Origin of the sequence: Streptobacillus canis (assembly GCF_009733925.1) — a bacterium.
In the GTDB taxonomy this organism is placed as follows: domain Bacteria; phylum Fusobacteriota; class Fusobacteriia; order Fusobacteriales; family Leptotrichiaceae; genus Streptobacillus; species Streptobacillus canis.
This window is the reverse complement of sequence record NZ_WOEI01000012.1, coordinates 1-43,714: the sequence shown is the minus strand read 5'-3', so window position 1 is coordinate 43,714 and position 43,714 is coordinate 1. Positions and strand designations below refer to the sequence as shown.

Here is a 43,714-nt window from a genome sequence, read left to right as displayed (position 1 = left end):
ATTCTTCACCTTTTTGTCAGTTTTTACTTCTTTGTTTTCTTATCTCAAAGTTATTGTCTTTACCTTAAATTGACTTCTTGTCTTTCTTGTTTGCTTTATTTATTCCTTTTCTTTCCATTGTCCTCGTCCTTATTGGACATTAATAATAATATCACATAAGTATATTTCTTGTCAACTATTTTTTTTAATTTTTTATATTTTTTTATTTTCTTCACAAAAGCTCATAAAAACAAGGTTTTTAGGCCTTAAATACTTTAAGGCCCACTACCTTTTATATACTTATTATATATTTTTCTGAAATTTCTCTTGTTATACCATTATCATTGTAGTATAAATATGAAGTATTTTCATATCCTAGGAATGATATATTTTCATAATCGATTTCACTTTCATTTTTAGCAATTTTACCATAAGGGATTTTTTTATCTTTTCTAATAAATATTGCAAATTCATTTAATTCAGTCGTTATATAGTGATGTCCTTTTTCTAGGATTTCTTCTTTTATTACATCTCCATCTTTAAATTTAATTAATTTCATTTCTTCCGGTAAATATACTACTCTTCCATTTTGATTCGGTCTATAAATAGGTGCTATCATTATTTCATTACCAATTAATAATTGATCTTCTATTCTTGTTGAAATAGCATCATCATATTCAAATGATAATGGTTTAAAATACATTTCATTATTTAATACAGCTTTCATATATTCACTATAAATATATGGAATTAATCTATATCTAATATCAACTATATTTCTAAAATCATCTATATTTTTATATTGATATAGCTCTTGTTCCCTAGTTCCAATAGCAGAATGATTTCTCATTAGTGGTGTAAAAGTTGCAAATTGTAACCATCTCATCATCATATCTTCACTACAATTACCACTAAATCCTCCAAGGTCTGAACCTATATACATAAATCCACACATATTAAGACCCGTCATTTGTTGTATTGATAATAAAATATGTGACCACCATGAATGATTATCTCCCGTCCAAATCCCACCATATCTATGCATACCTATAAATGAAGATCTTGAAAATAATAACATTCTTTTTTCTGGTGATAATTTTTCTATTTCCTCACCAGCACTTCTTGTCATGTTATATCCATATAAATTATGTACTTTATTATGATTTATTATTTCTCCATCCAAATCATGATAAATGCTATCATAATCTTCTTGTGCATTATCCATATCCATAAATGAATTTTTCATATCCCAAAGATCATATACACCTATATTTTCTCTATTTCTATATTCTTCAACCTTAGAGAACATCTTCTTTATTCCTCTTTCAGTAAAGAAGATAGCTGGCTCGTTCATGTCATTCCAAAAACCTTCTATTCCTTTATCTATAAGGAATTTATATTTTTGTCCAAACCATTCTCTTGCTTTTGAATTTAAAAAATCAGGAAAGTGTACAAGTCCTGGCCATACTGCACCAACGAAAGGTTTTCCATCTACATCTTTACAAAAATACCCTCTTTCTACACCTTCTTCATATACATCATAACCTTTTTCTATTTTAACACCAGCATCAATTATAGGTATAAGCCTTACATTTTCATCTTGTATTTCTTTTACAAATTTTTCAAAATTTGGAAATCTCTCTTTATTTATAGTAAAGTCTTTAAATTCTTCCATATAATCTATATCTAAATAAATCATATCTAAACCAATGTTATTTTTTCTGTAATTATCAAATACTTTTCTTATATCAGTTTCATTAAAATATCCCCATCTACTTTGCCCATAACCAAAGGCCCATCTTGGCGGAATATAACTTCTTCCAATTAAACTTCTAAATTCCTTTACTATCTCGTTAATATTTTTACCTGTAATGTAGTAAATATCATAATCATCACTTTCAATATTAATAGTAAATTTATCTATCTCAGTAAAACCAACATCATATGTTATTTTTGCAGGACTATCTATAAACATACCAAAAACTTTTTCTTCATCTTTCAGTACAAAGAAATTTTGTGCTGCATAAAGTGAAGTTTTATCCTCAGTATGTACTGGATCATCACTGCAATATGAAGTATACGTATACCCCATTTTATTAATGCCTCTATTACTTCCTCCAAGTCCATAAACAAAACTATTATTATTTACTTCAAAAGTTAAAGTATTATCTCTCAATACTTTATTTAATATATCAATATTCTCACTAATTTCTATATTTAATACAGTAGAATCCGTTTTAATAGGACTCCCTTTTCTATATTTTAATATCATAATTCTCCTTAACTTCTATAAATTACAAACCCCTCATTTTTTAATAAGCCATTTTCATAATTATTACTTATTATTATATTCTCTAATGATATATTCTTATCCACTTTACTCATATTAAGCAATAAAATTATCTCGTCTTCATCAAATTTTCTACTCATTTTGAACACATCATCTACGACTTCAAACTTAACTTCACCATATTGCATTGTTTTTTCTTTTCTTAGTGAAATCAGTTTTTTAAGTTTTTCTATATACCCCTTATCCCATTTTTTATCATTCCAATCAAAACATCTTCTACAATCTGGATCATAACCACCTTCTAGCATTATTTCTGTACCATAGTATATGCAAGGTGAACCAACAAATGTAAATAATAAGGCAAGAGCCATTAATAATTTATCTTTAGAACCTTCAACATCCGTTATAAATCTAACCGTATCATGAGAATCAAGTAAATTCATATTCATAATATTTACTTGCCCTAAATTTCTCATTAAAATATTAGTTAGCTTATACGTTAATCCTTCTGCATCAGTTCTATCTTTTGCAATATAGTCAAGTGCTGCTTTTGTGAATGCATAATTCATTATACCATCATATTGTTCACCTTTTAAAAATGGATAAGCATCATGCCAGTTTTCACCAATTAATACTACATCACTTTTAATATTTTTAATTTCTTCCCTAAATTTTCTCCAAAAAACATAAGATATCTCATCTGCAACATCAAGTCTCCATCCATCTATATCAAACTCTTCAACCCAATACTTACCAACAGATATTAAGAATTCTTGAACTTCTTTATTTACCGTATTTAATTTAGGCATTTCTCTTACTGAGGCAAAACATTCATAATTTATTTTTTTAATATCAGGGAAATCACCTTTTATTACAAACCAATCATAATATTTTGAATCTTTACCTTTTTCTCTTACATCTAAAAATTTTTTACTATTCATATTAATATGGTTAAATACAGCATCAAGAACTATTCTCATTCCCATACCATGTATATCTTCTACAAGTTTTTTAAAATCTTCTTTATTACCAAATTGTGGGTCTATTTCAAAATAGTTTAAAGTATCATATTTATGATTAGTTTCTGCTAAAAATATTGGTGTTAGATAAATTACATTAATCCCTAGTTCTTTTAAATATGGTAATTTTTGCCTTATTCCTTCTAAATCTCCTCCTGCAAAAGATGTAGGTTTAGGTTTATTTCCCCATTTTAAATTAATATATGATTCATCTTTTTCTTTTCCTTTAAAGAATCTATCAACAAAAATTTGATAATAAACTGCAGATCTTGTCCAATCTATTACAGGCATTACATCATTTTTATTAATATATGGTACTTGAAAAAAATTATAGTATGCAAGCGAATAATCATAACTATCTGTTACTCCATCTTCACTATAATAATATTCTTTTTCTCCATCAATTATTTTAAATATATATGCAAGTCTAACATCATCTAGTTCTAATTTTACTTCGTAATATCCATAAACTGCATCAATAAATTTTAATTCAAGTTCCATTTCCTCTCTTCTTAGATAGAACTCATATTTTTTACCATACACTAAATATACTTTTTTATTTATATCTTCCTTTGCAATTCTTAATCTTAATACTACTTCATTATTACTAATTGCAAAGCAATACCTTGAAACTGGTTCATGGTAAAATCCAGCCTTATTTATCATAACTCACCTTCCTTATTATCTATTTAAAAAGAGGGATAAGTCCCTCTTTCTAATTATTTTATTTTAATTATATTCTATTTCCATTTTCATCAAAGAAGTGTAATGCTTCTGTATCAAATCCGAAGTTATGTACTTCTCCAATTTCATAGTTATAGTGCCCTGGCATTGTAACTACTAAGTTAGTACCATCAGTTAATTTACAGTAAAGTAATTTTTCTTTACCTAACATTTCTATAACTTCTATAGTAGCTGCGAATCTATTTTCATGTTCTTCACCACTTAAGAATCTTTCAGATCTTATACCTAAAGATACTTTTTTACCTTCATAATCTCTTAATCTTTCTTTATCTTCATCATTAGCTTTGATTACTACTTCTTCAGAATTAGAAATGAAGTGTCCATCTTTAATGTATCCTTCCATTATATTCATAGTAGGTGAACCTATAAATTTAGCTACGAATATATTTTGAGGTTTATTATAGAATTCTTCTGGTTTTCCAACTTGTTGAATTTTACTATCGTTCATTAATACTATTCTAGTTCCCATAGTCATTGCTTCTGTTTGGTCATGTGTTACATAAATAGTTGTTGTATCTAAGTTTCTATGTATTTTAACTAACTCTATTCTCATATGCTCTCTTAACTTAGCATCTAAGTTTGATAAAGGTTCGTCCATTAAGAATACTGCTGGTTTTCTAACTATAGCACGTCCTAAAGCAACCCTTTGTCTTTGTCCTCCTGAAATATCAGATGGTTTAGAATATAGATATTTTTCTATTTGTAAGATTTTAGCTGCTTCTAAAACTCTTTCATGTATCATTTTCTTATCCATTTTTCTCATAGCAAGTGAAAATGCCATGTTATCATATACTGTCATATGAGGATATAAAGCATAGCTTTGGAAAACCATTGCTATATTTCTATCTTTTGAATGTACTTTATTCATTATTTTATCATCAAATAATAATTCTCCAGTTGTAATAGAGTTTAATCCTGCTATCATTCTAAGTAAAGTTGATTTACCACATCCTGATGGACCTAAGATTACACAAAAATCTTTACTTTCTATTTCTAAGTTTATATTTTCTAAAGTATATACGTCATTTCCTTCGTATTTTTTCCCTACATTTTTTAATTCTACTTTCATATATTCTCCTATCCTTTCACTGATCCACTACTTAATCCAGATACTAATTGTTTTTGTAGTACTATAAATAATAGTACTATAGGTATTGCTGTTAAAATTCCTCCTGCAGCAAATACTGGTTCTAGTCTTGTTCTATCATCAGAAATTAATGTAAATAAACCAGCTGCAAGTGTATATTGTTTAGGATTTGTAAGTAATATTCTTGGTAATAAGAAATCCATAAATGGTCCTATAAATGACCATAAAGCTATAATTGCTAACATTGGTCTTGCTATAGGCATAATGATTAATCTATATACTTGCATATTTGATGAACCTTCCATTCTAGCTGCTTCATCAAGTTCTGGAGATATAGAATCTATATATCCTTTAAGTATGAAAGTATTACCTGCTATACCACCTATTGCATAAATAGATATTAACATTAAAGTTCTAGTAAAGAACGGGAATATTGATACTATTATTTGGTGCATAGTATAGTATGCTGCTATTCCAGCAAAAGCTGGTATAACTTGAATTAACATTATTGCCATTAAAGATACTTTTTTACCTTTAAATCTAAATCTTGAATATACATATCCTGTGAAAGATACTATTAATAATGTAAATAAAGCTGTAGCTGTTGCTATTGCTATTGTATTTACAACCCATCTTAAGAATAATGTTTTACTAAATAATATTCCATAATGTTTTAATGAGAATGTAAAACTTGAACCTAATATTAAGTATTTTTCTTGTTCTCCATTAAATGAAGCTACAACCATAAATACTAAAGGTACTATAATTAATAAAGCCCAAATAGTTAAAATAATATAACTAAGTGCTAATCCAACTTTTCCTGCAAAATTCAAAGGTGGTTTATCTGATAAATATAAATTAGTATTTTTACTTTTCTTAGCCATTATTTACCCTCCTTGAACGCTTTAGAATTCTTAAATCCTAAATAAGCTACAAACATTAATCCAATTGAGATAAATACTGTTATTGCAGCCCCTATAGATTGATATTGTTTTTCAATTGTTAACTTATAAATATATGAAATTAATAAGTCTGTACTTCCTGCTAAGTTACCGTATTTAGAAGGATCAAATGGTCCTCCACCATTAAATAAATAAATTATAGAGAAGTTATTAAAGTTGAATGTATATTGTCCTATTAATAATGGAGCTGTTTGGAATAATACTAATGGTACAGTTATTCTTGTTAATTTTTGCCAAGTAGTTGCACCATCTATATCTGCAGCTTCATATAAGTCAGCTGGTATACCTTGTAATACCCCTGTTGATAATAAGAATACATACGAACTTCCAAGCCATGTTTGTAATGAAATTAAAGCTATTCTTGTTAATGTAGTACTATTTTTAATAGCCCAGTCTCCACCAAACATAAATTCAAGTAATTTAGTAATTTGTCCCGTTCTAGAAGACATAATACTAAAGAACATTATTGTAATAAATGCTGGAACTGCCCATGGTAATAAGTAAATAGTTCTATATAAAGTTTTCCCTTTAATTCTTTCATTGTTTGCAAGTAACGCAAGTCCAAATCCAACTGTTATTGCAAGTGTTGTAGCAAATACTGTCCATAATAATGTCCATCCTAAGATTAACCAGAATGGTCCTCCAGCTATTCCTGTTCCAGTAATTAATAATTTATAGTTTTCAAGTCCTATCCATTGGAACTTAGATTGGTTATTAGGATCCATACCTGCAAATGATAATAATATTGTTGTCATAATTGGTAAAATTACAACAAATATTAATAATATGAATGAACTTATTGAAACTATATAAGGGAATCCATCTTCTTTTAATGATTCTACAGTTTCAAAAGTTGTTTTAGGTCTAATACCTTTTAACTTAGCTACCATAACATCTTTAGCATCTTTAAATGATAAGAATGAAATTGCTATAGTAAATAAGATTAATATTATTGAAATTATTCCTTCTATCATAAAGATTATTGATTTATCTAATTTTTTACCACCTTTGGCAAGTGAGAATAAACCTCTAAGTCCTTCTCCTCTATAGTTTCCATAACCTAAAGTATAAGGAATTGCTACAAAGTAAATAAATAATAATCCTATAAAGAATAATGCTGCCTTAAAGTATTGTTTATTATGATATTGCCCAAGTCCTGGGAATAATAATGATAATACTGCGGGAGTTTTGTTTATAGACTCAATTTCTACAGGTATTTTTCTGTATAAATCTGCTATATCTTGTTGCATTATTTTATATCTTGATTTTACTTCCACAGTAGATAAATAATTTAATACACTTATTCTACTTTTAATAGCTTCACTAGGAATATCAAGTTTTAATACTTCTAATTTATCTTTTAATTCCATTTTTAATTGATCTATTTGTGTTTTAAGTGCTTTTCTAGAAATTAATCCTTCACTGTGACTATGTCTTAATTTATCTGAATCAGTTTTAAATTTTTTATTTAATTCTTCTTTTTTAGATTCAAACTCTTTAACTTTATCTTCATCATCGTGTTTTGAAAGAGTTGATAATTTATGTTGTAAATCTTTTTTCTCTCTTATTGATTCACTGTATAATTCTATTATGCTAGGTAATCTATCCATTTGAATAGTACTTTTCTTTGATTCTAATTCAAAATCATAACTTTTTTCTTCTTTACCTGTATAGAAAGAATTTAGTTTTTTAGCTTCAAATAACTCAAGTCTTAATTCTGCCTCTTTATTATCAAATTTTGATAATAAAGTTTGTTTTTCAGATGCTTTAAGTTTTTTTAGAGCAGAAAGGTATATTTTTTCTTCTTCAAGTAACTTTTTCATTTCCACATTGTATGCATGTGAATTTCTATTTGTTGTAATACCATCAGCTACATCTTTTAAATAAAGATTTTTCCTTGCATGAGGATTATCTAAACTATCATAAACTTTATGATTCATGATCATTCCTCTCTTTCTTTTCCTTTAAATTTTATAATATATATAACCAAAATAAATTGCACTATTATACTTAAATAATGAAAAATTGTATCTTGTTTAAATACAAAAATTCTAAATAAGATATTAGCAATTATGAATAATGCCCAAACTCCTTTATATAAACTATTTATTTTATAATGTTTATAAGTTAAATAGGTATATATTGAAAAGATTATAAAAATAGAAACCGAACTAAAATATTTTATCATTTCTATGGTAATATAATCATTTAGAGATATACCTGTTTCAGCATGTACTTTGTTAAATAGATCTATGCTTTTAACTGCATACATACTACTTAAACTTTCAAATATCATTATAAACAAAACCATAAGTAAAAACTTATTTAATGTTCCTCTATCTAGTTTCATAAAACCTCTTTTTGAAAAAAAAGAGTAAGTGCTTTTAACACTTACTCAATTTTATTATTGTCCTAAATTTGTTAATAGTGCTTTAAAGCTTGCTTGTATTTCTTTATATGCATCTTCTGGAGTTGCAGGTTTTTTAGCTTCCCATGAAAGTAAAGCATTTTCCCATGTTCCCCATACTTGTCCCCATTCTTGGAATAATGGTCTAGATACTGCTCCTTCGTATCCTTCGATAACTGAAGCTATAGCTTTTTTATCTAAGTCAGATAAGTCAAGTTTAGCATAATCATCTTTAGAAACGTTAGGCATGATTTTACTTGTTAATTTATAGAAATCTGCAGCGAACATAGGGTTCATAATTTCAGCTATTACAGCTTCAGATAATGCTAATTTGTCGGCAGCTTCTTCATTTCTAGCGTTAATTACTAAAGCCCATCCACCTTTCCAGTGTTTTAATGGTTGTCCAGCAAATTTAGCTTGGTTTAATCCAGCAACTTCTAAATCTTCTCCAATTAATCCTGACCAAGCAGCTAAGTCCCAAGGTCCTGAAATTCTTACTGATCCTTTGTTACCAGTTTTGAAATTGTCATCCATAAATCCGTAAACTGCAGATGAGTCAAACATAGGTAATTTAGCCTCATTTGAAGCTTTCCAGTATTTATGTAATCCAGCGAACATGTTTTGTACTTCAGGAGTTAATTCTGCCCAATCTTTAGTTAAATCTGAGAAGAATTTACCGTCAGCATCTTTACCTAATAATTCAACACCGAAAGCGTTAGTTATAGCAACACCCCACCAAGCATTGAATACAGGTATCATAGCCACTTCTGGTCCTAATTCAGCAAAGTCTAAGTTAGCTAAATCTACACCGTTTGCAGCAACGTTTTTAGCATTAATTCCTAAGAATAAAGTTTCAATATTGAATGGGAATCCGAAATATTGATCTTCGAATTTTAATTGTCCTCCAAGACCGTTATCGAAATCTCCAAATCCACCAATTTTATCTCCTAATGCTTTAGCATCAAAAGCAGCTAATAAATCTTTTCCATGTAAAGATTCGATTCTGTCTAATGGTATAGCGAATACGTCAGCAACGTCTTCGTTTTCAGCATTAGTTTCTTCGATAACTTTCATGTGATCGAAAGATCCTATAACTTTTAAATCAATTGTAGCTTCAGGATTTTTTTCTTTAACTCTAGCTATTGCAGCTTCATAATAAGGTGCCCAAGTTTCTTCAGCTTGTACAACTATATGACCAGTTAAAGCTTCTCCAGTTTCAGCTTTTGCTTCCTCTTTAGCACCACAAGATAGTAATAAAGAGAACATTAAAAATGCACTTGTCGCAAGTTTTTTGAAATTCATAATTTTTTCACTCCTACTTCTTTAATTTATTTTGTATTTATGCAATCGTTTGCAATTTTACATTACTATTATACCTCAATTATCTACAAAGTCAATACATTTATATATTTTTTTTATAGTTTTTTCTTAACTTACATCACTTTTTTTTACTTAAAATATTGATTTTTTCTTATTTAATATATATTTTACCAATGTTACATATTTTTTTCTAATATTAAAATATTTAATGAATTCATTTTATATTCATTTACAACATTAATTGTCTTATTATCAATTTTATTAAAATTATTAAAAATTATTTTGTAATTTCCTTCATCTATTACAACATTTTTTTCTTCTTTACTTACATTTGCAATTACATATATATTTCCAAATGAATAAGCTATAATATCATCTTTTGCTTCTATTAATCTAAAATTTTCTTCTATTCTTTCATAAGTATCTAATCTTAAGACATCTTTTTCTTTTCTATAACTAATTAAATCAGATAAATAATTTACATAACTACTATATTCTTCTGCTCTTCCAAAGTCAAATCTATTAATATAGTCACTCGATTTATATGAATTTTCTACTCCATCTTTAGTTCTAAAGAATTCTTGACCTGCATGTATAAAAGGTACTCCTTGTGACATTAAAACTATAGTAGTTGCTATAGATTGCATTTTTACTCTATCTTCAACACTTTCATCTCCGTTAGTAATTTCTATATGATCAAAAACAGTGTTATTATCATGAGCTTCTATATATTGTATTAATTGATTAGGGGCAATATATGATTTTAACCCATTACCACCTTTAATACTTGAAATTAATCTTTCTTCTAACTTTCCACCACTAACAAAACCTTGTCCTAATTTTTCAAATGTAGATCCTCTTAAACTATCTCTAATATCATCATTAAAGAATGCTATATTTGGCATTTTACAAGCATTTAATTGATTAGCTTTTAATTCTGGTGCAAGACTTGTTACAAGATCCCAACCTTCTCCTAAAACTATAATACTTTCATCTATTTTATCTAATTCTTGTCTGATCTCATTCATAGTTTCTACATCTAGTATTCCCATTAAATCAAATCTAAAACCATCTAAATTGAATTCACTTGCCCAATATTTAACACTATCAACTATGTATTTTCTTATCATAGCTCTTTCACTTGCTACATCATTTCCGCAACCTGTACCATTACTAAAATGGAAGTAATCTGTTTTTCTAAAAGCATAATTTGGTATAGTTTTAGATAAAGAGTGTGCTAAAGCATCATACACATGGTTATATACAACATCCATTATTACTCTTATTCCATTTTTATGTAATATCTCTACCATTTCTTTTAATTCATTAATTCTTGAATATGGATCCGTTGGATCACTTGAATATGACCCTTCAGGTACATTGTAATTTACTGGATCATATCCCCAGTTATATCTTAAGTCTGGATTTAATTCATCAACTGAATCTGTTGAATAATCATAAATAGGTAAAAGTTGAACATGAGTTACACCTAATTTTTTTAAATACTCTAATTGTTTTTCTTCTACTACCCCTAAATACTTACCTCTATTTTTAACATTTAAAGTAAAATCTCTAATATGTAATTCATATATTACTGCATCTAACATATTAAATTTAGGCATCCTTTCACCTTTGAAAGTTTTAGATAAATCAACTACAACAGATCTTGCAGAATTTGCTTCACTTGCAATAGCATATGGATCTACAGTTGTGAAAGTTTCACCTTCAAAAAATGTCTTGTACATATATGGAACCTTATCTAAGTTCCCTTCAACAGTTAATTCAAATACACCTTTATCAAAGTTTTTGTTCATTTCTAAATTTTGATTATTAATTAATAATTCTACTTTTGTAGCAGTAGGTGCAAATACTCTGAAAGTTGTTGCACTTTCAGAGTATTCTATACCTAACTTACCATCATATTTAAATCTTAAATCTAAACCTAAATTTCTTAAATCATTATCTATTTTTCTTGTTATCATTCTTACTTCCTTACTTATTTAATCTAAAATATGTTTTTGTTAAATCATAAATTTCATCACTTAACTCTTTAGTAAGCATTTCTTTTCTAATTCTCCATGACCAGTTACCTAAAGTTGAAGGAGTATTCATTCTTCCTTCATCACCAAGTTCTAGGAAATCTTGTATTTGTGCTACTGCAAGATTTGCTACTGAAGACCACGCAGCTCTAATAAATCCTTTAACATAATCATTAGGATCTGTTAAATGTAAGTATTTTTTAGCAAATTCAACTTCAACAGGATTTGCTTTTTCAAACCATGTTTTAACAGTATCACTATCGTGTGTCCCAGTATAAACAGCCCAGTTTCTTTCTGTTTGGTGAGGTAAGAAATCACTTTCATTATCAGGATTAAATGCAAATTGCAACATCTTCATACCAGGGAATCCTGTTTTTTCTCTAAATTTAACTACATCTATAGTTGTATATCCTAAATCTTCTGCAACTATGTCTATTTTACCTAAAGCATTTTCCACAGCTTCAAATAACTCTGCACCTGGTGCTTTAACCCATTTCCCATTACTTGCATCTTCATCAAATTTTGGAACAGCCCAATAAGCTTCAAATCCTCTAAAGTGATCTATTCTTAATACATCTATGTATTTTAAAGTTTTTTCTATTCTGTTAATCCACCATTTAAATCCTGTTTCCTCATGTTTTTTCCAATCATATACTGGATTCCCCCATTTTTGTCCTCCAGCACTAAATCCATCTGGTGGGCATCCTCCAACTATATCATCTAAGAATAAATCTCTATCTTTCCATACTTCTAAACTATCTGGAGAAACATATATAGGCATATCTCCAATAATTTTAACTCCTAATGAATTTACATATTCTTTCCATTTAGTATATTGTGCAAAGAATTTGTATTGCACAAATTTTTGATAATCAATCTTATCTTTTAAAAGTACTTCAAATTTTGATAATTCTTCAGGGTTTCTATCTTTAACTTCTTTAGGAAAATATTCCCAAGAAACATTACCAAAATGTTCTTTTAAAGCCATGAATAATCCATAATCATTAATCCAATCAGAATTTTCATTTAAAAATTCTTCATATTTTTTATCTTCTATTCTTTTGAAATTTTCAAATGCTTTAGCTAATACTTCTTTTCTTGTTACATATATTTTACCAAAGTCTACTCTATCTGGATTATCTCCATAATCTAGTCCTTGATAATCTTCCTTATTTAATAGTCCTTCTTCATCTAAAATTCTAAAGTCTATAAAATATGGATTACCTGCAAAAGATGAAAACGCTTGATATGGTGAATCTCCATAACCTGTAGGACCTGTAGGTAATATTTGCCAATAATATTGTCCTGATGCTTTAAGAAAGTCTGCAAATTCATATGCTTCTTTCCCTAAATTTCCTATACCATATTCACTCCATAAAGAAGAAATATGCATAATTATTGCACTCTTTCTATTTTTATTAATGTGTTTGTAATCATAATTTTGTTCCATTTGTTTCTCCTTCTATAATATCTGCTTGAACTATAACAAAGTTTTTCTCTCTTTTTACATTTTCAATGCTATCTATTAAAATATTTACTGACTTATTTGCTAATTCTTCATAACGTATATCAACAGTTATGAAATCAAGTTTTAGATATTTTCTAAGTTTAGAATTATTAAATCCTGTAACTTCTACTTTTCTATCTAACTCTTCTATTGCTCTTATTGCACCTATTGCTAAAATATCATCTGTTGTAACTACAGCATCTATATTTTTATCTTTTTTTAATAACTTCTTAGTAACAGCATATGCTTCATAAGAATCAAAATCAGATGAAATTTGATACTCACTCTTCATTTTAGCTTCTTTCATCGCTCTTAAGAATCCTTCTTTTCTATAATTTGAAACTGTTAAATTTGTAGGTCCAGATAAAAATGCAAAATGTTTAAATCCTTTTTCTACTAATTTTTTAGTAACTTCTCTTGTTGCTTTAATATTATCATTATCTACCCACATTCCTTTATCAAGTTCTTTAGGTGTCCCAAGTACTACATAAGGGAAATCTATTTCTTGTAGGTATTTAATATTTCTATCATTTTCAACTAGATTTAAGAACACTAACCCATCTATTCTATTGGTTTTTATTAATCTTTCAATGTTCTCATGTGATTCTTGGTTATCTTTAGAGTGTATATACAATATGTAATACCCTCTTTCAAGTGCACAAGTACTAATATATGATAATGTTTCTGTAAAGAAATCATTTTGAAGCGGATTATCATTTTGATCTTCAATGACTACTCCTATAATTCTACTACTGCTTTTAGTTAATGAAACAGCTGCTGAATTAGGAAAATAGTCTAGTTCCTTAATCACTTTTAAAACCTTCCTTTTAGTCTTATCACTAATTAATGAGCTATTTGACATTACCCTTGATACAGTAGCTTCACTTACATTTGCTTTTTTTGCAACATCTTTAATTGTAATTTTTTTCATAAGTACTCCTTTTTTGTGCAAGCATTTTCATAATTAAGTATACTATCATTTTTCTAAATTTACAATAGTATTTATGCAAAAAAATTGCACAGTTTTTTTCTACTACTTTTAATTATATCTTAAAACATTGATATATCCTTTATTTTAATTTATTTCACTAGCTTCAAATTTATTGAAATTTATATCTTTTTATGATATAATTTTAAAATGAAAATTTATAACAAAGGTGATGAAAAAATGACTGGAAATGAATTAAGAAAAAGCTTTATAGAGTTTTTTAAATCTAAAGAACATAAACACTTTGAAAGTGCATCTCTAATACCAGATGATAAAACACTACTATTAACAGTAGCTGGTATGGTTCCTTTTAAAGCTTTTTTCTTAGGTGAGAAAAAAGCTCCATACAATAGAATAACTACATATCAAAAATGTATTAGAACTAACGACTTAGAAAATGTTGGAGTTACACCAAGACACCACACTTTCTTTGAAATGTTAGGAAACTTCTCATTTGGAGATTACTTCAAGAGAGAATCAATAATGTGGTCTTGGGAATACATTACAGAAGTATTAAAACTAGATCCAAACAGACTTTATGTTTCTGTTTATTTAACAGATGATGAGGCTTATGATATATGGACTAAAGAAGTTGGAGTGCCAGAAGATCATATGGTTAGACTTGGTGATGATGATAACTGGTGGGCTGCAGGTCCTATAGGTTCATGCGGACCATGTTCTGAAATATACTATGATACTCAAATCATGGGTGAAAACAATGAAGAAATTAATTCAAAACCAGGTGATGAAGGAAATAGATTCCTAGAAATCTGGAACTTAGTATTTACTGAATGGAATAGATTAGAAGATGGTTCTTTAGTTCCACTTCCAGAAAAAAATATAGATACAGGGGCTGGACTTGAAAGAATAGCTTCAGTTGTACAAAATAAGGTGAACAACTTTGAAACTGACTTATTTACACCAATTATTGATAACATCAAAAAAGTATTAGAAATACAAGGTGAACAAATATCTGTTTCAGTTAAAATAATAGCTGATCACTTAAGAGCTTCTACTTTCTTAATTTGCGATGGAGTCTTACCATCAAATGAAGGTCGTGGATATATACTTAAAAAATTAATAAGAAGAGCTTATGGAGCAGGAGCTGTTGAAAATAGAGAAATATTTGATAACTCATTAACTTTCTTACATAAAATAGTTGATGCAGTAATAGATAATATGAAAGAAGCATATCCAGAACTTGAAGAAAAAAGAGAATATATTAAAAATATTATTAAATCAGAAGAAGATAAATTCTCTAGAACTTTAAAAGGTGGAACTGAAATACTATTTGATGAGATTGCAAAATGTAAAGTAGAAAATATCACTAAATTACCTAGTGAAGTTTCATTCAAATTATATGATACATACGGATTCCCATTTGAATTCACTAAATTAATAGTTGAAAACAATAATATGGAAGTTTGTGAAGAAGAATTTAACCAAAAACTTGAAGAACAAGTTAAAAGATCACAAGATTCAAGAGTTAAAAATTCGGATATGATTAAAGATGAATTCATTGATAAATTCTATAAAGAAAATGGTAAAACTTTATTTACAGGTTATGATACTTTACATGACTTTGGTAAAGTATTACATGTTAAAGAATTAGAAAATGGACTTTATGAGGTAATATTTGATAGAACTCCATTCTATGCTGAAGGTGGAGGTCAAGTTGCTGATAGAGGTGTTATTAAATTTAATGATGAAATTATAGCTGAAGTAAAAGATGTAGCTAAAAAATCAGATGTATTTATCCACTATATCTCAGGACAAGAACTTAAATTAAATGAAGAATACTCATTAGAAGTAGACAAAAAAATAAGAAATGATATCAGAAAAAATCATACTGCTACTCACTTATTACATAAAGCTTTAAGAGAAGTTTTAGGTACTACAGTAGAACAAGCAGGATCATTAGTTAATGAAGAAGGACTAAGATTTGACTTCTCATACTATGAACAAGTAAGTCCTGAACAAGTTGCAATAATTGAAAACAGAGTAAATGAATTAATACTTGAAAACTTACCTGTATACATTAACTATGAAAATATTAATGATGCAATCGCTAAAGGAGCTATGGCTTTATTTAGTGATAAATATGGAGATGTAGTAAGAGTTGTTGATATCTCTAGTGTATCTCTAGAACTTTGTGGAGGAATACATGTATCTTCTACTGGAGAAATAGGATTATTTAAAATTAAATCTGAACAAGGTAAAGCTTCTGGTATAAGAAGAATTGAAGCAATTACTGGATATAAGAGCTTAGAATATGTACATGGATTAGAAAAAGATATACAAGATATCTCTAATAAATTCAAAACTTCTCCTGCTAACTTATTACCTGCAATCAATAAATTTAGAGAAGAAGTTAAAGTACAAGAAAACACTATTAAAGATTTACAAAGAAGATTAGTTAAATTTGAAATCAATGATTTAACTAATGAGGCAATAGATGTAAATGGTGTTAAAGTATTAGTTAAATCATTTAAAGATAAAGATGTAAATGAATTAAAAGATTTAGTAGATAGAGCAAAAGAAATACTTAAATCATGTATTATCCTATTTGGATCTAACAATGAAAAAGCTGTGTTTGTTTCTGGAGTAACTAAAGACCTAACTAATAAATACCACGCAGGAAATATAGTTAAAAATGCTGCTACTATTGCTGATGGTAATGGTGGTGGAAGACCTGATTTTGCACAAGCTGGTGGAAAAGATGGTAATAAAGTAAAAGAAGCATTAGAGAAAACATTAGAGTTTATAAAAGGAATATAATATGAAATTTTATTTAGGACTTGATGTTGGTGATGTTAGAATAGGTGTTGCAAAATCTGATGGACTGGGAATGTTTGCTTCTAGCTATGAAGTTATAGATAGAAATGTCACAAATCCATATGAAAGAATTAAGGAAATAATAAAAGAGGAAAGAATAGTAGGCCTAGTTTTAGGCCTACCTAAAACAAAAGATGGCCAAAATGCTATACAAGTTGAAAAAATACATAGATTTGTAGAAGAATTAAAACCATTTATCCCTGAAGATTTCCCTATTCATTACATGGATGAAAGATATACAACTAAAGAAGCAGAATACTATTTAAAAAACTTTTCTAAAAAAAATGGAAAAGAGAGAAGAAAAGTAGTAGATATGGTTGCAGCACAAATAATATTACAGAACTTTTTAGATAAATATAAAGGTAAAATATAAACGGAGTAGTTTAACTACTCCGTTATTTATTTCCATCTAGCATAAGAAAGATCTGTTACATTTCCTATAGGATGGTTTATTATGCTTGTTACTCTATCACTTACGTATTGATTTTCAATTGAGAAATATAATGGTGAAACTACATAATTTTCTAATAATAGTTTTTCTGCAGCTTTTATTTTATCCATTCTATCTTCTGTAAATATTCTTGAATCTTCAACTAAGTTTTTATATTTTTCTTGTTCAAATACTTCTATTTTTTTATTTTTAAACAAGAATCTATCTAATATTGCAAGTGGGTCTCTATATTTAGCAGACCATGTATTTAATGCAATATCGTAATTGTTTTCTTTAATTAATGTCAGTCTATCTCCATATGGTACAGTTTTAACTTCAACTTCTATATCTAAATTTTTCTTTAATTGCTCTTGTAAAAATTGTATTTCTTTTACTTCTATAGGCGTATTACCTGATAATAATTCTAATTTAATACTATCAACATTTAATTCTTTTTTTGCAATTTCTAATTCAGCTTTCGCAGTTTCTATATTAAAATCATCAATTAAGAAATCTGGTGTATATTCAAATAATTCATTTATTAAATTAAGTGCTTTTTTTGAACCATCATTTTTTACATTCATATAAGCATCTCTCTCTATAGCAAGAGATATAGCTTTTCTTAAATGAATATTTTTTAGCATTTCATTACTTATTAAATTATAGTCTAAATACCAAATTCTACCATCATAATATGAATTGATATTACCTTCATTTAATAATTCAACATCAACTCTTGAGATATCTATATCCTCATTTTTTATTAAATTATTTAAAACTGAAAAATCTTTAAAGTACACATATTTTACTTTATCTACATGAACTTCTGAACTTCTCCAATAATTTTCATTTTTAGAAATTATAATATCTTGTTCAGTTTTAATTTCTAATTTATATGGCCCATTATATTTACCTTCTTTATATGGAGCACTAATAGGTAAAGTCATTAAGTAAAGGAAATATTTAATGTCTTTTTCTAATTCAATAACTAGCATATTATTTTCAACTTTAATACCTAAATCTTCTCTTGAAACTTTGCCTTCATAATAATCTTTTGCATTTTTTATTACAAATAATTGAGATGCAAATTGAGATAAAAATTCTTTATCTAAAACTCTTAAGAATGATTCTTCTACATCTTCTAATGTGATAGGCGTACCATCAGAATATGTTAATTTATCTCTTAATTCAAATAAATAAGTATTTCCTTCTTTAGTATAGCTTTTTGCTAAACCTCCAGTAATCTCACCTTTATCATCTAATCTTAATAGTCCTTCATAAATTGAATTTGATATTTGTAATGAAATATTATCATTATATTTATGAGGATCTAAAGTTCTTGGTGCTGAAAATAGATTATATACTAATACTCTATCTTCTATATTTTCTTCTTTTTTACCACAAGAAAAAAATATGGCAACAAAAACAAATATATATGTTATTCTTTTTAATATTTTATTCATTTTTACCTTAACCTTTTATTTTATTTTATTTTATTTAATAATTCATCCACTTTATCTAATTTTTCCCATGGTAAATCTATATCTTTTCTTCCAATATGACCAAATGCTGCTAAGTCTTGGTATCTAAATGATGGTTTTCTTAAAGATAATGATTTTTCAATTCCACGTGGAGTTAAATCAAATATTTCATTTACTACTTCAGCTATTCTACTATCTGAATATTCTGAAGTTCCAAATGTATCAACTAATACTGATGTTGGTTCTATTACTCCTATTGCATATGATAATTGAACTTCACATTTTTTAGCAATTCCAGCTGCAACAATATTTTTAGCTATCCATCTTGCTGCATAAGCTGCTGATCTATCTACTTTAGAGCTATCTTTACCTGAGAATGCTCCACCACCATGTCTGAAATATCCACCATATGTATCAACTATTATTTTTCTTCCAGTAAGTCCTGTATCTCCATGTGGTCCTCCTATAACAAAACGTCCAGTTGGATTAATATAGAAATTATCTACTTCTGAAATATCTCTTCCATATTCAGCAAGTGCTGGTTTAATTACTAATTCTTTTAATTCTTTTTTGATAGTTTCTAAAGTTACTTCCTCATCATGTTGTACTGATAATACAACTGATTCTACTTTTTGTACTACTCCATTTTCATCATATTCTAATGTAACTTGTGCTTTAGCATCTGGTCTTGCCCATACTAAAGTTTGATTTCTTGTTAATGTAGTTAATTTAACTATAATATTTCTAGCTAAACTTAGTGCTAAAGGCATTAATTCTGGTGTTTCATTTACTGCTCCACCAAACATTATTCCTTGGTCTCCAGCTCCTCCAACATCAACTCCTTGAGCTATATCAGGTGATTGTGAATGTATCATATTTACAACTCCACAATCATAATCAAATCCAAATCCTGGTATATATCCTATTTCTTTTATTTTATCTCTTACTAATTTTTGTATATCTACATATGTATTTGTAGTTATTTCTCCACCTACTAATACAAAACCTGTAGTTGCAAATGTTTCACAAGCTACTCTTGAATTTTCATCTTCAGCTAAACATGCATCAAGTACTGCATCTGAAATTTGATCACAAATTTTATCTGGATGCCCTGGTGATACAAATTCTGATGTGAAATATATCTTTTCCATTATTCTTCCTCTCTTTCATTTATTATTACTCTACCTTCTAATGATTTAATTAAAGTAGCACTATCTGAATATTCAATGTTACCACCTATAGGTATACCACTTGCTATTCTACTTACTTTAACTTTCTTATTATTTAGTAATTTTGTTAGGTAAAGTATAGTTGTTTCTCCTTCTAAATCAGGGTTTAGTGCAAGAATTACCTCATTTACATTTTCTTCTATTCTAGCTAATAGACTATCAATATTTAATTCATCTATACCTATTCCATTTAACGGATCAATTTTACCACCTAATACATGATATAGTCCGTTATATGAACTAGCTTTATTGAAAGCATAAATATCTCTGGTATCTTCAACTACACATATTACATTCTTATTTCTATTATTTGAAGTACATATCTCACATATACCAACATCAGTTAGATTGTGACATATACTACAAGGTTTTATAGTATCATATGAACTTTTAATAGTGTATATAAGGTAGTTAATATCATCTTCATCTTTAGAAAGTAAATCAAATGCAATTCTTGTTGCATTTTTCTTTCCTATACCTTTTAAATTAGATAATACTTGCACTAATTCATCTATTTTTTTCATAACATTACCTTTCATAGAAAAAGAACTGTGTAACCAGTTCTTTTTCTATATTTTATATTTTTATTATCCTATTCTTGCAACTTTGAAAGTGTTAGTTGTTCCAGTTTCAGAAATTCCTGTTACTAGTACTACTAAGTCACCTTTTTTGAATCCTGTGTATGCTTCATCTTCAGTTGTAGCAGCATTTGATGCAGCAACTTCTAAAGCTTTAGCGAAGAAGTGTTCAGCGTTGTCTAAGTCTTTAGCAACTATTGCTCTAACTCCTCTTACTAATGCTAATTGTCTTGCAGTAACTTCTGAATCAGTTAAAGCAATTATTGGCATTGTAGGGTTGTATTTTCTAATCATTTTAGCAGCTCTTCCTGTTTTTGTCCAACAAACTATTAATTTAGCTCCTAAGTTTTCTGCAGCTTCTACTGCACCTTTTGAAACAGCTTCTGTAATTGTTACATCGTGGCTGTAGTATACTTTAGGTACTCCATATTCATCTGTTTTAGCAGATATTGTAGCCATTGTTTTAACAGCTTCAACTGGATATTTACCGTTTGCAGATTCTCCTGATAACATAACTGCATCTGTACCATCTAAGATTGCATTAGCAACGTCTCCTGCTTCTGCTCTTGTAGGTCTTGGGTTTTTTTGCATTGAATCTAACATTTGAGTTGCTGTAATTACTGGTTTACCAGCTGCATTACATTTTTTGATCATCATTTTTTGTGCAAATGGAACTTCTTCAACTGGTATTTCTACTCCTAAGTCTCCTCTTGCAACCATGATTCCGTCAGATAATTCTAAGATTTCATCGAAGTTATCGATTCCTTCTTGGTTTTCAATTTTAGAAATTATTTTAATGTGTTCTCCACCATTTTCATCTAAAACTTTTCTAACTTCAGCAACGTCTGAAGCTTTTCTTATGAATGATGCAGCTATGAAGTCAACACCAACTTCACATCCGAATTTTAAATCTCCTTTATCTTTTTCAGCTAATGCTGGTAAAGAAACTGAAACTCCTGGTAAGTTAACACCTTTCTTTTGTCCTAAAGCTCCTGAGTTTTTAACTTTACAGAAGATTTCTTGACCTTCGATTTTTTTAACTTCTAATCCTATTAATCCATCATCTATTAAAATAGTGTCCCCAGGTTTTAAATCTTTAGTCATGTTAGGGTAAGAAACTGAAATTTTTTCAGGTGTTCCTTTAAACTCATAATCAGTAGTTACTATAAAGTCTTGTCCTTCTACTAAATCGTATTTAACGTCTCCTTCAGCATGTGAACCTGTTCTGATTTCTGGCCCTTTAGTATCTAATAAGATTGCTACGTGTTTTCCTGTTTCTTGAGAGATTTCTCTAATAGTTTTAATTCTTGCTCCATGTTCTTCAAAATCTCCATGTGAGAAGTTTAATCTCATAACGTTCATTCCGCTTAAAATTAATTGTTTTAAAACTTCTTTCTTTTCACTTTTAGGTCCTATTGTACATACAACCTTAGTCATTTTAATTTTCATCTAATTCCTCCTAATATATATTAAACTTTATACTGATAACATCATTGCTATATCATAATCTTCTTGAGATTTTTTATTATAATTTTCCCAAGCATATGATAATTTATGTGTAACTACATTTGAACTTTCAACTCCAACCATTAATCCTGATTTTCCTTCTACTAATAATTCAACTGCTTTTACTCCTAATTTAGTTGCAAGTAATCTATCTGCTGCTGTTGGATTACCACCTCTTTGAATGTGTGATAATACTACAAGTTTAGCATCTAATTCTGGCATTCTTTCTTTTAATTCTTTAAGAACGTTTTCTTTGTTTTTATATCCTTCTGACATAATAATTACATCATAGAATTTACCTGCTTCTCTTCTTCTTTTAATAATATTTACTATATCATCAATTGAAGTTTCTACTTCTGGAATTAATATTCCATTTGCTCCTGCTGCAATTCCAGCATTTAAAGCTATATCTCCACAGTTTCTTCCCATAACTTCTATAAAGAAAGTTCTATCATGAGATTTAGCTGTATCTCTAATTTGATTGAATGATTCAAGCACTATATTTAATGCTGTATCATATCCAATAGTATAGTCAGTACCTGCTATATCATTATCAATAGTTCCAGGTATTCCTACTGTTTTAATTCCGTGCTCTTCGTATAAATAGTGTGCTCCATGGAATGATCCATCTCCACCAATTACTACTAAACCTTCAATTCCATATTCTTTTAAAATATTAGCTGCTTTTGTTCTAACTTCTGGGTCTTTGAATTCAGGTAATCTTGCTGATAATAACATAGTACCACCTTTTCCTGCAAGACCTGCAACGTCAAGTAATGTCATTTTAAATATATCTCTATCTAAAATTCCTTTATACCCTCTTCTTATACCATAAACCTCCATGCCTTTGTGCATAGCTGTTTTAGCAACTACTCTTATAGCAGTGTTCATACCTTGTGAATCTCCACCACTAGTTAAGATTGCTATCTTTTTCATTGTCTCCTCCGTTTCATACTAACTTGATTAATTACCTACATATTTTATCATTTTTCAACAAAAAAATCAATATATATCAATATATTTATAAACTTAAATAATAGATAATATATTAATTTTAATATATTATTTATTTAATTTTTTAAAATAAAAAATGAATATATTTTCATATACTCATTCTTTATAACTATTTTTCTATATTAATTATTACAGTTTCACCTGCAACTGCTTCAGTTAAACCTTCTACTGGATTTACAGCTTTATATTCTTCTGTTTCTAAAATTACAACTGGTGTAACAATTGAATCCGCATTGGCTTTTAAAAAATCATAATCAAATTTAACTATCGGATCTCCTGCTTTAACTTTGCTTCCTTCTTTAGTTATAATTTCAAATCCTTCACCTTTTAATTTAACAGTATTTAAACCAAAGTGAGTTAAAACTTGTACACCCTCTTCTGTTTCTACAACGAAAGCATGTTTAGTTTCAAATAATTGAATTATAGTTCCATCTACTGGTGATTTTACAACACCACTTTTTTGTGGTTCTACTCCAATACCATTACCTAATAATGCTTGGGCAAAAGTTGGATCTGGTACTTCTTGTAGAGGTATTACTTTACCATCAAGAGGAGACACTATTTTAATTTCACCAGTTTTTTTAACTTCTTCTTTTTTACAGTTACCAAATAAACGACATAAAAATCCCATATTTTCCTCCTAGTTTTTTATATAATTATATCATATTTTTTTATTTAAATTCAACAACTATTGCTTTTTCACCTACGTAAATATCTTTGATTCTTTCAGGATTAATAGTATCTCCAACATTTAATATTTCTTTATTAAATAATATCGTTTGAACGATTCTAGTTATTACTTCTTTTACTGCACCTTCATACGCAATATTAGTTATACTCTTAATATTTGTATGTGTTGCATATAGTTTTGGTGGGTAATATTTAAGTTCTGTTTCTATTAAAGCTACTATTGGTTTTTCTGAATTTTCTAATTTAAGTTCTATTTCTATATTTAATTTCTTATTTTCAACAAAAACTCTTGTTACTTTAGTTTCACCTTTAAAGAAATATATTTCTTTTTTTCCATCAACTTTTTTTGCTAACGAACTTTTTATTAATGATGTTGGTATACTAACACTAGAACAAGAAACTAAAAATAGTCCCATAAACATTGCTGCTAAAATTTTTCTCATATTTGATCACTTACCAATCCTACAGCTTTTCTAACTTCAACCATTTTAGCTGAAGCTATTTTATTTGCTGCTTCCCTTCCATTTCTTAATACTTCTTTTACATAATCTAAGTTATTTTCTAAAGCAATTCTTCTTTCTCTTTGCTCTTTGAAATAGTCTAAAATTCTTTCAAATAATTCTTTCTTTGCATGGCCATAACCATAATTACCTGCCATGAATTTTTCTTTCATGATTTTAACTTCGTTTTCATCAGCAAATAATGAATAAAGTTTAGTAACATTATTATCAGGATCTTTTGGATCTTCAAGTGGTGTTGAATCAGTTACTATACTCATTACTTGTTTCTTTAATACTTTTTCAGGAGCATACATGTTTATTATATTTCCATATGATTTTGACATTTTTTCTCCATCAGTACCTACTACTGTTGCTACACTATCAAGTATTAAAGCTTCTGGTAATTTAAATACTTCTTTACCATAAAATTCATTAAATTTAACTGCAAAATCTCTTGTAAATTCTATATGTTGTTTTTGATCCTTACCAACTGGAACAAAATCAGGTTCATAAAGTAATATGTCTGCTGCCATTAATACTGGATAATTAAATAATCCAACATTTGCTTTTATCCCTTTTGCAACCTTATCCTTGTAAGCATGTCCTCTTTCAAGTAAAGCCATAGGTGTAAGGTTTGATAATATCCACATAAGTTCTGTATGTAGTGGTATAGATGATTGTAAAAATATTGTAGATTTTTTAGGATCAAGTCCTGCTGCAATATAGTCCATAACAACATTCATACTTTGTGTTCTTAAAATTTCTGGATCTATTTGACTTGTTAGTGAATGATAATCAGCTACAAAGTATAGTCCTTCATATTTATCTTGTAAATCAACAAATTGTTTTAATGCTCCAAAATAGTTACCTAGATGCAGTACTCCACTAGGTTGTATTCCTGATAAACTTCTCATATTTTATCCCTTCCTTATTTAACTTCTTTTTTTGATTTAATATATGCTATTCCTGCTATACCAACAATTATCATTACTGCACTAATAATATATGGAGCTCTAATTCCTGCAACTAGTAAATCTTCAGCTCTAAATGTTGAAACAATAATTCTAATTATTCCATAGGTAACAATATATATCATAGTTAGTATACCTCTTGAGTATTCTTTCTTTCTAAATACAAACCATATGATATAGAATGCTATGAAATTTAATATCATTTCATATATCATAGCAGGGTGTAATTTCATATTTGGAAATTCTTGTCCTGCTGGTGTATCTAATGGGAAAGTAATTCCCCATGGTACTAATTCTTTAAATTCTAATTGTTTTAATAAAGGCATAGCATTAAATTCTTGCCACCACGTTGTAAAATTACCTTTTAAAATTACAGAAAATGGTGTAATTGTAGGAAAACCATGAATTTCTCCATTAGCTAAATTTCCTATTCTACCTAAACCTTGTCCTAAAATTAATGGCCCTACTGCCATATCCATTAATACTAATGTATCAACATTTTTCATTTTAGCAAATATTATTGTACCTATTATACCTCCAATAATACCTCCATGTATTGCAAGTCCTCCATGCCATACTTTTACTATTTCTGATAAGTTTTGACTATAGTATCCCCATTTAAGTAATACATAATAAAGTCTTGCACCAATTAATCCACTTATTATTGCAAAATATGCATAATCTTCAATAATATTTTTCTTTACTCCTCTTTTTTCAGCAACATCATCTCTTTTTGCAATAAATATTGCTGTAAATAAAGCTATAATATACATTAATGAGTAAATTCTAATTTCAAAATTACCAATTTTAAATAAATATGGTTTCATTATTTATCACTCTCTTTCATTAATTCTAAAGTTTTTAATCCAAGTTTTTCTCTATTACTTGTACTATTTGAGCCTAAAATTACTTGTATGATTTTTTCATCTCCATTATTAATTAAATAAACTATATTGTATCCTGCTCTTCTATGGAATCCTGTTTTTAATCCAGAAACCTCTTCTAATTTTACCAAAGAGTTAGTTGATTTAATCTTAATTCCATCTGATGTCTCATAAGTATATTTACTAGAAATTTCAAGTAATTTTTCATTACTTAAAGCATTTAACGCTAATAAATATATATCTCTTGCATTTCCTACATCCATCCCTCTATTTGTATCTACAGGTGGCAATCCATGAGGCGTATTAAATCTTAAAGATCTAAGTCCTAATTGTTTAGCTTTTTTATTCATTTTTTTTACAAAATTATCAACATTTCCATTTGAAGAAAAAAGAGCAAGCTGATAAGCTGCAGAATTAGAAGAATTTATCATTAATAGATGAAGTAATTCTTCTATTGTATATATCTTATTTTCTTTTAATACCACTCCATATGGAACTTTAGATGCTTCCTTATCTACTCTTACTTTTGTATTTAAAGTATATTTACCTTCATTTATTTCATCAAATATCACTGTTGCTGTCATAAGTTTTGTAACTGATGCCAAAGGTCTAGTACTAGTTTCGTTATATGAATAGTATTTATTATACTCACTATCTCCTATATACATACTTTTATATGTCCTATAATCTCTTGTAAGTACTCCTGTCATCTCTTCATTTAAATTACTTGATAATTTTGCAGAAAAAGCAAAAGAAACATAAGAGAGTAATATACTTAATAATATTTTTTTCATTTTTACCTCTTTAATTATTATAGAAACCTTTAAGTTTTTCAAGTTCAGGATTTTTATCTACTAAACCTAAATTTCTCGATATCTTATACCATTTTAAAGCTTCCTGATTGTTTAATAGTTTTAAATATGCAAAATATAGATGTTGTGCATAATCAACTTCACCAGCTTGATATATTTCATGATAAAGCTTTAAAGCTCCTGTTAAATCACCTTTAAAATAGTAAATTTCTGCTAATGATTTTTTTGCTTCTATATTTTTTGATTCTGAGGAAATTTTTAACCATTTAACTAAATTATCTTCATCACCCTTTATTCTATAAATATTGGCAATTTCATAATCCAATTCTTTTATCCCCATATTATATGCTTTAATTAGATTAGATAATCCTTTATCGTAATCATTTCTTTTTAATGCAATTGAAGCAGTATTTAAATAAATACCTGATTTAAAGTTTTCAATTTCACTTTTTTTATAATCTGATGGAAGTTTTTCAAAACAGATAATAGCTTTCTCAAAATTTTTGTTTTCCATCTCTAATAGGGCTAAATTAAATATAGCTTCCTTTACATTATACTTAAGTCCTAACTCTAAAACTTCTTTTAATTTATCATTTTCTCCCAATAAATAGTATATATATGATAAAGAATTTATAGCATTAGGATCACCATTTTCAGCCTCATCAATATATTTTAATAATTGATTGGCATCTATATTTTTCTCATTAAATTTTTTAAGTTCGGCTTCACTAAAAAATTTGTTATTTTTATCATCTAGATTTCCATCTAATATTTTAGTAAGATGAGCTGAATCTACACTAACAATTTCTACTTCTATCCCATTAGGGTCCATTACTTTAACATCATTGTTTTCAGGTTCATTTTTTGAACATGAAATTAATATTAAAGACAAGATAAAAATCATTTTTTTCATAGATTCAGCTCCTTTCTAACTATTTTTTAAATTTAATAAACACTTTGATTAATTCATTAACTATAAATGGAATTATAGCTAAGATTATTACAACATCCCAGTCAAATAATCCTAAAGATTGTACTCTAAATATTTTTGCAACTGCTGGTATATTAATTAATAATATTTGTAATCCAAGACCTAATACAAATGAAATATTTAGATATTTGTTACTAAATAATCCAACTTTAAATGTAGTTGTATCTTCTACTCTCATAGTATATGAATAGAATAATTGAGAGACAGTAAGCACTATAAACGCCATAGTTCTTGCATGTGTAAGAGCTGAATCTCCTTCACTTAATGTTCTAATTTGAGCAAGAGTTGTAAATCCTTCTTCTCTTAAACCAATATAGAATGCAAGTAAAGTGAATAACCCTATTAAAGTTCCTCCAACTAATGCACGTGTTGCAGCTCCTCTTGCAAAGAAACTTTCTTTTGGAGAACGTGGTTTCTCATTCATAACCATTTTATTACCTGGATCAAGACCTAATGAGATAGCTGGTAATGTATCTGTAACTAAGTTAATCCATAATAACTGAGTAGCAACTAATGGTATTGGTAAACCAAGTAATGTAGCAAAGAATATACAGATTACTTCCCCTAAATTACATGAAAGTAAGAACATTATTGTTTTCTTAATGTTATTATATATATTTCTTCCTTCTTCTACTGCTTTAACTATAGTTGTAAAATTATCATCTAGCAATATCATATCAGAAGCACCTTTAGAAACATCAGTTCCTGTAATACCCATAGCAACACCTATGTCAGCTTTTTTAAGTGATGGCGCATCGTTAACTCCATCTCCTGTCATTGATACTACATTTCCTTTTAATTTTAATGCTTCAACTATATTAACTTTATGCTCAGGTGAAACCCTTGCAAATACTGAATATTTCTCTACATTTTCATAGAAATATTCTTTATCTAATTTATCTATTTCAGGCCCAGTTATACTTTCTGAAATATCTTTTGCAATATTTAATTCTTTAGCTATTGCAACTGCTGTATTTTTATGATCTCCTGTAATCATAACAACTTTTATTCCTGCTTTTTGTGCAGTAAGTATTGAAGCTTTAACTTCTTCTCTCGGAGGATCTATCATACCAACTATACCAACTAAAGTTAAGTTATTTTCTAAATCTTCACTTTCTAAGTATACAGGACTATCCTTATATCCTAATCCTAAAACCCTTAAAGCATCATTAGACATTTCTATACTTTTCTCTAGAATTTGTACTTTATGCTCTTCAGTAATTTCTACTACTTCATTTCCAATTTTGATATATTTACATATATTTAAGATGTTATCTATAGCACCTTTAGTAAATGAAATATATTCATTTCCATTTTCATGTAAAGTTGACATTAATTTTCTATCAGAATCAAATGCATATTCATTTACACGTTTGTATTGATTATTTAAATCTTCTTTAGTATATCCATGTTTTTCAGCATAAACAACTAAAGCTATTTCTGTAGGATCCCCTACTGTAGTTGTTGCATCTGAACATAAAGATAAACCTTTCATTAATAATTCACTATTATCCATAGAGTATTCTTTAACTACAGTCATCTTATTTTGTGTTAATGTACCAGTTTTATCTGAACAAATTACATTAACTGAACCTAATGTTTCAACAGCAGGTAATCTTTTTACTATTGCCTTATTTTTACTCATTCTAGTAACACCTGTTGAAAGTACTATAGCAACTATAGCTACTAATCCTTCAGGTATAGCAGCAACAGCAAGTGAAACTGCTGTAATCATCATTTCAACTGCACCTCTTCCTTGAATTACTCCTAATCCAAAGATAACTATACACACTACTATAGCTATGTATCCTAAAGTCTTACCTAATTTATCAAGTTTCTTTTGTAAAGGTGTAGTACTATCTTCATCACTATTTAAAGCTTTTGCAATTTTACCTATTTCTGTATTCATTCCAGTAGATATTACTATACCTTCTCCTCTACCATATGTAGCAAGAGTTGATGAGTAAGCTAAGTTTAACTTATCACCCATAGGTAATGTATCTTGATCTGTCATGAAGTCTGCATCTTTAGTAACTACATGTGATTCTCCTGTAAATGCAGATTCTTCAACTTGTAAATTTTGTGTTTCTATTAATCTTAAATCTGCTGGTATATATCTACCTGCATCTATAACTAAAATATCTCCAGGAACTAAATATTTAGAATCAATTTCATATATTTTTCCTTCTCTTTTAACTACAGCTTTTGGAGATGATAATTTCTTTAATGCTTCAAGTGTTTTTTCAGCTTTTGCTTCTTGAACTACTCCAACTACAGCATTAATTAATACTACCATTAATATTATTCCAGCTTCAGTAAATCCATCTGGATAATGAGCTATTACGTTTAATATAGATGCAACTATTAATACATAAATTAAAACGTCTTTTAATTGATCAACAAATCTAGCAAGTAATGTTTTTTTCTTACCTTCTTCTAATTTATTTTCACCATATTTTTCAAGTCTTCTTGCAGCTTCTGCTTCAGTAAGACCTAAGTTTCTATCAACTTCTTGATTTTTTAAAACTTCTTCTATACTTTGTTTAAATTCCAATTTATATGTCCTCCCCTATATATTTTTTAACAAGGTCATAGTATTCTATCATTGAAATAATAGAAAATACTACTGCAGGTAACAATACTATAGAATTAACAATTTTCCCAAATGGGAACATGATTGCAAATAGTAAAGCTATCATTTGTGTTGCTGTTTTAAGTTTTGCAGAAGAACTTGCTGCTACAACTTCTCCACCATTTTCTAATATTACCATTCTAATTGCTACTACTACAAACTCTCTTGTAAGTAATATTAATACTAACCAAATTGATAATAAATTGTATTTTACTAAAACTATTAAAACTGAGAAAACAAATACTTTATCAGCTATAGGGTCTAGTAATTTCCCAAAATTTGTAACTAAGTTATCTCTTCTTGCAATATATCCATCAAAAAAGTCTGTTAATGCTATTCCTGCAAATAGTAAAACAACTAATACGTGTAACATTACAGCTGAGAATGTTCCATGATTCCCTTCATATTTAAATAACATAAGTAGTAATAATATTGGTGTTAATATTATTCTAACTATAGTTAATTTGTTAGGCAAATTCATTTTGTTTAACATACCCTTACTCTCCTTCGTTTACTTTTTCTTCTTTAACTTCTTCTGTTTCCTTTTCAATTAATGCTTTCATACTTAAACTAAATTTATTGTTATCTTCAATAGCTATTACTTTAACATCCACCATATCATCAACATTTAATACATCCTCAACTTGTTTAATTCTCTTATGAGAAATTTCTGAAATATGTAATAGTCCTTCTGTACCTGGTGCAAGTTCTACGAACGCTCCAAATTTAGCCAGTTTTGTAATTCTTCCTTTGTATACTTTATCTAGTTCTACTGTTAATGTATATTGATTTACAAGTTCAAATGCTCTTTCCATCATAGCTTGATCTATACCAAATATTGCTACTCTTCCATCATCTTCAACATCTATCTTAACTCCAGTTTCTTCAATGATAGATTTAATAACTTTCCCTGCTGGTCCAATTAATGCAGCTATCTTACCTGGATCAATTCTTAAGTTAATTATCTTAGGTGCATTTTCAGGTAAATTAGGTCTTGGTGCTGGAATAGTCGCTTCCATAACATCGATTATATGCATTCTTCCTTTATGTGCTTGAGTTAATGCAATTTCCATTATTTCCTTATTGATTCCTTCAATCTTAATATCCATTTGTATTGCAGTTATACCTTTTTTAGTCCCTGCAACTTTAAAGTCCATATCTCCTAAATGATCTTCTAATCCTTGTATATCTGTAAGTACTGTAAAGTTTTCTTCTTCTTTAATTAATCCCATTGCTATACCTGCAACTGTTCCTCTTATAGGTACACCAGCCGCCATTAATGCAAGTGATCCACCACAAATTGAAGCTTGAGATGAAGATCCATTTGATTCTGTAATTTCAGAAACTACTCTTACTGTGTATGGGAAATCATCAACTGATGGCATAACTGCTTTAAGAGCTCTTTCAGCTAAGTTTCCATGTCCTAATTCACGTCTTCCTGGTGCTCTCATAAATCCAGCTTCTCCAACTGAGAATGGTGGGAAGTTATAGTGTAAGAAGAATTTCTTATTATATTCTCCTTCCATACCATCAATTATTTGTTCATCTTCTTTAGAACCTAATGTTGCAACTACTAAAGCTTGAGTTTCTCCACGAGTAAATAAAGCTGAACCATGTGGCATAGGTAATACATCTATTTGAGTATTTAATGGTCTTATTTCATCAATTTTTCTTCCATCTGCTCTATATTTATCAAAAATTATTAACTCTCTTACAATTTTCTTTTCTAAATCATGATAATATTTTTTGAATTCTTTAACTAATTCATCCATAGATTTAGTTTTATTTTCACCTATTAATTCTAATAATCTTTCTTCATCTGTTTTTTCTTTTGCTAACATTTCTTTAGCAATCTCTAATTTAAAGCTTGAAAGTAATGAATCACATAAATTATCTATTGCCTCATACTTTTCAAGTTTACCAGGAACTAATATTGCATTTTTTAAATCTCCTTGATATTTATCTAAGAAAGTTGTAACTCTTTCATCATATGAGATACCAGCAAATTCCATTTTTTGAACACCTAAAGTATTTAAGATAGCTTCTTGTTGTTCACATATATTTTTAATTGCTTCATGCCCAAGCATAATTGCATTTAACATTTCTTCTTCAGTTACTTCATTTGCTCCTGCTTCAACCATTGTTATTGCAGTCTTAGTACCAGCAACTGATAAATAGATATCCATGTTATCTCTTTGTGCTTTATCTGGATTAATTACATATTCTCCATTCATATATCCTACAGTAACTCCTGCTACTGGACCGCTAAATGGAATATCTGATAATCCTAAAGCAAATGATACCCCTATAGTTGCAATATCTTCTGGCATATTAATACCATCATAACTTATTACGTTAATTACTACGTGTACCGCATTAAAGAATCCTTCAGGGAATAAAGGTCTTATTGGTCTATCAATTAATCTTGATATTAAAATTTCTTCAGTAGATGGTTTAGATTCTCTTTTAATAAACCCTCCTGGGAATTTACCTGTAGCATAGAATTTTTCTATATAGTCTACAGTTAATGGGAAGAAGTCTTGTCCATCTTTTACTTCTTTACTTCTAGTAGTTGTAACTAAAACAGTAGTTCCACCTTTAGTTACTACAACTGATCCTCCTGCTTGTCTAGCAATTTCTCCAGTTTCTACTTTAACTTCTTTACCCGCTACATCTAAAATGTATACTTTTTTGTCAAACATTTTTGTCCTCCTATTTTTTATTTAAAGAGTGAGCAAATAACATTAAAAAACTCTTATCTAAAAGTTCTTTAAAATTACTTACTCCACTCTCTTTATTACTCTATATTTTATCATATTTTTAAAGGTTTTACAATAAAAATGGGCCTAAAAAGGCCCAATATATTAATTTCTTCTTTTACCAAATAATGATAGTAAATATAGGAAAATGTTAATAAAGTCAAGATAAAGCATTAAAGCTCCAAATATCTGTACTTTATCCATTAATTCTATATCACCTTGATAATGTGCTTCAAGTAACATTGATTTAATTCTTTGTGTATCTACTGCTGTATATATTATAAATATCACTAATCCTAATATAGATATTACTATCTCTACCATATTGTTTCTAAATAAGAAACTATTTAATAGTGACATTACAATAATCCCTAGTACTCCACCAAATAGATATTTTGAATATCCTTCCAAGTTATTTTGAGTAAAATAACCATAAGCACTCATACCTATAAACATAGCAGCTGAACCACCAAGTATAGTAAGTATTGATGCAGTTTCATATACATACATTATTGGAATTAAAAGTATTCCTAAAAATGATGAATATGCAATAAACACTAATCTTAAAACCATAGCACTTGCTTTTGCAACAACAAACCTCATAAGTAATGCAATTGCAATAATAATTAAGAATGCAAATCTATTTAATGTAACAGATATTTGTACTAACTGCACATTAAATAATGATGCATACATAATACCAAAAGTAATTAATAACCCTATACCCATCCATAAATATGAACCAAGTATACCAATTTCAATTCTACTATCTAACTCTCTATCGTTATACATTCAAACTCCTTTCAGTAACTAGAATTTAATATTAATTTCCTCTAACAATTCTGTAATGAATTCATCAACATTTTTAGTTACACTGTCAGTAGATCCAAATCTTCTAACATTTACTGTATTTTCTAACACTTCATTTTTACCTATTACTAATTGTACCGGTATTTTTTGATCTCCATTAGCTTCTCTAATTTTGTATCCAATCTTTTCATCTCTAGTATCAAGTTCTGCACCTATGCCTAAGTTAAGTAATTTCTTATGTAATGCTGTTGCATATTCTACTTGTTCTTCAGATATAGTCATGATTTTAACTTGAGTTGGTGCAAGCCATACAGGGAATGCTCCTGCATAGTGTTCTATTAAGATTCCCATAAATCTTTCAAGAGATCCAAACATAGCTCTATGTATCATTACTGGTTCGTGTTTTTCTCCATCTTTACCTATGTAGCTCATGTTAAATCTTGCAGGTAAGTTCATGTCAAGCTGTATAGTTCCAGTTTGCCAAATTCTTCCTATTGAATCTTTCATTTTAAAGTCTATCTTAGGACCATAGAACGCTCCATCTCCTGGATTTATTCTATATTCAATTCCTAATTCTTGTAATGTTTCTTCTAAAGCTTTTTCAGAAATTTCCCAAACTTTGTCATCTCCAACTGCTTTTTCAGGTTTAGTTGAAAGTTCAACGTGGAAATCAAATCCAAATAATCTGTAGTATTTGTCATATAATCCAACTATTTCTTTAATGCTGTCTTTAATTTGATCTGGTGTACAGAAAATATGAGCGTCATCTTGAGTAAATGCTCTAACTCTCATTAATCCATGTAAAGCTCCAGAAAATTCATGTCTATGTACATGTCCCATTTCAGCATATTTTAATGGTAAATCTTTATATGAATGTAAGTTGTTTTTATATGCAATAATTGAACCTGGGCAGTTCATAGGTTTAATAGCATAAATTTTTTCATCTATTTCAGATGTATACATATTTTCTCTATAATTGAACCAGTGCCCTGAAATTTCCCATAATTCTTTATCTAACATTATCGGAGTTTTAATTTCATCATAACCTTGTTTGTTATGTTCTATTCTCCATAATTCTTGTAATCTATTGAATAATCTTGTTCCTTTAGGCATGAAGAATGGGAATCCTGGTCCATGTTCATCTAAGAAGAATAAGTTTAATTGTTTACCAAGTTTTCTATGATCTCTTCTTTCTGCTTCTTCAACTTGTTTGATATATGCATCTAACTCATCTTGGCTATAGAAAGCTGTTCCATAAATTCTTTGTAACATTTTATTATTAGAATCTCCTCTCCAGTAAGCACCTGCAGAGTTTAATAATTTAAATGCTTTAATGTATCCTGTTGAAGGTAAGTGAGTTCCTCTACATAAGTCAGTAAAGTTACCTTGAGTATAGATACTAAATTCATCTCCTTCTAAAGAATCAAGTATTTCTACTTTATAGTTTTGTCCTTCGTTTTCGAAATGTTTTCTAGCTTCTTCTCTTGACCAAACTGTTCTTGAGAATTTTTCATTTAATTTAATTAATCTTTTCATTTCTTTTTCTATATTTGCTAAATCTTCTTCAGTAAATGGTCTTTCTGTATCAAAGTCATAATAGAATCTATTTTCTATAGCTGGTCCTATAGTTACTTTTGTTGTAGGAAATAAGCTCATAACAGCTTCAGCCATAACGTGAGCTGTACTATGTCTTAATATTTCTAATCCTTTAGCACTATCTGTTGTTATTAATTCTATAGTTCCATCTTTATCTAAGTTATATGTAATGTCTACTTGCGTGCCATTAAAGATAGCTCCAACTGTTTTTTTAGCTAAGCTTGTTGATATAGATTTTGTAAATTCTATAACACTCATGTTTTCAATTTCTCTAATTGCTCCATCTGGCAAAGTAATTTTTAACATTTTTCCTCCTATTTTTTGTTTTTATATATAATTTTATCATATTTTACTACTATATTACAAGTGAATTTTCAACTGCATCTATAGATTCAAATCCTTTCATTTTTACAACTTCACTATGAGTTTCGTAAATTAAGTTTATCCCTTTTTTAACACAATCTTCTATATAGTCTGAGTAAAATAAGACTGTTTTTAATGAATAACTACATAATTCTCCTCTTAAATATGTTTGTACTGATGCTCTTTCTGGCATGTCTCCTTCTCTTCTTAAAGGTCTACATAATTTTGAAAATTTAGGATATTTTGCTTCAAACTCATCTCCCCATGCAAGATATGTTTTTTCTATTTTATTAATTAATACTTCTATTCCAGGTGATAAAACTGGCAGCAAATCTTTAACTCCTTCAAATTCTTCCGGTGCTGAAAATTCCATCATTCTGATATACTTTTCTTCTAATAAGTTTCTACCAACTTCTTCCGCTTTTTTTAAATCTATTAAATAACTTTGTAATATATTTTCAGGCAAATTATCCCATTGCCCTCTTCTCATAACTTCAAATTCTGGTTTATTATTTTGACATTCAGCAGGGCCTCCTGTATTTTTTAACACTTTAAACATTTCCCATTCTCTAGCTATAATTTCATTAATTAATTCTGCTCTTTCCATAACTTCTCCTAATCTTCAAACGGTGTCCATAATTTTAAAAATTCATCATCTATGTTTCTTTGTATCCACATTGCGTGATTTACCATGAAATATCCTTTTTCTTTACTTAGTCCTTGTTTTTTAATTTCTTCTACAAGAAAATAGCAAATTTCTTCTATTCTATTTGACATTTGATGTTTATCAAGTATTGTATTATCAATTAATTCAAGTATTCTCTTTTCCATATCTTTACCAAGTATAGGTAAATCTTTTAATCCACGAGCTGACCATTTATAGAAAGGCATATATTTAGAATTTAATAAATATACTAAATGTATTACATTTTCAATAAATACACTCTTAGCCATATTAGCAGCTATTTTATCTTCTCTTTTCATTAATCTTAAATAATTATATTGTCCACTTTGTGCAATACGAGTACATACTGTAGCTATTTTATTTTCTCTAATTATATTTGGATAATATTTTAAAGCTTCAAGTATAGATGTAAATTCATTATTTCCAGCATAAAATATTTCTCCACTAGTTAGAGCAAATAAGGCATGTTCTGGTATTCTTCTATAATCTTCTATAGTTAAAGAAGCTTCTTCTTTCCCTATAAACTTATATAGATAATCCCCTATTTTTTTAACTCCACGTCTTTCATTTACTACATCATTATTAACATGTTTTATACCTAAAAATTCTTGAGGTAAAGATAATAAAATATCTTCTAATTCTTTTGAATATTTTTCATAATCTTCAATGTTTAATAAGATTACAGGCATAAATGTAAAGTCATGATCTCTTGAATATTCATCGTCATAACCCATAACTTCTGAACCTTCACCTATTAATCCTATAGTTATCTTAGATAAAAGTTCTTCATTTTTTTCTTTAATTTTTGGCAATATATATTTTTTAGTATATTCTCTTGAAATATCCATAAGTTTTGAATCACTAGTTACTTCTATTTCTACTTCTTTTTGAGTTTTCTTTACTAAATCCCTAATATATTCAACATTAGATAGAAGATTTTGATAATTTAAACTATTTTCTCCAAATGATTTTTTTGTAATATCTAAGGCCATTTCAAATATATTTAATGCACTTACATATTCTCCTTCTTCAAATTTAAGTATTGCCTTATTATTTAAAGCAGCTCCATACATAGAATGTTCTTTACCTAAAGTCACTTCATATATTTCTAAAGCATTATCTAAATTAGAATATGCTTGTTTAAGTTTACCTACTTCTTTATATGGCATAACAAGGTTATTATATGTTGTAGCAAGCTCTACTAAATGATCTGGCATATCAACTAAGATATTTAAACTCTTTTCATGATATGGAATAGCTTCCTCTATTCTATTGGTATTTTGATAAAATAACCCTATATTATTACAAAGACCTGCATAAATATATTCTTTTTGCATCTTATTTTCTTCAAATATAGATAAAACTTCTAAATATATTTTTTCTATTTTATCTAAATCTCCTCTAAATCTATATACTTCAGCCATATTTAATAAAGAGGTTCCATATGCAACTGATCTATTACTTTCTCTTTTTTCAATTAAAGAAAGCGCTTCTTCTAAACTCTTAAGTCCTAATTCATATTCTCCTATATATTTTGCCGAACCACCTAATTCGTTAAGATAATATATGTATTCATTTGACATTTCACCATATATATCTTTTGCCATCTTAACTATTTCACGTAAAACTTTAACTTCAGATACTCCATCTGATTTTTTTTGAAATTCTTTTCTCTTATTAATTAATTCATCAAACTTATTAACCATATCTACATCCTTCTTGTTTATTTAATTTAAGTATACCATAGATTAGTGTAAAAAAATAGGTTCTTTACTTGAATATTCAACAAAAAAAATACCTAAAAGAGAATATTTCTCAATTAGGTATTTTTTTATTATTTTACTTCTTCAAAAACTAATGTTTGATTATCTTTAGTATAAAGAGTTAGTATTTTATTCTCATATTTAATACCAATAGCGTTATTTAATAGTCCTAAATATTTGAATTCAAGATCCATTAATTTAGGATCACCTGCCATTAATGTTGAGCCTATAGTTTGTAATAATAATACATTATCTTCAATTTCATAAGTTGTAAAGTAATTATTTACACCACTTTTCCCTGCAATACTCTCATCTTGGAAGTTAATTGTTATATCGGCCTCTTTAAATTCAGGATTAATTAATTTAAATGTTTTATTTTCAAGTTTATCTTCATCAACTTCTTTTATATATACAAGTTTCATACCATTTTGAGCCTCAAGTATTAATCTTTCACCTTCTTTAACAATATTTTTATTACTACTTAAAGCATTTAAATATTCTGATTCCAATTTCATTTCTTCAGGACTTCCTGCCATTCTAGTTACTCCTAAACCATCGACTACTAATTTATTTTTATCTATTCTATATCCACCAAAGAAATTATTCACTAAACTTTTACCTGATATTTTTTTTGATTCAAATTCAATAGTCATTCCTTTTCCTATAGTATTTATTTTAGTATCTCTTGTATATTCTATTGATTCAAGTACATAATCCTTATCTTCAACATCAAAATTTTTAAGACTACTGCATGCAAAAATTGTAGTTATTGATAATATTCCTAATATAATTTTTTTCATAAGTTATTCCTCCTTTTTATATTCATAATTATACTAAATTAAAAAGAGTTTTACAACAAAGTTATGAATATTCTAAGATAATTGTTATCTAAATCATATCATAATAATACTCTAAACTTCTTATTTTCTATTATATATTATTTTATTTCTCTATGGCTTGTAAGATGGTTAATGTTATTAGTTTTTTCATAAATTATTTCTCCATCTTATAACTATAGATATTATTATTAAAAATATAATTAGAATATTTAAAATAGCTCCTATTATTTCTAATTTTTTAGTTTTCTTTATAACTATACTAAAAAATAAAATAAATGGTATTAAAATTAAAAAATATATTGATAATATTCTAATATATGAATGTAACTCTACTTCATAATATGGTGACGAAAATCTTCCTTTACTTTCTAAAGGATTAAAATTCCTAATCAATACTGGTTTTAATATAATGGTACTTATTAATATTAGTTTTAAATATATTTTATGTTTCATACTATCACAACCAAAGAATAAGAAAACGGTAGAAAAATAAAAATATAAAACACTAAAACAATATTAATAAACATTAACAAAAACGGATAAATTAAAAAGAAAATACCATCTCCTAAGAAGTACGTAAAAACAAATGATAAAATCAATGAACTTATAATCCACATATCTTCAAAATTTATAAAAAAAAGCACCGATATAATAAGATTTAAAACTATACAAAATATAACTTTTAATCTTATTTCTTTATTTATTATTTCCTTATATCTTGTGAAAAAATATATACTACTTAATATTATAAAATACTCTCTTATAGGTAATATTTCCTTTAAAAGAAAAGCAAAAACATATGGAATTAGCAAATCAAATTTATTTAGTATTTTCAAATAATTATTTAACATTTTGACCTCCATTGAATTTATATATAATCTTATCAACTTTTAGTTCTTCATTTTTTCTCTAGTTTCATTTAATCTTTTTATTAGTTATTACTATATTTGATTTATACTCTGTATTAGATAAACTTATTATAATATCTACATTATTAATTTTAAAATATAAGTTTACTCCACTTTTTAAATCACTATTTAAACTTATAGCACTACTTTCTTCTTTTCAGTTGTTAGTTTTTTCATTTCACTAAACTTCTTTTATATTCTTTAATAGTATGTGCTAATATTTCTTTTTCCTGATCAGTTAAAAAATTTCTAACTTCACCTAATTCACTTTTAAATGTTATTTCAATTTTTTTTGATTCAGCTATCTTAGTTAAAATGTCTAATCCATTATTTTTAAATGTTAAAGTTACTATTTCTCCATAATGAATATCTGTTAATTGTTCTTTTCTTGAATATACTTCTGCATTTATCGCTATATTTCCATCTGCAATTACTTTTAACTCATCTGTATAAATTCTTTTTTCTATATTTTTAAAATCTATTCCTAAAACATTTCCTAAATTCCTATCTACAAATATATAGGGAGTAATATTTGATAAATTATTCAAAAATTTTTCTTTATTATCTGAAAATACGACCTTCCCTATTCCTTCATTCACATTAAAAAAGGTCATATATTGATACTCTGAATAAGAAATAATAAAATTAAATAATAATAAAATTAAAAATAATAATTTTTTCATTTCTTTTCACTCTCCTCTAATTTTCTTTTTTTAGAATACAATTCTAAATATCTTTCATACTTCAAAGTGTTTCTTAATGACTCTAAACTCGGTATCGGTTCATTTTTTATTATTATTTCATTATCGGTATAATATTTTATTATAATTAAATTATCAAAAACAAATTTTTTTGAATTATAATCATCATTTAAATATACTATTTGAAATAAATCATTATCACATTCAATTAAATCATTGACATCAAATTCTATAAAATTATTATTTTGAATTACCATATCTACATGCTTTACATCTTTATTAGGTAATCTAACTAATAACATATTATTTTTACCATCACTAAAATATCTTAAATTATATTTGTATTCTACTATTTTATTATCTGCTGATATGAAAAAATAATCATTATCACCAACTACAGTTATTAATACTTTTTCTGTATCAAAATTCAATTCTTCTATTTCTTTATTTAATTCTGTTATACTTGTATTTGAAAATGTTAAAGTTATTGTAAGTATAAAAATTATTAAAATTTTTTTCATTTTTTACCCCCAATCTCTACCCAACGTTCAATATTAACTATGGATAAAAATTCTTTATTATATTTACCTTCTATTTTTTCATAAAATTCTTTTCTTATTATATTTTTCTTTTCTTCATCAGGAAAATTCTTTATAGAAAATTCTATTACCAAATGTATCTTATTATCTTTAATATACTGTAAAACATCTTGTTTTTTCGGATCAAATCCATTTTTCATATTTTTTATATATTTCTTTTCATTATTATTATTTTCTATATAAGTTTTTTCTAATATTTCATCATCTATATCTTGAACGTCCTCTTTGCTGTTAATATTAAAACATCTAGAATACCAGCACGCAATATCCTCTGAGTATTTATAGTGTTTATCATAAATAAAAAAATTATATAAAGTATTCTTTCCATATTTTAAGTTAATTTCATCTATAACTTTATCTATTTCTTTCCAGTCATTCCCTATACTTTTATCATATATATGCTCATTTACTAAATAAGGGTTAATCATTAAATCATTTACATCTCTTTCATACTTACCTAGTTCTTCTATTTCACTTATTTCACTAAATGAATTAACAGCAAACTTTTCTCCAATATGTGATAGCTTAGATTTAATTACAACAATATTTTTTAAATACATTGAATACGAAGGATCTGTTGCTATTCCAGGTTCCCCTCTTACAACTTCTATATCTTCTTTATCAACTATTATATTATTTTTTTTTAAATATTCTATATATTGAAACTTCTTATATTCTGAGATTCTTGAATTTTCATCAAAACATTGTTTTATTCCCGTAAGAATAAAAAGAAATACAATTATTATAAAAAATCTTTTCATACTAGTTATCCTCCTCTATAAAATTATATCTAATATTATAATCTAATTGTCCAGTATTGTGATTATCAAATATTCCTGGTCTAATTTTATTTATTTCTTTTTTTTGGACATTTTCTAAATAAATTATATATCTTTTTAATTTATTTATTTCATATAAATTTGTTCGATGTTTTTTACTTAAAAGTTCAATCTTTTTTTTGATTTCATTTATTTCTTTATCATATTTTTCTTTTATTTTTCTTTTTTCTTCTTTAAATTTATTCTGTTTATCTATTTTTTGATTACTACTATTAACTATAGTATTTGGTTTTATTGATTCTTTGATTCTTGATACAGATTTATGTCCTATATTCAAATTCAAAAGTGAATTATAAGGATTTAATGCTACAACATCTCTAGATATCTAAACATTTTGATTTTTATGCCTTTCTAATACAGGAGCCGGATCATTTATTATTGCTTGTGTTCCTTTTACTTTCTCTACTGTATACAGACATTGGCCTCCACCTTTTGAATCTCCAAAACATGAAACTTCAATTTTATCTGGGCTACCTTTTTCTTTTATAAATTCTTCTATAAGTCTTGCTGTTTCAGTTTGATAATTTTTCTCACCTATATCAGCAGTAGCCTTAGCATTATTCCACCAATCTTTAATACTAGACTGCGTAGTCCCCTTAGCTAAAACTATAAATTGTTCTTTTCCGTCTTGATGTAAAAGATATAAGGGTTAATGTTATTAGTTTTTTCATTCTCCAGTTTCCTTTTCTACATATACCTCAAGCTTATATGTCTTAGGATTATGATATTTCTTTATCTTTTCATATACCTCTTTTTCTATTTCTTCCTTATTACTTAAATCACACTCTTTACACTTTAAATATACGTATAATATTGGAAAATATGAAAAAGTTTCTGCATATTCATCCCAATTCATTGTTTCAAATTGTCTCACTTCTTTGAAGTATTCTGAAGATATTTTAGAAAACTTTTTCTCATTCTCTTCTTCTTTTTCTTTAAATTCTTCCCATGTTATAG

At 27.5% G+C, this 43,714-nt stretch carries 36 protein-coding genes and 1 pseudogene; 2 read left to right on the top strand and 35 right to left on the bottom strand.

Translation table 11 applies throughout. The features are described from left to right. Nucleotides 1-271: 271 nt before the first annotated feature. From GM111_RS04350 to GM111_RS04305, 10 genes are all read right to left on the bottom strand, one after another. A complete protein-coding gene (locus GM111_RS04350; RefSeq protein ID WP_156299646.1) occupies nucleotides 272-2,251 on the bottom strand; it encodes a glycoside hydrolase family 31 protein in 1,980 nt (659 codons plus the stop codon). Between the two features lie 8 nt (nucleotides 2,252-2,259). Continuing rightward, a complete protein-coding gene (locus GM111_RS04345) occupies nucleotides 2,260-3,954 on the bottom strand; it encodes a glycoside hydrolase family 13 protein (RefSeq protein ID WP_197034484.1) in 1,695 nt (564 codons plus the stop codon). Nucleotides 3,955-4,021: 67 nt separating this feature from the next. Further along, a complete protein-coding gene (locus GM111_RS04340; protein WP_156299645.1) occupies nucleotides 4,022-5,101 on the bottom strand; it encodes an ABC transporter ATP-binding protein in 1,080 nt (359 codons plus the stop codon). 8 nt (nucleotides 5,102-5,109) lie between these two features. Beyond that, nucleotides 5,110-6,003 carry a sugar ABC transporter permease gene (locus GM111_RS04335; protein ID WP_156299644.1) on the bottom strand — a complete coding sequence of 298 codons (894 nt, stop codon included), beginning with the start codon at nucleotides 6,001-6,003 and terminating at the stop codon, nucleotides 5,110-5,112. Beyond that, the gene (locus GM111_RS04330; RefSeq protein WP_197034483.1) at nucleotides 6,003-8,021 is read right to left on the bottom strand and encodes a carbohydrate ABC transporter permease; all 2,019 of its coding nucleotides are present in this window, start codon (nucleotides 8,019-8,021) and stop codon (nucleotides 6,003-6,005) included. The genes GM111_RS04335 and GM111_RS04330 overlap by 1 nt, the downstream gene beginning before the upstream one ends. Nucleotides 8,022-8,023: 2 nt before the next feature. Further along, entirely contained in the window at nucleotides 8,024-8,431 is a 408-nt protein-coding gene (locus GM111_RS04325) for a hypothetical protein (protein WP_156299642.1), read from the bottom strand. Between the two features lie 54 nt (nucleotides 8,432-8,485). Continuing rightward, nucleotides 8,486-9,790 (bottom strand): sugar ABC transporter substrate-binding protein, encoded by a 1,305-nt coding sequence (locus tag GM111_RS04320; protein WP_156299641.1) that lies wholly within the window; start codon nucleotides 9,788-9,790, stop codon nucleotides 8,486-8,488. Nucleotides 9,791-9,984: 194 nt separating this feature from the next. Continuing rightward, nucleotides 9,985-11,790: a type I pullulanase gene (pulA, locus tag GM111_RS04315; RefSeq protein ID WP_156299640.1), complete on the bottom strand. Its 1,806-nt coding sequence runs from the start codon at nucleotides 11,788-11,790 to the stop codon at nucleotides 9,985-9,987. A gap of 10 nt (nucleotides 11,791-11,800) precedes the next feature. Then, the gene (gene malQ, locus GM111_RS04310; RefSeq protein ID WP_156299639.1) at nucleotides 11,801-13,297 is read right to left on the bottom strand and encodes a 4-alpha-glucanotransferase; all 1,497 of its coding nucleotides are present in this window, start codon (nucleotides 13,295-13,297) and stop codon (nucleotides 11,801-11,803) included. Next, complete coding sequence (locus GM111_RS04305) at nucleotides 13,281-14,285, bottom strand: LacI family DNA-binding transcriptional regulator (RefSeq protein ID WP_156299638.1); 1,005 nt, start codon at nucleotides 14,283-14,285, stop codon at nucleotides 13,281-13,283. Before GM111_RS04305 ends, malQ begins: the two co-directional genes overlap by 17 nt. Before the next feature lie 237 nt (nucleotides 14,286-14,522). On the opposite strand from GM111_RS04305, the gene alaS reads away from it, so the two are divergent. Both alaS and ruvX read left to right on the top strand, forming a co-directional pair. Continuing rightward, complete coding sequence (gene alaS / locus GM111_RS04300; RefSeq protein WP_156299637.1) at nucleotides 14,523-17,120, top strand: alanine--tRNA ligase; 2,598 nt, start codon at nucleotides 14,523-14,525, stop codon at nucleotides 17,118-17,120. A gap of 1 nt (nucleotide 17,121) precedes the next feature. Beyond that, nucleotides 17,122-17,550 (top strand): Holliday junction resolvase RuvX, encoded by a 429-nt coding sequence (ruvX, locus tag GM111_RS04295; RefSeq protein ID WP_156299636.1) that lies wholly within the window; start codon nucleotides 17,122-17,124, stop codon nucleotides 17,548-17,550. 26 nt (nucleotides 17,551-17,576) lie between these two features. On the opposite strand, the gene GM111_RS04290 is transcribed toward ruvX, so the two are convergent. The 25 genes and pseudogenes from GM111_RS04290 to GM111_RS08220 form a co-directional block, all read right to left on the bottom strand. Then, a complete protein-coding gene (locus GM111_RS04290; protein WP_156299635.1) occupies nucleotides 17,577-19,070 on the bottom strand; it encodes a peptide ABC transporter substrate-binding protein in 1,494 nt (497 codons plus the stop codon). A gap of 20 nt (nucleotides 19,071-19,090) precedes the next feature. Continuing rightward, nucleotides 19,091-20,242 carry a methionine adenosyltransferase gene (metK, locus tag GM111_RS04285; RefSeq protein ID WP_231479767.1) on the bottom strand — a complete coding sequence of 384 codons (1,152 nt, stop codon included), beginning with the start codon at nucleotides 20,240-20,242 and terminating at the stop codon, nucleotides 19,091-19,093. After that, the gene (recR, locus tag GM111_RS04280; protein WP_156299633.1) at nucleotides 20,239-20,841 is read right to left on the bottom strand and encodes a recombination mediator RecR; all 603 of its coding nucleotides are present in this window, start codon (nucleotides 20,839-20,841) and stop codon (nucleotides 20,239-20,241) included. Before recR ends, metK begins: the two co-directional genes overlap by 4 nt. A gap of 63 nt (nucleotides 20,842-20,904) precedes the next feature. Then, a complete protein-coding gene (gene pykF / locus GM111_RS04275; RefSeq protein ID WP_197034482.1) occupies nucleotides 20,905-22,344 on the bottom strand; it encodes a pyruvate kinase PykF in 1,440 nt (479 codons plus the stop codon). Between the two features lie 27 nt (nucleotides 22,345-22,371). Continuing rightward, nucleotides 22,372-23,337 carry a 6-phosphofructokinase gene (gene pfkA / locus GM111_RS04270; RefSeq protein ID WP_156299632.1) on the bottom strand — a complete coding sequence of 322 codons (966 nt, stop codon included), beginning with the start codon at nucleotides 23,335-23,337 and terminating at the stop codon, nucleotides 22,372-22,374. Between the two features lie 187 nt (nucleotides 23,338-23,524). Further along, complete coding sequence (locus GM111_RS04265; protein ID WP_156299631.1) at nucleotides 23,525-24,046, bottom strand: PTS sugar transporter subunit IIA; 522 nt, start codon at nucleotides 24,044-24,046, stop codon at nucleotides 23,525-23,527. Nucleotides 24,047-24,086: 40 nt separating this feature from the next. Beyond that, on the bottom strand, nucleotides 24,087-24,548 hold the full coding sequence (locus GM111_RS04260; protein ID WP_156299630.1) for a hypothetical protein: 462 nt from the start codon (nucleotides 24,546-24,548) through the stop codon (nucleotides 24,087-24,089). After that, the gene (gene trpS, locus GM111_RS04255; protein ID WP_156299629.1) at nucleotides 24,545-25,519 is read right to left on the bottom strand and encodes a tryptophan--tRNA ligase; all 975 of its coding nucleotides are present in this window, start codon (nucleotides 25,517-25,519) and stop codon (nucleotides 24,545-24,547) included. Before trpS ends, GM111_RS04260 begins: the two co-directional genes overlap by 4 nt. A gap of 14 nt (nucleotides 25,520-25,533) precedes the next feature. After that, nucleotides 25,534-26,403 carry a prolipoprotein diacylglyceryl transferase gene (lgt, locus tag GM111_RS04250; RefSeq protein ID WP_156299628.1) on the bottom strand — a complete coding sequence of 290 codons (870 nt, stop codon included), beginning with the start codon at nucleotides 26,401-26,403 and terminating at the stop codon, nucleotides 25,534-25,536. Further along, the gene (locus GM111_RS04245; RefSeq protein WP_156299627.1) at nucleotides 26,403-27,254 is read right to left on the bottom strand and encodes a D-alanyl-D-alanine carboxypeptidase family protein; all 852 of its coding nucleotides are present in this window, start codon (nucleotides 27,252-27,254) and stop codon (nucleotides 26,403-26,405) included. The genes lgt and GM111_RS04245 overlap by 1 nt, the downstream gene beginning before the upstream one ends. 10 nt (nucleotides 27,255-27,264) lie before the next feature. Beyond that, the gene (locus tag GM111_RS04240; protein WP_156299626.1) at nucleotides 27,265-28,185 is read right to left on the bottom strand and encodes a tetratricopeptide repeat protein; all 921 of its coding nucleotides are present in this window, start codon (nucleotides 28,183-28,185) and stop codon (nucleotides 27,265-27,267) included. A gap of 19 nt (nucleotides 28,186-28,204) precedes the next feature. Next, nucleotides 28,205-30,817 (bottom strand): cation-translocating P-type ATPase, encoded by a 2,613-nt coding sequence (locus tag GM111_RS04235; RefSeq protein ID WP_156299625.1) that lies wholly within the window; start codon nucleotides 30,815-30,817, stop codon nucleotides 28,205-28,207. A 1-nt stretch (nucleotide 30,818) separates the two neighbouring features. After that, on the bottom strand, nucleotides 30,819-31,388 hold the full coding sequence (gene pgsA / locus GM111_RS04230; protein ID WP_156299624.1) for a CDP-diacylglycerol--glycerol-3-phosphate 3-phosphatidyltransferase: 570 nt from the start codon (nucleotides 31,386-31,388) through the stop codon (nucleotides 30,819-30,821). A gap of 4 nt (nucleotides 31,389-31,392) precedes the next feature. Next, nucleotides 31,393-33,597, bottom strand: coding sequence for a polyribonucleotide nucleotidyltransferase (pnp, locus tag GM111_RS04225; RefSeq protein WP_156299623.1), 2,205 nt, complete (start codon nucleotides 33,595-33,597; stop codon nucleotides 31,393-31,395). A 162-nt stretch (nucleotides 33,598-33,759) separates the two neighbouring features. Then, nucleotides 33,760-34,446 carry a Bax inhibitor-1/YccA family protein gene (locus GM111_RS04220; protein WP_156299622.1) on the bottom strand — a complete coding sequence of 229 codons (687 nt, stop codon included), beginning with the start codon at nucleotides 34,444-34,446 and terminating at the stop codon, nucleotides 33,760-33,762. A gap of 18 nt (nucleotides 34,447-34,464) precedes the next feature. Beyond that, nucleotides 34,465-36,366, bottom strand: coding sequence for a threonine--tRNA ligase (gene thrS, locus GM111_RS04215; protein ID WP_156299621.1), 1,902 nt, complete (start codon nucleotides 36,364-36,366; stop codon nucleotides 34,465-34,467). 49 nt (nucleotides 36,367-36,415) lie between these two features. Beyond that, nucleotides 36,416-37,030 carry a DUF4125 family protein gene (locus GM111_RS04210; protein ID WP_156299620.1) on the bottom strand — a complete coding sequence of 205 codons (615 nt, stop codon included), beginning with the start codon at nucleotides 37,028-37,030 and terminating at the stop codon, nucleotides 36,416-36,418. An 8-nt stretch (nucleotides 37,031-37,038) separates the two neighbouring features. Then, nucleotides 37,039-38,814 carry a DUF4037 domain-containing protein gene (locus GM111_RS04205; RefSeq protein WP_156299619.1) on the bottom strand — a complete coding sequence of 592 codons (1,776 nt, stop codon included), beginning with the start codon at nucleotides 38,812-38,814 and terminating at the stop codon, nucleotides 37,039-37,041. Between the two features lie 128 nt (nucleotides 38,815-38,942). Next, entirely contained in the window at nucleotides 38,943-39,671 is a 729-nt protein-coding gene (locus GM111_RS04200; RefSeq protein ID WP_156299618.1) for an META domain-containing protein, read from the bottom strand. Nucleotides 39,672-39,857: 186 nt separating this feature from the next. Beyond that, the gene (locus tag GM111_RS04195; protein WP_156299617.1) at nucleotides 39,858-40,163 is read right to left on the bottom strand and encodes a hypothetical protein; all 306 of its coding nucleotides are present in this window, start codon (nucleotides 40,161-40,163) and stop codon (nucleotides 39,858-39,860) included. A 628-nt stretch (nucleotides 40,164-40,791) separates the two neighbouring features. Next, nucleotides 40,792-41,301, bottom strand: coding sequence for a hypothetical protein (locus GM111_RS04190; protein WP_156299616.1), 510 nt, complete (start codon nucleotides 41,299-41,301; stop codon nucleotides 40,792-40,794). Then, nucleotides 41,298-41,840, bottom strand: a complete 543-nt coding sequence (locus GM111_RS04185) for a hypothetical protein (protein WP_156299615.1) — start codon at nucleotides 41,838-41,840, stop codon at nucleotides 41,298-41,300. Before GM111_RS04185 ends, GM111_RS04190 begins: the two co-directional genes overlap by 4 nt. After that, entirely contained in the window at nucleotides 41,837-42,679 is an 843-nt protein-coding gene (locus tag GM111_RS04180; protein WP_156299614.1) for a hypothetical protein, read from the bottom strand. Before GM111_RS04180 ends, GM111_RS04185 begins: the two co-directional genes overlap by 4 nt. Before the next feature lies 1 nt (nucleotide 42,680). Further along, nucleotides 42,681-43,040 carry a hypothetical protein gene (locus tag GM111_RS04175; protein WP_156299613.1) on the bottom strand — a complete coding sequence of 120 codons (360 nt, stop codon included), beginning with the start codon at nucleotides 43,038-43,040 and terminating at the stop codon, nucleotides 42,681-42,683. A 384-nt stretch (nucleotides 43,041-43,424) separates the two neighbouring features. Next, nucleotides 43,425-43,714, bottom strand: a pseudogene (locus tag GM111_RS08220) (hypothetical protein); the annotation flags it as partial.

Excerpts from the sequence above, each read along its gene's own strand:
- GM111_RS04350 (WP_156299646.1), bottom strand. The coding sequence starts at position 2,251 with ATGATATTAAAATATAGAAAAGGGAGTCCTATTAAAACGGATTCTACT.
- GM111_RS04345 (WP_197034484.1), bottom strand. The coding sequence starts at position 3,954 with ATGATAAATAAGGCTGGATTTTACCATGAACCAGTTTCAAGGTATTGC.
- GM111_RS04340 (WP_156299645.1), bottom strand. The coding sequence starts at position 5,101 with ATGAAAGTAGAATTAAAAAATGTAGGGAAAAAATACGAAGGAAATGAC.
- GM111_RS04335 (WP_156299644.1), bottom strand. The coding sequence starts at position 6,003 with ATGGCTAAGAAAAGTAAAAATACTAATTTATATTTATCAGATAAACCA.
- GM111_RS04330 (WP_197034483.1), bottom strand. The coding sequence starts at position 8,021 with ATGAATCATAAAGTTTATGATAGTTTAGATAATCCTCATGCAAGGAAA.
- GM111_RS04325 (WP_156299642.1), bottom strand. The coding sequence starts at position 8,431 with ATGAAACTAGATAGAGGAACATTAAATAAGTTTTTACTTATGGTTTTG.
- GM111_RS04320 (WP_156299641.1), bottom strand. The coding sequence starts at position 9,790 with ATGAATTTCAAAAAACTTGCGACAAGTGCATTTTTAATGTTCTCTTTA.
- pulA (WP_156299640.1), bottom strand. The coding sequence starts at position 11,790 with ATGATAACAAGAAAAATAGATAATGATTTAAGAAATTTAGGTTTAGAT.
- malQ (WP_156299639.1), bottom strand. The coding sequence starts at position 13,297 with ATGGAACAAAATTATGATTACAAACACATTAATAAAAATAGAAAGAGT.
- GM111_RS04305 (WP_156299638.1), bottom strand. The coding sequence starts at position 14,285 with ATGAAAAAAATTACAATTAAAGATGTTGCAAAAAAAGCAAATGTAAGT.
- alaS (WP_156299637.1), top strand. The coding sequence starts at position 14,523 with ATGACTGGAAATGAATTAAGAAAAAGCTTTATAGAGTTTTTTAAATCT.
- ruvX (WP_156299636.1), top strand. The coding sequence starts at position 17,122 with ATGAAATTTTATTTAGGACTTGATGTTGGTGATGTTAGAATAGGTGTT.
- GM111_RS04290 (WP_156299635.1), bottom strand. The coding sequence starts at position 19,070 with ATGAATAAAATATTAAAAAGAATAACATATATATTTGTTTTTGTTGCC.
- recR (WP_156299633.1), bottom strand. The coding sequence starts at position 20,841 with ATGAAAAAAATAGATGAATTAGTGCAAGTATTATCTAATTTAAAAGGT.
- pykF (WP_197034482.1), bottom strand. The coding sequence starts at position 22,344 with ATGAAAATTAAAATGACTAAGGTTGTATGTACAATAGGACCTAAAAGT.
- pfkA (WP_156299632.1), bottom strand. The coding sequence starts at position 23,337 with ATGAAAAAGATAGCAATCTTAACTAGTGGTGGAGATTCACAAGGTATG.
- GM111_RS04265 (WP_156299631.1), bottom strand. The coding sequence starts at position 24,046 with ATGGGATTTTTATGTCGTTTATTTGGTAACTGTAAAAAAGAAGAAGTT.
- GM111_RS04260 (WP_156299630.1), bottom strand. The coding sequence starts at position 24,548 with ATGAGAAAAATTTTAGCAGCAATGTTTATGGGACTATTTTTAGTTTCT.
- trpS (WP_156299629.1), bottom strand. The coding sequence starts at position 25,519 with ATGAGAAGTTTATCAGGAATACAACCTAGTGGAGTACTGCATCTAGGT.
- lgt (WP_156299628.1), bottom strand. The coding sequence starts at position 26,403 with ATGAAACCATATTTATTTAAAATTGGTAATTTTGAAATTAGAATTTAC.
- GM111_RS04245 (WP_156299627.1), bottom strand. The coding sequence starts at position 27,254 with ATGAAAAAAATATTATTAAGTATATTACTCTCTTATGTTTCTTTTGCT.
- GM111_RS04240 (WP_156299626.1), bottom strand. The coding sequence starts at position 28,185 with ATGAAAAAAATGATTTTTATCTTGTCTTTAATATTAATTTCATGTTCA.
- pgsA (WP_156299624.1), bottom strand. The coding sequence starts at position 31,388 with ATGTTAAACAAAATGAATTTGCCTAACAAATTAACTATAGTTAGAATA.
- pnp (WP_156299623.1), bottom strand. The coding sequence starts at position 33,597 with ATGTTTGACAAAAAAGTATACATTTTAGATGTAGCGGGTAAAGAAGTT.
- GM111_RS04220 (WP_156299622.1), bottom strand. The coding sequence starts at position 34,446 with ATGTATAACGATAGAGAGTTAGATAGTAGAATTGAAATTGGTATACTT.
- thrS (WP_156299621.1), bottom strand. The coding sequence starts at position 36,366 with ATGTTAAAAATTACTTTGCCAGATGGAGCAATTAGAGAAATTGAAAAC.
- GM111_RS04210 (WP_156299620.1), bottom strand. The coding sequence starts at position 37,030 with ATGGAAAGAGCAGAATTAATTAATGAAATTATAGCTAGAGAATGGGAA.
- GM111_RS04205 (WP_156299619.1), bottom strand. The coding sequence starts at position 38,814 with ATGGTTAATAAGTTTGATGAATTAATTAATAAGAGAAAAGAATTTCAA.
- GM111_RS04200 (WP_156299618.1), bottom strand. The coding sequence starts at position 39,671 with ATGAAAAAAATTATATTAGGAATATTATCAATAACTACAATTTTTGCA.
- GM111_RS04195 (WP_156299617.1), bottom strand. The coding sequence starts at position 40,163 with ATGAAACATAAAATATATTTAAAACTAATATTAATAAGTACCATTATA.
- GM111_RS04190 (WP_156299616.1), bottom strand. The coding sequence starts at position 41,301 with ATGAAAAAATTATTATTTTTAATTTTATTATTATTTAATTTTATTATT.
- GM111_RS04185 (WP_156299615.1), bottom strand. The coding sequence starts at position 41,840 with ATGAAAAAAATTTTAATAATTTTTATACTTACAATAACTTTAACATTT.
- GM111_RS04180 (WP_156299614.1), bottom strand. The coding sequence starts at position 42,679 with ATGAAAAGATTTTTTATAATAATTGTATTTCTTTTTATTCTTACGGGA.